Origin of the sequence: Gordonia sp. p3-SID1431 (assembly GCF_025143765.1) — a bacterium.
In the GTDB taxonomy this organism is placed as follows: Bacteria; Actinomycetota; Actinomycetes; order Mycobacteriales; family Mycobacteriaceae; genus Gordonia; species Gordonia hongkongensis.
Map to the genome: position 1 here is coordinate 1 of NZ_JAMBDT010000020.1, position 57,671 is coordinate 57,671.

The window sequence follows — 57,671 nt, forward strand, 5'->3', positions numbered from 1 at the left end:
CGGTTTCGATGATGGCGTGGCGGCGGTGGGTGAGTTCGGCGGTGACGGTGTCGTCGGTGGTGTTGGTGAAAAACGAGTGGTACCGCCAGGCGGGCATCAGGGTGTCGGTGCCGGCGGGGTGGTGGGCTGTGACCCGGCGCACGATCAGGCGGGCGGTGACCGGCTGGGTGGAGTCCGGTTGCACGGTGTAGGTGGTTTCGGCGACTTCGGCATCAGAGATCAGTTCGCCGGTGTCGGGGTCGGTGACCGCCCCGGGATAGTGCACCGGGGTCCAGGCGTCGTCGCCGATCGCGGTGATGGCGCGGGTGATCGCGGTGTTGGTGCGCAGGACCAGCGAGAACGTCGCTGCGAGGCGTTGGCAGGTGCGCATCACCGCGGCGGTGCCATAGGCGGCGTCGCCGCGGACGGTGATCTCCCCGCTCGCCCCACAGCGGCGTGCGGTGGTCAGGGTTTCAGCGATCATTCTCGCTGCCCCGCTCCCGGAAGCGGTGCGCCCGGCGCGTAGCCAGGCGTTGGCGATCACCGGTTGATGCCCGGCTGCGGACAGGGTGGTGACCTGCGGGGACAACCCTTTGCGCAGGAGTTCACGCCCGGCGATTTTGGCGTGCCCGTAGGAGCCGCCTTCTTTCTGGTAGCCGTAGACCGGGCGTAGTAGCGAGTCAATGTCGACAAATACCCGGGACCCGTCGGTGGGCAGCAGGTCCGCGGTGGCGCACATCGCCGGCAAGGTGTGGGTCATCACGGCGTTGAGTTGCCGGGCGTGGCCGGGGGTGAACTCGCGCAGCGTTTGTCCGATCGTGGCTGGGGCGTACACGCGGTCGAACAGGCGGGTGTGCCCACCGCTGCGCACCATTCCGAGGTCGTCGATACTGTCAGCGCCGCAACACAATCCGCCGATCACGGTCAATAGTTTCGCATTGAGGTTGGCCCCGGCGGAGGCGACCTGGGTGGTGCCGAGATCGACCCGGTCGCCCAGCGATGCGGCCAACCCGGTCGACTCAGCCACCGCCATGACCGGTACCAGTCCGGCGTGCGACACCAGGTTGTTGTCGTCGAACATGGCGGACGTGGCGGAGAACGTGTGCGATACTTTCACTGAAAGTGCCTTCTGAGCTGGAATGTTTTGTTGTCTCAACACCACCAATCATTCCAGCTCAGAGGGCATTTTCACGTTATCGACACCCCGCACCCGTCCACGGATCCAGGCTCAGGGAGCGGTGGTTGGCCGCGCCGTCCGCAAGCTCCGGGCGCTCCCTGAGCTGAGGAGCGGGGGGCAGGTCGTTCCTTCGGATCAGGGAGCAGGGGTTGTCCGCTTCTCTCGGATCAGGACGCAGCCCGGGCCACGATGAGCGGCACGAGTTGCTCGGCGGTGGTCCAGGCGCCGTGGTGGCCGAGCATCATCGACTCCATCGTCTCGCGCTTGCTGCGGGTGAGGGTGGTGGCGCCGCGGGCCACCGCGACGACGTCGCCGATGCGTTGTGCCACAGCGTCACTGACGATCGGTCCGAACCACTCTTCGTCGATGGTCTGCTCGCGCGAGACCACGTGCGCGGCGTCGCCGAGATACGACGCCCAGCCGCTCAGCACGTCGTCGGCCGATCCCGGTGTCGCGTAGACGTGCCGGACCCGCGCCTCGCCGGCCACCGCGTCGACTCCGTCGAGCAGGGCGGGGGCGGTGTCGATGTCGATCGCCCGGTCGGCGGTGATCATCCCGTGGTCACCGGTGACGAGAAGGGTTGCGCCATCGCCCAGTTCGGAGGCGAGGTCGGCGACCAGCCGTTCGACGATGCGCAGTTTCTCCAGCCACTCCGCCGACCCCGGGCCGTGGATGTGGCCCGCCATGTCGAGCTCGCTGTAGTAGGCGTACACGAAACGCCGATGCCGACTCCGGCGCCGCAGGGTGGTCAGCACGGCGTCGCGGATGCCGTCGGGCGTCACGGCGGGCAGGAACTGTCCCGACGCGCGGAAGGCCGCCATCGTCAGGCCGGTTCCGCGGAACTCGCCGGGCATGACATAGGTGACCCGGACACCCTTTGCGGCAAGTTCTTCGAGACTCCCTCGCTCGGTGCGGACGAGGGCCGGGGGATACGTCATCAACGCCGACGGTCCGGAGGCGTCGTCGAGGGTCCAGCGCAGCGAGTTGAGCACTCGTCGTGACCCGCGCGTTCGGCATTCGTCACCCGGGCGGAAGCTGTACCCGATGATCCCGTGCACTCCGCACGACGTGCCGCCCGTCAGGCTCAGGATGCTGGTCGCGGTGGTCGCCGGAAACCCGGCACGCAGCGTCGTCGAGGTCAGTTCCCTGAGCGTGGGGGCATGCTCGGCGTAGTCGTCCAGCAGGGTCGCGCCCAGGCCGTCGATGAGCAGCAGCACCACCGACTCGCTCGGTGGGACAACGGGTCCCGCACCCTCGGACGCGATTCCGAGTGCACCCGCCACCGTCGGCAACACGTCGGCGAGCGTGTGCGGATATCCGTGCCAGTCTGCCGGGGCCAGCTCCAGCGGACCCGCCATTTCAGTCACCGCGCCCCCGAACCGGTCGGTCCGAACACATAGTGTCCCGACCGCAGGAACCGGACCGCCCGACGCGCGTCTCCCTCGACGAGCAACGGCGACAACGCATCTCGCAGCGCGATGCGCCACCGTGCGGCGTCGAGCGGCGCGCTGACCCGCATCGACTCGACGTCACGCGGAACCTCGACAACGGCGCCGGCATCAGGGGTGATGCGCTCGTGGTGCGCGACGGGATGGGATGGTTGTTCGACGTCGATGACCGACACGGCCCCATCGGCGAGCGCCTCGTCCACCGACTCCACCGACCCCTCCGACCTCGACGACCCGTCCGGCGCCGACGGCGCGGCGGACTTCAGGTCCCACGCCACCAACACCCGGTCGGAGTCGGCGTCGCCGCCCAGCTCGTCACCGAGTTCGCCGTAGAAATCCTCGTAGTAGTGCACGGGCGTCGCACCGAGCTTCGCGAGGTTGAAGTAGGCGTTCCGGGCGACCAGGGGATCGAAGGTCCAGGTGATCGTCGACAGTCCGCGCTCCAACGCCCAGCGACGCTGGTGCATCTTCAGCGCATGACCCACCTGGTGGCCACGGCCGCGGCGGGTGACCCCGGTGATGTGGCTGTGCAGGGTCTCGCCGACCGGTGCGCCGAAGAACGCCACGCTCCCGCCCGCGAGGTGGTCGCCGATGAAGGCGCCGGCCACGTAGTTGCCGGCGTGACTGAGCGCCCGCAGCATGTCGGTCCCCACGGGTCGGTTCGTCGGATCGGGCCGCCACACGTCGTCGAAGATCCGTAGGAGGTCCTCGAGCTCGTCGGGCGACGACAGTTCACGAACCTCCACACCGAGGGTTGCATCCGACATGGGGTCGATTCTGTCATCGCCCGGCGACACCGTGGTCGGGGTTCGTTGAGCCCGATCTAGGATGAGCCCCATGTCCCGCACCGCCCGACCGTCCGACGCGTTCGCACGCGTCGCTGCGGCCGGTGTGGTTCCCGCGGTGGCGGTCGCCGCGCACGGTGCGGCGAGTGGGGCGATGCCGAGTTCGTCGGGCGTCCTGCTGAGCGCCGCGATCGGCGTGGTCGCGTCGCTGCTGCTCGCGCCGCGCCGGGGACGGCTCACGACGGCGGCGGCGTCGACCACGCTGGTCCTGTCCGCTGCCCAGGCGGCGAGTCACTGGTCTCTCGCGCTCGACGCGGGGCACGCAGCCCACGACACCTCGACGCTGCCGATGCTCCTCACCCACCTGGTGGCGATCCCGCTCAGCGCGGTCGGAATCGTCGCCGGTGCCCACCTCCTGGCGTCGATCGGCTCGGTGATCCGATCGCTGGTGCCACCGGTCGCCGTCGCAGCACATCCGGCCGCTCCGGTGTTCTGGACGCCGCCTTGTGTTCCGGTCGCACCCGCGTTGTGCGGCACCGGTGTTCGCGGACCACCCGACGGCTCCTGACGCCGCCCGGGCCCCAGACCAGAACGGTGTGGGGTCGACGCGCGCGTCCACGAGGACCGGTCCCGACACCATCGAAAGACACAATCCATGAAGCTCAGTTCCCCGCGGGCGACGATCGCCCGCCGCATCACCGCGCCCGCCGCCGCCGTCGCCCTCGTCGGCCTCGCCTCCTTCGCGGGTGCGGGTGCCGCGTCGGCGCACGTCACCGCCAACGCGCCGACGGTCACCCAGGGCGGGTACGGCGTCGTCACCTTCGTCGTCCCCAACGAGTCCGACGCCGCCGCCACGACCGCGCTGCGGGTGACGCTGCCCGGGCTGACCTCGGCCCGCCCGGAGGTGATGCCCGGCTGGAAGTCCGTCGTCACCAAGAAGGACGACAAGGTCACCGAGATCACCTGGACCGCCGATCCGGGATCACCGGGGGTGCCGGTCGGGCAGTTCGGCCAGTTCCGGTTCTCCGGCGGACCGTTCCCCGAGCAGGAGACCGTCGAACTCCCCGCGCTGCAGACCTACGCCGACGGTGAGACCGCCGACTGGAACCAGCCGACCCCCGACGACGGCTCCGAGCCGGAGCTGCCCGCACCGACGCTGACCCTGCCCCCGGCCACGGGCGACGGGCATCACGGCGGCTCGCACGCCGCCTCGACGACGGGCACCGCCGACGCTTCGGACACCTCCGAGTCGTCGGCATCGTCTGAGGACTCCGCCGCGCGCTGGCTCGGTGGGATCGGCTTGGTGGTCGGCACTCTCGGCGCGGTCATCGGCGTCGCGGCGCTGACAGCGCTGCGGCGCAACGGTCGTGGCGGCGGCGATGTCTGACCGTCGCGCGCCGGTTCGACGCGTCGTCCTGGTCCTCGCGACGCTGCTGTGTCTCGGGCTCGTCGGAACGTGGGCGGCGGCCCCGGCGTCGGCGCACTCGCGGCTGGTGTCCTCCGACCCCGCCGAGGGGGCGACGCTGCAGACCGGTCCGCAGACCGTGATGCTGACCTTCAACGAGCCGATCCAGTCGTCGTACGCCGTGCTCAACGTCGTCGGACCCGACGACCACTACTGGCAGAACGGCGACCCGACGGTCGATGGCCCCAACCTGCGTGTCGGGGTGCGCGAACTCGGTCCGGCCGGCGAGTACGTCGTCAACTACCGGGTGACCTCGGCCGATGGGCACGTCATCAGCGGACAGCGCACGTTCGAGCTCGCGGTCGCCGGCAACGGTGAACCCGGCCCGGCGATCGAAGCGGTCGATGCGTCGTCGGACGAGGGAATCCCGGTGTGGTGGTTCATCGCCGGCGCCGCCGTCGTCCTGATCGTCGGACTCGGCGTCGTGTTCTGGCTGAGCCGGCGACCCTCGACGCGGCGCTGACACCAGATGACCGTCCGCAACGGGTTGATCCTCGCGATGACCCTGGCCGGCGGTCTCGTGGTGAGCTGGTTGCTCGCCCGTCCCGACGGTCCGGATCTGGTCGCCGTGCCCACGACCCTCGCACTCGGTGTCTCCGTAATGCTGCTCGGCCTGGGGGCACTGTCGACGGTCGACGCCGAGCCCTCGAGCCGGGTGATCGGCCTGCTGGCCGGGGTGTGGGTGTTGGCCGTGCTGGTCAGCGCCTGGGTGCGGACCGCCGATCGGGCGGGTGTCGAGGTGCTCGACGTCAAGGCCGGCGACTTCGGCGACGTGCTGTTCTCGGGTGCGCCCGAGATGGTGGCGCTGGTGGCCGGGGTCCTGATCCTCGCGTGGGTGGTGCTGGACCTGCTGACCGGGATCGAGATCCCGGTGCTCGTGGTCGGAGCGCTCGCGGCGATCGGGGTGCTGGCCACCTCGATCGCCGGGCACGCCGGCAACGACTCGTGGGGGCCGTTCCTCATCGGTGCCCACGCGCTGGCCGCGGCCTGGTGGTGCGGACTGCTCGCGGCGATGTTGCTCTCGGTGCGCGGCCGGTCGGGGTGGGCGCGCAGTCTGCCGGTCTTCTCCGGCCGCGCACCCTGGGCCGTCGGGGTCCTCACGGTGACCGGCCTGATCTCCGGCCTGATCGAGGTCGACGGTCCGGCGAACTTGGTGAGCAGCGGTTACGGCCGAATCCTGCTTGCCAAGGCCGCAGTCCTCGCGATCCTCGTGGGTCTCGCCGCCTGGCACCGACGACGCTGGCTACCGGCCGTGCAGCGGCATCGCAGCAGCGAGCCCGCCTCCGTGCGCGCGGCTGTCGTCGAACTGGCGATCATGGCCGTGGCGCTGGGCCTCGCGGCCGGCCTGTCGGCGACCGCGCCGCTCTGAGCTGGAGCGTCTCCCTCGGCTCCCTTTCCGCTGGTCGAGAGGGCGACCTTTCCCGCTGGTCGAGAAGGTGACCTTTCCCGCTGGTTGAGCCGGCTCCGAGCGTAGCGAGGCGCCGTGTCGAAGCCCCCTTACCCGCTGGTTGAGCCGGCTCCGAGCGCAGCGAGGCGCCGTGTCGAAGCCACTTTGCCGCGGGTCACCAGGTGGCCTCGACGGGCGCGGCGGCCTCGCTGCGCTCGTTCGACGCTGCTCGACCAGCGGGGTTGGATCGACCCTGCGCTACCCGCGGATCACTCGCCCATCGGCGGCCGCGATTGGTCCCACAGCGCGAGGAGTTCGTCGATGATGTCGGTCGCCATGTGCAGGGTGCTGAGGTGACTCTCGCCGGGCATCTCGAACAGCTTCGCGTCGGGGAGTAGCGAGACCATGTGCTCGCCGTGGGCGTACGGGATGATGTGGTCGGCGTCGCCGTGCCACCAGCGCACGGGCACCCTGACGTCGCCGACACGGAAGCCCCAGTCCCGCGCGAAGACGACGACGTCGGCGAATGGCGCGTTCATGCGTCGGCTTCCGCCGTGGAGCAGGTCGTCGAGGAACATGGCCCGGAACTCGGGGCGCGCCAACAGTTCTCGGTCCGCCTGCGGGGACAGTCGACCGTAGATGGAGATCGCTGGTTCGGCGATCGGCCGGGCGAAGCCGAGGGCGACGCTCAGCACCTGGCCGATCGGCGCGCCGGCCACGCTGACGAGCGGTGCGAGCAGCGTGCCGAGCCGCATGGCCCCGCCCTCTATGCGGTCGGGTCCGACCGTCGGCGCGACACCGCCGAGGATGCCCGCCGCCGTCACCCGGTCGGGCATGGCGTGGGCGACCCCGAGTGCGTACGGTCCGCCGCCCGACAGCCCGATGATCGCGAAGTCGTCGATGCCCAGGGCCTCGAGGACCTCGGCGAGGTCGGGTGCGAAGGCCGCGACGTTGTCGTACCGATGCGGGCTCGACGACCCCACGCCCGGCCGATCGAGCCCGATGAGGCGGATTCCGCGTTCGAGCGCGTACGCACGCGCTTCGACGGGGATCTGGCGCCGGGCGCCGGGGGTGCCGTGTAACCAGACGATCGCCCGTCCGGTGGCCGATCCGTACTCGGCGAATCCGATCCGACGATCACCGTCGGCGACGGCGATCGACCCCTCGATTTTCGGACGGGCGATGTCGATCATGTGATCAGCATCTCACGTACCGTTGGTGGCGTGATCCCCGAGTTCGTTCACGGCACCGCGCGCGCCATCCGCCACGTGTTCACCCCGTACCCGGCTCGGGACATCCCGGAGGGCCGGATGGTCGACCTCCCGGGGCGCGGGCGAGCGTTCGTCACCGACTCGGGCCCGCGCGACGCACCCGCCGTCTTCCTCCTGCATTCGGTGCTCACCACCGGGTTGCTCTGCTGGTACCCGACGATCCCGGCGATCAACGACCGCTATCGCGTCATCACTTTGGACGCGCGCTGGCACGGCCGCGGCATCGAGTCCGACACCTTCGACCTCCGTGACTGCGCCGACGACGTCGTCGCCCTCGCCGATGTCCTGGGTATCGACCGGTTCACGGTCGCCGGGTTCTCGATGGGCGGCGGCATCGCCCAGCTGGTGTGGCGTCGCCACCCGGAACGTGTCGCCGGTCTGGTGCTCTGTTCGACCGGGCCGTACTTCAGCACGCACGATCCCCGGCACCGCGCGTCGTCGGAACGCATGGGACGCATCCTCCGCCCCGTCTACCGCATCCTGCCGCGGGTGTCCGAGAAGAGTCTGAACAAGACGACCTCACACACCTCGATCTGGGCCCTTCGACAGTTCTTCTCGACGCCGCTGTCGCACCTCGGTGACTTCGGAAACGGGCTGGGGGACTTCGACTCTCGCGACTGGCTCCGCGAGGTCGACGTCCCGACTGCCGTCGTCGTCTCCATCCGCGACCGAGTCGTCGAGCCCGAACGGCAGCAGCTGCTGATCGACGGCATCCCCGGCGCACAGCGCTTCGAGGTCGACGGCGGTCACGCCTGCTGCGTCCTCGGCGCGCGCTATTTCATCCCGCCCTTCGCCGAGGCACTCGACGCGGTGGTGCCCCGCGATCGAGCGTCGGCGGCGGCTCGCTGACAGAGCCGCCGTTCACACTGTGGAGTTGTCAAGGGACGGATGCGGTACCGGCCTTAGCCGGGTGCGGAATGTGCTTCGCGAAAGTCTGTTGGTCTCTGGCGGGGTGTGGTCAGGCGGCGTCGTCGAGTCGCATGGTGCGTCGGTTGTAGGCGGGTAGCGGTCGGCGTTGCGGATCGATCGACACGGGCGGTACAAGCCAGGGGTGGCGGTCGAAACCCATCACGATGTCCCAGCCGTGGTGGTGGACCTGTGTGTGGCAGCGTTGGCAGAGCAGGCAGCCGTTGTCGAGATCGGTGGGTCCGCCGTCGGCCCATGACCGGATGTGGTGGACCTGGGTATGTGACGGTGGTGCACCGCATTTGATGCAGCAGGTGTCACGCACGATGATCGCTTTGCGGAGGTGTGCCGGATACAACCGGCGGGTGTGACCCATCTGCAGCGGTACGCCCTCACTGTCGAGGATGATCTCCGTCAGCGAGCCGTCGCACGCTGCTTGTTTCGCGGTCACTCGGCTGACTGTTCCGGTCCACGGGAGTGTTGCCGGGTCTCCGGTGGCGGGGATGGTCAGCATCAGTTGCGTGCGGGGGCTTCCGACGGTATCTATGGTCGCGCCGATGGCAGCTTGGTCGAGGATGAGCTCGAACGCATCAGCGCGCCGCTGCTCCGCGGTACGCCGATCTTCGGAGCCGTCGGGTTCGGGCCGTGGACACGAGCGTTCGTCGACCATCGCCAGGAACTTCTCGCCCACGACCTGGGTGAGGTCGGCGCGGATTTCGACGCGGCCGTCGTCGGTGGTGTGGGCGTTGACCGCGTTCAGCGATGGGTCGTCGGCGGCGGGGAGGCCCGCCTCGGTGGCACAAACCAGTGTGTTGGCGACGGCTCGGGCGGACTTGAGCACTTCTGTCGGTGTCGCGCCGGATAGTGCTTGGGCGATGAGTTCGAGCTCATATCGTGAGCGCGCGTCGTCAGAAAGCACTTCCCCGCAACGTTTATCGATCTCGTTCATCCCGCGGACGACGGCATCGACCATCTCGCTGGTCAGTCGCCCGTCGGAGGCATGTCGGGCCAGAGCTGGAAGCGCAGGCAGGGCGTCGACACTGCGCATGGTGCGAAGAGCAGCAGCCGGCGCATGTCCTGTCTCGATCAGCAGCTTCTTGGTGGTGCTGCCGGTCTTCTGTGCGACGCCGAGGTCGTCGAGTCGCGCTGTGTGGGTGACGATCTGATGGGCAACGACGTTGCCGATCAGTCGCAGCATGTTCAACGCGTCGAATGTCGACTCGCCGGTGGGGTCGTCGGCGGGCGGGGTCGTCTCGATGAGTTGGTCGAGGAGGGCTTCGAGCTCGGGCATGACTCCAAGTTACAGGAACATATGTTCGATGACGAGACTTTTCCACAGGTGGAGACCCACGAATTCGTCGACTGTGCATCGTATTTCGTCGACTGTGCGTCGATGTTCGTCGACAGTGGTGAACTGCAGTCACGGCCGTTTCGCGATCTCGCACCGAATGGGCGCCCGCCGGGCCCTCGTCGGTGGGACCGGCCCGGTGTGGGCGAGCACCCGCCTGATCGTCAGGTCGAGAGTCGACGCACCGAGAGCGCGCGCCGTCGAGGCACGCGATGCGGTGGTCGCGGCGTCGGCGGATGTAGTCCCACCCATCGTGACCGGCGGCCGATTCGGAGATCCGAGTGCACCCGACAGTCCTGTTGCGACGACCAATCAACAACCGTTGTTTGTCAGTCGTCATAGACGTCAACGGTGGGCAAGGGACTCTCCACCGCCTGTTGCGAACCCACAGGTAGAGCTTGTTAATCACTGTGCCACAACACAATTCGCTAACTTACTTGGACGGCCGACCAAGTCCGCGTCCTGTCGTGTCAACAACAAAACTGAGACATGATCCGGCGATGGCGCACTGGCGATATCGGTCGTAGACACGCAGCTCGTGGACGTCAGAGCTAGCCAGTGTGCGCAGTTCAGCGGCATTTATGTCTCGATTCGCCGTCACTGACCGAGATCCCCGGAAAGGCCGGGTGTCCTTCGTCCGGACGGACTAGCCGGATCTGTGATGGTCAATCAACTTTCTTTTTAGCGTTATGGTTTCTCTAGTTCGCGATTCGGGATGTCAGGGGGCGGCCCCGCGGGGTTGACACCGACTCGTGTTCGGCGCCGGAGCCCGATGCTCAGGTGCCGGCCTGGGGAGGGCTCATGACTATTCTTGATCACGTTGGCACTGCGTCACCGCCGGATGCGGTGGACGCCGGCGCAGGTGCGCCGACGCCGCACGACACCGGCCGCCGCTCCTAGCGGCAAGTCCTGACCGCGCCGCGCGAGATGTCGATGGGCGCCCGGTACGCGTCGACGATCGGTGCGGGCATGCTGGCGTTCGCGCCGGCCATCGCTGCCGAGTTCGACGCGCTTCGCCAGGGGTCGCCGACGGCATACCTGCTGTTCGTACCCCTGTGGTGTCTGATGATCGCCTTCGGTCTCGACGTCTCGTCACGGGGCCGTGAGATCGGTGACGGCGAGTTCGACCGCATCCTGGTCGTCGTCGTGGGCGGCGCGCTCGGACTGACGGCGGCCCTGGTCATCCCGCGGATTCCGGCCGTCGCGGCGTTCTGGCACGCCGATCTGATCCCGCTCCTCATCTGGGTGTTCGCGGCGTCGATCGTGGTCTTCGGGATCCGACGCGTCGTCCGCGATTACCTCATCTGGTTGTTCCTGCTGACCTGCTTTCCGCCGAACTACCTGCTGATGGGGCAGGTGCTCGGCGGCACCACCGTCGCCTTCGGCGCGTTGTCCGTGGCGATTGCCCTCGTCGTGACGTACATGGCGCTGCGTCGGCACCCGCGGGTCGCCCTCGCCACCGCGGCGCTGTCCGGCGTCGGCGGCGCGGTGCTGGTTGCGGTACTCCACGACATCCCGGTCCTGGCCTACACGGTTCCCGCCGGTGCGGTGACCGCGATCGCGATCGTCGTACGACTCCGGTTCGGCAGAACGGGCTCGGCACGCGCCGGCCTCCCGAAGCAGTCCATCGCCACCCTCGCGTCGGCCTGGTTGGTGGCACTGGTGATCCTGGCGGTCACCCCGTTTGCCCCGGAATCGCCGAAACCCGTTGTGTCACCGCCCATCGGCGAGGAGTGGCTCGAGCAGTTGCGGACGCTCGGTATCGGGATCACCGAGCCCGAGGTGTTCGACTGGGGTCCACGGGTCATGGGGTCCGACGGTGACGTGCGTCGGTACCGCGTCACGACGGGGCAGACCGGTCCCGAGAACAGGCCGCTGTCCACCGCCTATCTCGACGTGTTCTCCACCGCGGATCTGGGCCGCTTCTCCAGTTACCGCCGTGGTCTCTGGTACGAGACGGTGCCGCCGGCGACGATCCACTCGACTCCCGCCTCCTCGGACGGCCGACACACCCGGCTCGGCAGCATCGCCAACACACTGGAGTCGGTCCGCACCTCGGATCAAACACTGTGGACCGGTCGATTCTGGGGTTGGCGAGTTCCCACGCCGGCCGGTGAGCGCTACATCGCCGTCTACCTGATGGCCGCGCGTGATCAGCCGGGATCGTCGAACGTCGCGGAGCCGAAGCCGCCCAGCTATGCCACCACCGTCGCCGAACCCATCAGTTGGCTCATCCGCGGTGGCGACGACACCCCGGACCCCGTCGACGACTCCGACCTCGATGTCGCGCTGACCGATCTCGCGTGGTCGATGATCGACGCCGTCGAACGACCAACTCGGTGACCACCCCCGACGCGGGACCGGTCACCGACGCGCGGCATGTCTCAACCCTGTCGGCACGACATCCGTTGAGCCGCAGGCAGCGTCTCGGCCTCGTCGTGCTCGCGATCGTGACCGCGGCAGCGTTCCTCCTGACCTGGCGGGTCTCGCTCGCGGTCATCTTGAGCATCTGTGCCGTGTACTTCCTGGTCTCGAGCGTCGACAAGTTCGTGCTCGTCACCCGCGGCATGTCCGGCAGGGGAGTGCTGAGGGTGTCCGACGACGACGCACGCGCGATTCCTGACGCCGACCTGCCGGTCTACACCGTGCTGTTGCCGGTCTACGGCGAACCCGAGATCGTCGCCAACCTCGTCGCCGGTGTCGGCAAGATCGACTATCCCGCAGACAAACTCGACATCCTGCTGGTCCTGGAAGAAGACGACCACGAGACCCGGGCGGCGGTCGAGCACGCCGATCTGGACGGGATCACCACTGTGCTGGTCCCGCCGAGCGAGCCGCGGACCAAACCCAAAGCGTGCAACGTCGCGTGAGTCTGCCATCGGAACGCAGCGACATCGTCACCATCTACGACGCTGAAGACATCCCTGATCCGCTGCAATTGCGCAGAGCGGCAGCCGTCTTCGCCGCGAGTCCGCCCGAGGTCGGCTCGGTGCAGGCGCGTCTCGGCTATTACAACGAGCGCGAGAATCTCCTGACCCGGTGGTTCGCCATCGAGTACGACCAGTGGTTCTCCTACATGCTGCCCGCACTCAGTGCGTCGAAGTGTGTGATCCCGCTCGGCGGGACGTCGAACCACATCCGCACCGACGTGCTGCGGGAGGTCGGCGGATGGGATGCGTACAACGTCACCGAGGACGCCGATCTCGGAATCCGGCTGGCGCGCTATGGGTATCGCACGGTCGTCCTGGACTCGCTCACCGGTGAAGAGGCGAACGCCGACGTCGTGAACTGGGTGCGGCAGCGTTCGCGTTGGTACAAGGGCTATCTACAGACCTTTCTGGTGCACACCCGTCACCCGGTCGAGATGGTCCGCGAACTCGGACTCGTTCCGGCCCTGAGGATCTCGAACCTGACCGCGGGCATGCCGATCGCCAACACCCTCAACCTGCTGTTCTGGACGCTGCTGCTGATCTGGTTCGCAGGCAAGCCCGACTTCATGCACTCCCTGTTCCCGGGGCCCATCTACTACCTGTGCGTCCTGATGTTCACCGTCGGGAACCTGGCGACCATCATGCTGGGCGTCGTGTCGACCCGCACCCTCGGGAAGCCCTACCTACTCGGCGCCGCGCTGCTCGTGCCCGGTTACTGGTTCCTTCAGTCCATGGCTGCGATCAAGAGCATGGCGCAGCTCATCTACAAGCCCTCCTACTGGGAAAAGACCGTGCACGGGCTCTCGGCCATGCCCGGTGTGTCCCGACCCCCGAAAGGTCCTGAGAATGCCTAGTAACAGTTCTGCTCGACTGCGTCGCACGCTGGGGGTGGTCCTGGCGGCGCTGATCATCGGCGTAGGGGTTGCGGCGCCGGCCGCTGCAGCCCCGGGCGATGGAACGACGACGCTCGACTGGCGGCAGCTCGGCATGGGGACATCGGTGACCATCGACGGCGCCGACGTCCCGGCCGGCGTGAGCATTCCGGTACCCCAGGGCATGTCCCCGACGACGCTCACCGGAGTGGTGGCGACAGCGACCAACGTCACCGACGCCTTCATCCAGGTGGCCCGCACCGATGGCACGATCATCGGCACCATCCTGGTGCCGCGTTTCGGTCCGCGGCAGCTCAGTACCCCGTTCAGCGTGCCGCTGAGTGCGGTGCCGGTGGGCGACAACGGTCGTGCCGACCTCCGCCTGACTCTTCGTAACGGCACCGACGACTCGGTGTGTGGTCCGGTCCCGGATGTCACGCTGACCAACCTGAACGTCGGGTTCCGTGGTGTCGCGTCGGTTCCGGACACCATCCAGGACTTCTTCGGCACGGTGGTCAACCGGGTGACTGTGCACACCCCGGTTGATCCGAGTCCCGCTGCGGCACAGACCACCCTCGGCGTCGTCGCTGCGATAGCGGATCATTACCGCCCGCAACGTGTGTCGATCGACGTGGTCGAGTCGGCCGATGCGCGGGTGCCGCGTTCGGCAGGTCCGCTCGACCGTGTGGTGGTCGTCCGTGAGGAGGGCGGACCCGGAGGCGTCCGCGTCGAGCGCGCCGGACAGCCCGGTGCCGCTCTGGTGATCAGTGGCGACCAGGATTCACTACCCGAGCAGGTTGCGCTGTTCCGCGACGGATTGACCGACCTCGCTCAGACATCCTCAGCAGCAGTCGAATCCGCCGGCGATCGCACAGTGCAGGGTTCGGACTCGGTGACCTTCGGTGAGTTCTCCGACCGCCTGTCGGTGGAGGCCCTCGGAACCGCCACGCTGATACCGGGATTCGATCCGACGATCCTGGCGTTGGGGCGTCCCGGAGCGGTCGACGTCGCGTTGAAGGCGCGATACACCCCGGTCCGCGACAATGAGCGCGCCAACGTGATGGCACTCAGCGGAGGTGAGATCCTGCAGACGAGCGCACTGAACTCCTCTGGTGTGTTGGACACCGAGTTCACGATCCCGGCCGCGCAGGTGGCGGCGAATGAGCCGTTGGAGTTCCGGGTGTCCTACGAGCCGGCGCCGGGAGCGTGTTCGCCCCACAGCGTTCCGCTCACATTCCAGATCGATCCGTCGTCGACGGCTTCGTCGAGCACGACACCGGTTCGCATGGGCGGATTCTCGTCGGTGCCGTTGGGCTGGCAGCCGACCGTTCAGGTCGCGCTGGACAACACCAACCCTGCGCAACTCGACGCCGCCGCCGAACTGATCGCCTCGATCCAGCGGAGTTCGGCCACCGCCCTGTCACCGGTGCTGGTGCCGCTCGATCAGGCGATCGCGAGCAACACCGGCGCCCTGGTCGTGGCCTCCGCCGCGAACGCACGCCCGCTGAATCCGCCGATCAACACCGAGGACTCGTCGACGTTGGTGGATCTGTCCGCCCAGGTTCGACTCGCAATTCCGGAAGGGCTGGGGACCATCCAGGCGTTCTCGCAGAACTCGCGCACCGTCGTGCTGGTGAGTACCTCGGGGTCGTGGAGTCTGGTCGACCCGCTGTTCGCTTATCTCGATGCACAGCAAGGGGACCTGGCCAACCTGCGCGGGGACGTCCTGGTGGCCGGCGGCGCTGGACAGGCCGAACTGATGACGGTGCGGGCCGACGGTCCGCGTACCGAGGTCGATCAGGTCGGCACCAGCTGGGTGGTCTGGTTGGGTGTCAGCGTTGCAGTGGTTGTGGTCGGTGTCCTGGTGGCGGTCGCAGTGATGTTGTACCGCCGACGATTCGGTGGCTCGGACGCTGACGGACCCGCAGATTCATGACCCTCACGCTGCGTGGTGATGCGGCGACGCCGGCGGCGGGCCTCGTGCCGCTGCCGGCGGGGAGTCGCAGCCGACTCACCCGGTCGCAGTGGTGGGGGATCGGCCTGTTCGGCGGTCTGGCTGCCGGTTATCTGGCAGTCGGCGCGTACCTGTATCTCGTTGTCGGATACATCAATCCCGATGCCAGTAGTCGAATGGGCAACGCCGGATTCACCATCTGGAGTCGAGATCCTCACCTGGGTGCGATCGGGTTCGTGTGGAATCCGCTACCGAGCCTGGTCGAGATCCCGCTGGTCGAGTTGTCGTCACGCTGGCCGCTGAGTCTGTGGCCGGAGTTGCGTCGAGTGGGCTTCGCCGGCGCCGTGATGAGTGCCCTGTTCATGGCGGGTGCCGGCTGGCAGGTCCGACGCATCGCGCTGGACTACGGATCCGGACGAGTGCTGCTGTGGATCGCGGTCACCGCGTTCGCGGTGAATCCGATGATCATCCTGTACGCGGGGATGGGGATGAGTGAAGCGCCGTTCCTGTTTTTCCTGCTGTGGACGTGTCGTCGAATTCTGCTGTGGCTGAACCGCTCACGGGTCCTCGATCTCGTTGTCGCCGGTGTGGCGTTGGGTCTCGCGTACCTGACGCGGTACGAGGCGCTGCCTGCGGCCGCAGGTGTCGCGGTCGGGGTGTTCGTGGTGTCGGCGTGGCGGCATCGGCCCGATGGCGTTCTGGGTCTCGACGGATGGCGGGTGGCGGCACCCTTCGGGGTACACGACGCAATTATCGTTGCGATGCCGGTAGCCTTCGCTTTCGTCGTCTGGGCGGGTCTCGGCTGGCTCCTCGACGGAAATGCGTTCTCGCAGTTCTCCTCCCAATACGGCAACTCCGCCCAGGTGGAGGCCGCCGGGATCGTGTCCGCCCAGGACGTCGGGACGGGGCCGTTGGCGGAGGTCATCCTCGGCAACCTCCTCGGCATGCAGCCTCTGCTGTTCGCGGTGCTGCCGATCGTGGCCTGGATCGCCGTCCGATTGCGACGGGTCGACGCCGCGGTGCCGGCAGTGGTGTTCGGCTCGGTTCTGCTGTTCCAGATGTCCGCGGTGATCCTTGGCTCGACCTTCGGCTGGTTCCGCTTCTACCTGGCGTCGACGCCGCTGATCGTCGTCGCGGTCCTCGTCGCGTGCGGGCCCGCCCTCCGTCTGCTCCCTGAGGTGCGAGGAGCGTTAGCGACGAGCCTCGAAGGGCGCCGCTCCTTGAGCAGCGACCGGAGCTTGCGGAGGTCGGACACCCGCCGCTCCTTGAGCAGCGACCGGAGCTTGCGGAGGTCGTGTGTCGAAAGGACAACCCTCACCACCCTCATGGCCCTGGTCCTCGCGACCTCGCTACCGGTGACCGCGTCGTCGATGCTGAACCCGGCACTGGGCAAGGAGGAGTACGGCCTGCGCTCGGCGTTCTGGCCGGACCGCTATCCGCCGTCGGACTTCTGGTTCTACTGGTTCGGTGACGTGTCGGGAAACGTGGCCGCATGGTTGGACGATCAGAACCTCCCCGAGGGCTCCGTCCTCGTCGATACTTTCGGGGTCTCGCGCGTCTGGCTGGAGTCCGAGCACCCCGAGCAGTTCGTCGTGCGCAGCGACTTCGATTTTTTCGCAAAGCTCAACCAGCCCGTGGAGCAGGGCGTGCAGTACATCCTGACGCAGCGACCGACGGGTTTGGGTTCGCTCGACGCCATCAACGTCCGGTATCCGACGCTGTGGGACGACGGTGCGGGGATCGCGACCGTCGCGATGACGGTGACGACGCCGACTGGCAAACCGCAGTTCCGGCTCTACCGGATCAAGGGATCGGGCTGATTGGTCCCTACGGGTTCACCCAGAAGGTGGCGGCGACCGTAGTGCTCAGGATGATGTTCTGCTGCGGGTAGTACTCGCCGGTAACGACCAGTTGGCCGGCTCCGGTGCGGATGGTGCTGCGGCGGTGGGGGTAGTCGTACGGAATCCAGCCGGCGGCTCCGGTCGTGAGATTGCGCCAATGCCAGCGGAATCCGTAGCCGAGGGGATACGGATAGATCTGGCCACGTCCGTAGAACACACGCGGCTGTACGACTCCGGCGCCGCCGATGCCCCAGACCAGCCCGGGTACCTGCACTGTGACCGAGTGGTCCAGCCTGGGATGGGGCGGCGGGGGCGAGGCGGTTGCCGTGGCCGAAGCCGACCACAGCGGCACAATGATCGCGAATGTGAGCATCAGCGAGATGATCGCGCGACGTCCCCCGCTGGTTGAGCTTGTCGAAGCCACTACGCCTGCAGCTCGAAAGCCTTCAGCACGGTCGTCGTCCAGATCTGCTGGCCGGCCGGGTTGGGGTTCACGGTGTCGCGCAGCAACGGTCGGAGCGCGGCGGAGTCGGCGGGGAAGGCGGAGTACACGTCGATGACCTGGATGCCCTCGGCGTCCATCGCGGACGCGTAGCCCTCCATGATCGCGTTCGTGGCGCCACCCTGCGCGGGACTCTGCTTGATCGCCACGAGCTCGGCGTTGGGGTACTTCTGACGCAACTCGGTGATGAGCGGCTCGAGCTGCTCGGCGAGCGGGGTGTTCGGGTCCTGGGTGTGGCCGAAATTGAGCAGGATCAGATTCGGCGTCACGTCCGGGGTGATCAGTTTGTCGAGATTCTCGAGCGCATAGTTCGCGTCTTTTCCGGAAGCGCTGCCGTTCCAGAAACCGATCGGGCCGTTCGGGCCGTCGCCGAGCCCGACCATGGCGCCGTAGTCATTGGTGGTGGCATTCCAGAATTTGGTTGCCATCGGGCGTTGGAGTTTCTGGCTGATCCTTGTCCCGAGGGCGGGGGCCCAGCCGTCCCGGGCGGCACCGGTCGAGTCGCCGAGAAGAACGATGGTCCGGGGCTCGGCCGGATTCGCTTCCGCGTCTTCGATGAATTCGAGGGTCGCCGGCTGCTCGAGGGGAGCCATGCTGGCCGGGGTCACACCCGCCGAAGATGTCGACGTCGGCGCGGTCCGATTGCTGGACACGATGAGTCCGACGATCAGGATCACCGCACAGACAACCATCACGATCCAGGCCCAGATGGGCGCGGAACCAAAAACGCGTTTCACAGCGTTCAACATCTACGTAATCTCCAACTCGATTGAGGCCCCCCAGCCAACGTTGTCACCATAGCGGGCGTTGATTCCGAGTGCGCGTGACGCCGAACCCGATGTGATTCAACAGTCGGTGGGGGCCGGTACTCCGGCGAGTCGGTCCCGCATCCAGGTGGCCATCGCGGGTCCGGGGTCGACGCCGTGTCCCTGCTGGTCGTGTCGGACCCGCATCAACCGGTCGCCGAGTTCGCAGGCTCGAGCCAAGGTGTCTTCCATGACGTCGACGGGGATGAGTGGGTCGGTGCCGCCGTAGAAGACCGCGATCGGGACATTCGTGGCGAGCCGCGGTAGGGCGTAACCCTCGAGTGCGCGGGACAGGGTTTGCGCTGCGCCCGGAGTCACCGCGTTCAGTGCGGCATCATCCGGCACCGACAAGCCCGCCAGCGCCGTGCGACCGGCCGAGCACACCGGCACAGCCTCGGTGCCGAGGCCGGCCAGATGATCGCCCGGGTTGACGCCAGGACGGGCTTGGGCCACACCGTGCACGACCAGCGGATACAGGAACCGTTGCGCGCGCGAAAGACTCCCTTCCTGCGCGCGGGTGACGAAGTAGCCGGCATCCAGCAGGGGCGCGACGGCAACCGCACCCACCAAGTCCCCGGCGCCATCGCCGTACTGCGCGAACTCCTCCGCTGTCGACCAGGCGGCGCCCCCGCCCTGGGACCGGCCGACGGCGAACCACCGGCCTCCTATGCCGAGACCGGCCGACTGTGCGGCCCGGGCAGCATCGATGACGTTGTAGGCCGCGGTGCGGGGTTCGAGATAGGGGTGCGGTGGCTGGCTCTCGGGGCGGGTGCCGAGGCCCTGATAGTCGGTCGTGACCACGGCATATCCCGCGGTGAGGAAGTCGGCGACGGCGGTCAGATCTCCGAACATCATGTCTTGGTCGGAGGGTCCGCAATCCCGGGTGATGCCGGTGGTGCCGTGCGCGTAAGAGATCAGGGGGTGGCCGCCGGGCGGGGGAGCCGATCCGGGGACGAATAGGGCGCCGCTGACGGTCGTCGATTTGCCGTCGAGTCCCGATGCCGATCGATAAACGAGGCGCTGAGCCGTGATGCCGGGCGGCAGCGCGGCGAACCACGCATCCGGAACGGTGTCGGTGCCGACGATCTGACCGCGCGCACGGCGCACGTCGGCAACCAGTACGGGCGAGGGTGACGGCGGCGCGTCGACCGCCTCCGAGGCGACCGATCGCGTGGATTCGTCGGTCTCGGACGTCGAGTCGCAGGCGGCCACAGAGCCGACACCCAGGGTCGCCACGACGACCCATACGCCCGCCGTTCGGACGCGGCGCCACCCTCTTCTCACCCGAGAACGGTATCCCGGCGATTCCCACGGTTTGCTTCGACGTATCTGTTTGCCCGATTCTCTAGGGCGTGGAGTCGATCACCGGGACCCGTCGGGCGGGCGCGTCATCTCTCGGTGAATACGGCGACGCCGACACTGTCGCCTTCGCGACAGCCTCCCGTCGGTCCGCCGAACCGCCCGCGGCCGAGCGTGATCCGCTTGCGGTGGCCGCGCCGTCTGATGCCGAGGTGTACGAATATCTCGGCCCGCAGATGCGCTGGGTGCAACTCGTTCTCATTGCTGCATTCGTCTTGGTGTCCATTTCCCTCGCCGCTTTCGCGACGACCCATGTGTGGCTGTTGCCCGTCCTCATCGTTCTTCTCGCCAACGTGATCGGAAATGCGCTCTCGTTGGCGACGGGAATGAACCGCCGGCGGATCACTTGGCGGTCCCACCAGCAACGGGTCACGAACTGGCAGCCCTCGGATCGTTCGTATCCGAGCGTCGACGTCTTTCTCCCCACCTGCGGTGAGAGCATCGCAATCCTGCGTAACACCTATCGACACATCGCGGCTCTCCGGTGGCGCGGCCCGCTGAACGTCTACGTTCTGGACGACGCGGCTCGAGGCGAGGTGCACGAACTGGCTGCCGAGTTCGGATTCACCTACGTCGTCCGCCCGGATCGCGGCCATCTACGCAAGGCGGGCAACCTCCGGTACGCGTGCACCATCAGTCGCGGCGAACTGATCGTCATCTTCGACGCCGACTTCTGCCCGCGCCAGGACTTTCTGGCCCATCTCGTGCCTTACCTCGACGACCCGCAGGTTGCGATCGTCCAGAGCCCGCAGTGTTTCTCGACGACCGAGGCGATGAACTGGATTCAGCGCACGGCCGGCGCGACGCAAGAGTTCTTCTATCGCTGGGTCTTGCCGTCGCGGGATCGGATCGGAGCCGCGAACTGTGTCGGTACCTCGGCGGTCTACCGGCGCCAAGCTCTCGACCGCGTGGGAGGTTTCGCAGCGATCGAGCACAGCGAGGATCTGCACACCGGCCGGCTGGTCCAGCAGGCTGGATACAGCATTCGTTATGTACCGGTCGTCTTGTCGCGTGGGTTGTGTCCAGCGGACCTCGCGGGCTTTCTGAACCAGCAATACCGCTGGTGCCAGGGGACGCTCTCCCGCGTCCCTTCTGCGCACTCTGAGCGCACTCTCCGACAACGCATCGCCGACTGGGCCGGCGTCTTCTACTACCTCACCACCGCGATGAACGTCTTCCTCCTCTTCCTCCCGGGCGTCGTCATGGCCGCCTTCTATCCGGAGGACGTGCGGCCGGAGCAGCTGGTGCCGTTCCTGTTGGGGCTGTGGGTGTATGTCGTGTTGTTTCCGCTGGTGTCGAGGACTCGATGGCGGTTCGAGGTACTCCGCATCCAGATGGCGTACAGCTTCGCCCACGTGGTCGCGATCTGGCACAAGATGATCGGCCGCGAGATCGGCTGGGTGCCGACGGGCGCGATCGGGAAGTCCAATTCGCTGGCCCGCTCGATCAGCGCACTCGGCGCGATCACGCTCGGTACCTCGCTGCCGGTGTTCTGGGTGTTCATCATTCGCGACGTGATGCAGTACGGGCTGGGCCAGTTCTGGATGATGGTCGGGCTCGTGGTGGCCTACACCTATCTGGCACTCCCGCTGTTCGTGGAGTTCATCAAAATCCTGCTGCCGCGGCGACGCGATCGACACGCGGAGGTCGCTGAATGACGACGCACGACCCGACACCGGATGACGCACCGATCGAAACCACGGGCAAGCGGCCGACGGCGACCAACTGGAACCGTATCTCGGCCTGGGAGGCCGTCGGATACACCTGCGTGATCCTGTTCATCGCGGCGCTGGCGCTGGGATGGTTCGACGTCATGCTGCCGTGGGATACGCAGTGAGCAGACATACAGCCGGGGGAGCGGTGCCGATCAGCGCCGATGACGCGCCGACAGTTCCGCTCCGTGCGCAACCGGCGGGCCCGTCACCTCAACCTTCGGCGCCGAACACCTTCTTCGACGACATCGCCGGATTGCGCGGTATCGCCGTCCTGCTGGTCGTGTTGTTCCATTCGCACGTCCCGGTTCTCACGGGCGGATTCGTCGGCGTCGACGTCTTTTTCGTGATCTCAGGGTTCCTGATCACCGGGCTGCTGGTGCGCGAGTACGAGCGGCACGGTCGAATTTCGCTGCGCAACTTCTTCGCTCGCCGGGCTCGGCGCATCATCCCGCCGGCCGCGCTGGTGATCGTCGTGTCGATCGTCGCCGCAGCGTTCCTGATGCCGTTGCTGAAGGTGTTCAAGCAGGCCATCGACCTGCTGGCCGCGGCCGCACAGTTGTCGAACTGGCATTTCATCGAGCAGAACGCCGACTATCTGGCGGGGGCCATCGACGGCAGTCTGGCCACCCATTTCTGGTCCCTCGCCATCGAGGCCCAGTTGTATTTCGTATGGCCGTTCCTGGTGATCGCGGCTGCGGCGCTGGCAATGCGCACGCCGCTGGGCCGGGTGTTGTCGGTCCGATGGTCGGTCGGGTTGGCGGTGCTGATCGTCAGCGCCGTGTCCCTGGGTCTCGCCATCCTGATCACCTCGACCGACCCGGCGACGGCGTACATGGCCACCTACACGCGGGCCTGGCAGTTCGGTGTCGGCGGGTTGGTGGCGATCGCGCTACCGGCGCTAGCTCGCTTCGGCGGGCACCGTCTCGGTGCCCCGATGGCCTTCGCGGTCGGCTGGGCAGGTCTGGTCGCCGTACTGGTCGCGGGCTTTGTGATCAACGCGCAGACGCCATACCCCGGCACGGCGGCGCTGCTGCCGACCATCGGCGCGGCATTCGTGATCGGCTCGGGCTGCATGGTGGGCACGCGATCGGTGTTCGTCGGTCACCTTCTGGCGACGCCACCACTGAAGTTCCTCGGCCGGATTTCTTATGCCTGGTACCTGTGGCACTGGCCGGCGATCGTGCTGTACGAGTCGGTGGCGGGTGCGTCGAGTTGGCCGATACTGCTGCTGGTCTCGGGCGGTTCCCTGGTGCTGGCGACGTTGTCGACGATCCTGTTCGAGGAACCACTGCTCCGTAATCGCGAGTTGAAGCGCAATGCGTCTGCGTCGATTTCACTGGGCCTGACCGGTGTAGTGGTGGCCCTGGCGGTGACGATGACCGCCGGCGTCGTCACCGTGCAGCTCGCGAGTCGGGACACCGTCGCCAATGCGGCGCTGACGTACCAGTCGGTCTTCGGTGCCGAGGCAGGCGAACCGAGCGGCCCGGTCACGCCCAATCCCTTCCAGGCGTTCGACGACCGGCCGGAGCCGTTTGAGTGTCTGATCCCGGTCGGCGACGTGGAAGCGCGCGCCGACTGCGTCTTCGGTCCGCCCGACGGCATCCCGGTGGTGCTGTTCGGCGACAGCCACGCCGACCAGTGGGCAGACGTCATCCGCACGATCGGCGCCGATCACGGGTGGCGAGTCCATCAGTTCACGAAGGCGGCTTGTCCGGCGCAGCACCTACGGCCGCAGCGCGGGATCTTCGAGCCCTACGTCAAAGCGGATTGCCAGGAGTGGCGCGAGACCACGCTGCGACGCATCGCCGAGGTGGGTCCGCGGATCATCGTCGTGTCGTCGTTGTCGACGTATGTGCCATCGCGGGAGGTCTCCGAGGCTGCGTGGGAGCACACGCTCACGCAGTTGCGGAACACCGGCGCGAACCTGGTGTACATCGCGGACACCCCATACCCGGGCTTCCAGGTCGCTGATTGCATCTCGGGGTCGATGGACGACTGGACGCAGTGCGAATTCAACTTCGACGACTACCCCCGCGTCGAGCCGATCATCGACGCCGCCTCGCGCGACGATCACCGCGACATCACCACGGTGAACGTCAACGACCTGCTGTGCTCGGGCGACTCCTGCCGGGCCGCGCACAACAAGATCCTGTTCTACCGCGACGACTCACACCTCACGGCAACAGCCGCGCGGGTCCTGGAGCCGGCGGTCCGCAGGCAGCTGGACCGGCAACGCTTCGACTACAACGGTCGATCCGCTGGTTGAGCCGGCCCCGAGCTCCCCCCGCTGGTTGAGCCGGCCCCGAGCTTCCCCCGCTGGTTGAGCCGGCCCCGAACCACCCCCGCTGGTTGAGCCGGCCCCGAGCCGCTAGGCGAGGAGCCGAGTCGAAGCCACCAGGCGACTACCACCCCGCACCACTCAACCCCTACTCTTCCCACCTTCGCCGTTCGCGCGTGCGGATACACGCGACACCAGCAAGAACGACCCCGACAATGCACAGAATGTCGGACTCGGTAAAGCCGTGCTCGAGAGTGATAGAGACCAGCACCCGCCCCTCGATCGGACCGTTCCAGAAGAACCACGCACCAGACAGAGCAGTGAGAACCGCAGCGACCGGGTAGCTCGGACGCGCGAGGCTCCACGCGCCGGTCACGAACAAGAGGTTCAAGATCATCAGCGAGTGGAACACGGTCGGCGGGATGGGCTCGGGTGGCATCTGACCAGTATCAGGTCCGCTATGCCAGATTCGCTCAGCCGGCGGTTAAGATTTGTGCCCCGTCAGCGGTGACAATCATCTCAGGGTTGGTCAGCTCTTGATCCAGTTCGCCAGCCCGTCCCGGAACGCTTGTGTACTCGACGGGGTCGAATTCAATCTCCAGTCGCGCTCTTTGTCAGTCTGAAACCACATGAACCCGGTTACGTCCGAATTGCCCATGACGACGTCGAAGAATTCAGAAATCCATCGCGCCTTCTGTCCTGGGTCTGCTCCATCAGCACAGCCGACCTCCGTTAGGACAATCGGCCGCGCGGCGCTCAGCTGCCGCAGGGCGGCGACACTCGCCGAGAACAGCTTCTCGGGGGACTGCCACCGGTGGCCCGGGGTGTCACCCCAGTTGTAGCCATCGAGCCCGAGATAGTCGACGAACCGATCACCGGGGTAGCAATCGACGAAGTCTCGCGTACCTTCAGTGAGCACATTGGGAGTCCAGACAAACTCGGCATTGGGCGCCTGGGCGCTGACGATCCGGTGCATCCTCACCCACGCCGCGCGGTACTCCGCCGCGGTATTCCCGTACAGCCCGACAGACCACGGATACCAGGTCCCGTTCATCTCCTGAGCGAATCTCAGCAGGACAGGGTGCCCCCATGAACCCAGTTCCGCAGCCCACCGCTGTAGGTCGGAGTCGTGCTGACCAGCAACGATGCTGCTCAACCTGAATTCAGGCTGGGACGGCCCGACTTGCGGGTTCCACGGTTCGAGCGAGAGGACGGGGATCGCCTTCAGATGACGAATCTTGTTGAGGTGAACTTGCGGGTGCGAATCTCGCGTCGACGCGTACAAATGCAGGAGGTCCGGTTCGGCACCGGCAAGGGCTGCGAAACGGTCGAATGTCGCGCGTGACTGCGAGGCCGGCCCAGACAGAAAGGCGCCCCATGGGCATTTAGGCAACGAGAACGTCGCAGCAGTTGAACCCTGTGAGCAGGAAGGAAGCAGTGCGCCCGCCACTGCGAGCGACGCCACGAGCAGGGTTCGACGGGCGATCACTGCTTCACCGAGCGCGAAGGGTGCTTCACCGGCCATCCTGCCATTCTTGCTTGCCTTCGCTCGGACGACTGCGCGGGTAGCCGGTGTGGTCGACGGAAATTACCATTCGCTACAGAGGCAACGGCGAAAGGCAACCGCGTAAGCACACTTTTTCGATGGCGTTTTACTAAATGCGGAATGGCAAAAATATGTCGAATCTCTAGATAGTTCGTAATGCGCACTGCGGGTCCGATTGAGATCGACCGATAACGCTGGGAACGCAAGAACTGTGCTGGCTGTGGTGCCGATCACAGCTTCATGTGACGGGAGCGGGCTTCAAAGCCGCAGGCAGGGCAGGGCTTTGCGTGTCGCTAGCAGTTCTGTCACGCGCGGCAGTCCCTACCTGCGACGCTGAAGTTAGGCGGGCGGGTTTCTGGAGAGGATTCGAGATACAAAATTGCGACACAACTGTCACTCGACCGGACTACAAGTGATTTTCAAGTTGTAACCGTGACCATCCTGAAATAGTCTCACCCACAGTCGTGAAGCGAATCGCGGCTTCAACGTCGTCGACGTTCTGGTGGTTGGGCGTAGGGGCCGATCGCCGCCTTCAGGTTCAATGTGTTGGGAGGTTGGCAGTGGCCCACGGTCCGGCCTTTGGCTTGGGGCGTGCAGAGCGCACGCCGTTGCGGTTGCGCATCGCCAGTCGAGCGAGGGACCAGTCGCGGTCATGGGTGCACGGCTACGTGGTCAAGTTGGCATGGTCCGATGCTATCGTCGTGATCGCGGCAGTGTGCCTGGCTCAGTTCGTGCGGTTCGGCGCAGAGAGTGCGACGACGCCCAACGGCGCGGCTAAGTTGCCAGCTATTCTGGTCTCGATAGTGCTGGCCTTTATCTGGATCCTCTCGCTCCGTGCATTTCAGACTCTAGACCGCAGGATCGTCGGTTCTGGGTCTCAGGAGTACAGCCGGGTCGTCACTGCCTGTCTTGCCGTCTTCGGCGTGATGGCGATGGTCGACCTGTTGTTTCGGCTCAACATCGCGCGAGGCTTCATCGCGATTGCGCTCCCGGTAGGCACTGTGGGGTTGCTTCTGTCGCGTTGGCTCTGGCGGCAATGGCTCGGGCACCAGCGGATCAACTCGCGGAATCTGGAGCGGGTCCTGGTAGTGGGCGGCGAAACTTCAGCCGTCCCTATGATGCAACGGCTGCTGCGTCAACCGAATCTCGGCTTCCAGGTCGTCGGCGTCTGTCTCCCTAGTCGCGTTGCCCAACGACAGTCCGTTCGCGTGGATGATATTAGTGTCCCGGTCTGTGGCAGTTTCGACGACGTCTGTGAAGCGGTTCTGGACTCAGGGGCAACGACTGTGGCTGTGACCTCGGCCGAAGCACTTGGTCACGAAGCCATGCAGGCGTTGAGCTGGGATCTCGAGGGTCTCGATGTCGAGATGATGGTCGCGCCTGGCGTCACCGACGTCGCGGGACCGCGAGTCATGGTTCGTCCCGTGGCGGGACTGCCGCTGTTGCATATCGATAAGCCGAGGTACGAGGGCGCTAATAGATTCCGTAAAGCGTTCGTTGACAGGATCGGCGCTGCAGCAATCCTCACAGTGCTTGCGCCCTTGTTTATCGGCGTGGCGATCGCAATACGGATCGACTCCGAAGGGCCCGTTTTTTACCGGGCAACCCGAGTCGGGCTCAACAACTCGCACTTCTCGATGTGGAAGTTCCGCTCTATGGTGCAGGACGCCGACGCCCTGAAGGAAAACCTCCAAGGTCTCAACGAGGGTTCAGGTGTGCTCTTCAAGATGAGAGACGACCCTCGAGTGACCCGAGTTGGGGCGGTTATTCGCCGATATAGCCTCGATGAACTGCCGCAGCTTTTCAACGTGGTTGCGGGAAAAATGAGTCTTGTTGGGCCGAGGCCACCCCTTCCGGACGAAGTAGAGCGCTACGACGGTCGTGTCGCGCGGAGGATGCTAGTTAAGCCGGGTATGACCGGCCTCTGGCAGGTGTCTGGGCGCTCCGATCTGTCCTGGGAGGAGTCTGTCCGATTGGACCTTTCTTACGTCGAAAACTGGTCGATCATGCAGGACGCCCTGATTCTCTGGCGCACAGTGAAGGCAGTTGTTGCGAAGGACGGGGCGTACTGAGAGTCGCTGCCAACCCACCTCTTACACACAAAGGAATTCGCCGTCTCCCGAGCGCTATGTCGTAAGCCTTGGCGACAGGGAGCGACAGGAACGCAGACAAAATCCGATTACTGAGCACTAATCGAGGCGCCCAAAACCGGGGTTAGTGCTTAACCGTAATCCCAGCCCGAAACATCAAAAATCAGGCTCGTCCGCACGATCTAAGAGCTTGAGCAGGTAGTCACCGTAACCCGACTTGCGGAGTTTGTCGGCACGAGCCCGCAACTCTTCGTCGGAGAGATAGCCTTGCCGCCACGCGATCTCTTCTGGGACAGCGATTTTGAGTCCCTGGCGTTGTTCGACGGTGCGGACGAAGTTGCCGGCGTCGAGGAGGCTGTCGAACGTGCCGGTGTCGAGCCACGCCGTGCCGCGCGGCAGGACGGTGACCGACAGTTTCCCGCGGTCGAGGTAGTGGGCGTTGACGTCGGTGATCTCGTACTCGCCGCGGGAGCTGGGCCGCAGGTTGCGGGCGATGTCGACGACATCGTTGTCGTAGAAGTACAGACCCGGTACCGCGAAGTTCGACTTCGGTTGTGCCGGTTTTTCTTCCAGCGAGATGGCGGTGCCGTCGGCGTCGAAGTCGACCACGCCGTAGGCCTCCGGGTTGGCGACCCAGTAGGCGAACACCGCGCCGCCGTCGACGTTTTCGAAACCCTGTAGCCGGCTGCCGAGTCCGGGGCCGTAGAAGATGTTGTCGCCGAGGACGAGTGCCACCGAGTCGGTACCGATGTGGTCGGCGCCGAGGACAAAGGCCTGCGCGAGTCCGTCCGGGGAGGGCTGGGTCTTGTAGGTGAGGTCGATGCCGAACTGGTCGCCGTTGCCGAGCAGGTTCTCGAAGGCCGGGGCGTCGTGCGGGGTGGTGATGATCAGGATGTCGCGGATCCCGGCCAGCATGAGCGTCGAGAGCGGGTAGTAGATCATCGGCTTGTCGTAGACCGGGACGAGTTGCTTGCTCACTCCCTGCGTGATGGGGTGCAGCCGCGTGCCCGTACCGCCGGCCAGAATTATGCCCTTCATTCGTGCAGACTATTGGACTGAGGTGACATTCGCAGAACCGCGTGGGTATCGTGTCTCATATCCCACGCGTTTGGAGTGTTGTAAAGGACGCGACGTCAGCGATCTCGAATAGATCAAAGGATCTTAATGCGCATTCTGATAACCGGGGGTGCTGGGTTCATCGGCGCCAACTTCGTGCTGCGCACACTGGCCACCCGCCCCGGCGTCTCGATCCGGGTCCTGGACAAACTCACCTACGCCGCGAACCCCGACACTCTCGCCCCGGTCGCCGATCGCGTCGAACTCGTCGAGGGCGACATCACCGACGCCGCTCTGGTCGGCCGACTCGTCGCCGACACAGACCTCGTCGTGCACTTCGCCGCCGAATCCCACAACGACAACTCCCTGGCCGACCCGTCGGCGTTCGTCTCCACCAACCTCGTGGGCACCTACACCCTGCTCGAAGCGGTCCGTGCCCACCGGGTGCGCTACCACCACATCAGCACCGACGAGGTCTACGGCGACCTCGATCTCGACGACCCCGCCCGCTTCACCGAACAGACCGCCTATAACCCGTCGAGCCCCTACTCCTCGACCAAAGCCGGCAGCGACCTGCTCGTGCGCGCCTGGGTCCGCTCCTTCGGCGTGGCCGCGACCATCTCCAACTGCTCCAACAACTACGGCCCGTACCAGCACATCGAGAAGTTCATCCCCCGCCAGATCACCAACGTGCTCTCCGGGGTGCGCCCCAAGCTCTACGGCGACGGCCGCAACGTCCGGGACTGGATCCACGTCGACGACCACAACGACGCCGTGTGGACCATCATCGACCGCGGCCAGATCGGTGAGACCTACCTCATCGGCGCCGACGGCGAGGTCGACAACCGCACCGTCGTGGAAACCATCCTCGAACTCCTCGACCAGCCCGCCGACGCCTTCGACTTCGTCACCGACCGCCCCGGCCACGACCGCCGCTACGCCATCGACTCCACCCGCCTTCGCACCGAACTCGGCTGGACCCCCTCCTACCTCGACTTCCGCGCCGGCCTCGCCGCCACCATCGACTGGTACCGCGACCACCCCGGCTGGTGGCAACCCGCCAAAGAAGCCGTCGAACAGAAGTACGCCACCACCGAACGCGTCACCCGTCGGCGACGATGTATCCCTGCCAAACAGGCGGCAGTCTCCCATAACGGTTGCATGCCAGCTGGCACGTACGGACATTCCTGAGTGCGACGGAAGGACAGACGCCTCAACATGAACTGGCCGCGGGTGGATGCCTTCATCGACATCGCCAGATGTAGTTCAGAAATCTCTTCCATGTTGCCGCGAGCATCCGCGATCATCGAACGCAGCAATCGGACGGCGAGTGTGGGCGTGGAATCGATACGGAGGGTAGAATCATGCCCTCTTGTGCCCCGGCAGTTGTTGGCTAGGTCAAGGCGGAATGGTCCTACCGGGTTGGCCCTAAGACAATCGAACTCGCGTTGCACGTCGATTACAGACATGGCTACTGTTCGGGATCTGGTTTCCCCACTTGGCAACGCTACGTACCTCAAACCGACATCTCGGAGGCCTGTGGTGCTGCTAGCGGCGTCCGAGACGGACGCCAACCCCAGGAAGCCAAACAACATAATGAGGAACGAATTTTGCACCTTCAACGCGGCGCGGGCACGTCCCAAGTTGTACCGGCGACGCAACTGAAATATTCTCACCGAAAGAATCAAACAACCGGCAACCGGACACTCAAGCTAATCGAGGGATTAGGATACGGTCGCCTCACAGGAGGCGCCCTATCCTGGGAGGAGTTTGGCTCGCGACTAATTTGTGTGCCTCCGTGACCGTGACCGTGGCGTGTGGCGTACGGTGACTGTGCGAAGACTGGTCGTTTATGCGGGGTTCATTTCAGCGCCATTTTCACTAATTTAGCCTCCGTGAGAAAACGCCATAATTACCGGACTCTCGTTCCCACGAAACGCAAGAGCTTTCATCAACGGATCCCAGACATTCAGAATCGACTCGCGGAGGATATTGTGACAAGTACAGAGACCGAGCTCGATCCCAAAACAACCGAACGCAAATTAAGCATCGATCAATTCACGTTTCTTTTTAAACGGCACTGGTGGGTAGTCGCACTTACCGCCGCTCTGGTCGGCTGCATCAGCCTTTTGTACTGCCTTGTGCAGACGCCTTTATACGTCGCGTCGGCAAAGATGTACGTTACTTCTGGAACTGATGCTGACGCGATGAGCGCGTACCAGGGTTCTCTCGCTTCCCAACAACGCGTTGCTTCGTATGCAGAGCTCGTGGACTCTGACGTGATCTTGAGTGACGCGCTGAACAACTCAGGGTTGCAGATCAGCATCGGTGATGCCCGGGAACTAGTCTCCGCAACTAGCAACACCGACACTGTTCTGCTAGCGATCTCGGCAGAAAACAGAGACCCTGCTGTCGCTGCCTCACTGGCTAACCGCGTCGCTGAGTCAATGACCCGTTATGTGACTCAGCTGGAGAAGCCAAACGATACGAGTCCGCCCCTGGCAAAACTTACTGTAGTGTCTCCGGCTACACCACCACAAGCACCATTCTTCCCGCGCACAACATGGAACACTCTGTTGGGCATGTTAGTAGGCGCCCTTCTCGGCATAATTATCGCTTACGGCCGGGAAAGAATGGACACACGATTACGAAACCGTGAACAGGTTCAGTCTAGTGTGGCTACGTCCGTGCTTGCGGAAATTCCTGCCGAAGTCTCGCTGGACAAGCACCCAATCGTCGACTTTGCAGTGGGGTCCTCCCGTGCCTCGGAGGGATATCGCCGTCTCCGAACAAATCTCGCCTTCGTCCGCGTCGACGAACCACCGCGCTGTATCGCTGTAACAAGCCCCGGGGCTGGAGAAGGCAAGACAACAACTTCAATAAACCTAGCAGCAGCTCTGGCGGAGGATGGGCACTCGGTCGTTCTCGTTGACGCAGATCTACGACGTCCATCAGTTGCGGGCCGACTCGGTCTGGCGGAGGCGGTAGGACTAACGAGCTTCCTCCGAAGTGAGGGCACTGTCCTCGATTTCGTCCAGCGAGGACCCGTAGACGGTTTGGATGTGCTCGTTGCGGGAGCACTACCCCCGAACCCTGCCGAACTTCTTGGTTCTTTGCGGGCGCAGGAAGGGATTGCAGCTCTCCGAGCTCGGTACGACTACGTAATAGTTGACACCCCGCCGATCTTGCCCGTCGCAGACGCAGCAATCTTGTCGCAGTTCGTCGACGGCGTGCTTATGGTGGTAAGGGCGGGCGGTACGAGGTCGCAAGACCTCGCCAATGCCTACTCGTCGCTCGTAACCGCGCGGGCATTTATGCTGGGAGTAGTGCTGAACGGGGTCCCAGCTCACGAGTCACGTTACCTGTACTACTCGTACAACAATCTGGGAACAGCGACCGGTTCATCCGCGTCAGGCACCGAACAGGCCAGTGTTGTCGACCGCGTCTTCACTCGTAACTAGTATCTCTTTAGGAAGGTTTTCGGCGATCTGCTTCCTGTTGGCGGACATTGAGACCTAACCGGCAGGGCGTGCGGAAGACCAGAAGAGTGCCAGTTCCGCTGTCAACGCTTGCTAACGATGAAAGTCGCTAGGAAGTCCCCATGCTGCTACGAGCGAGATGGTGGCCTACCGGTTGCTTTGTTGCTTGTGCTGCGAGAACGAGAAGAGATAGAAATTCCTAATAGATTAAGGACAGGCGCTAAACCGCACCTGAGGGTCGCCCTAATCGGCACCCGCGGGATACCGGCTTCTTACGGTGGGTTCGAAACTGCGGTGGAGGAGGTTGGGCGGAGGCTCGCGGAGCGCGGGCATGATGTGGTCGTATACGGCCGCGAGGACGAACAGCTTGGAGACCACTTCTTAGGAATGCGTAGGGTGACCCTTCCTGCAGTGAGGAAGAAGTCGCTCGAAACCATCAGCCATACCGCGCTGTCCTCTATCCATGCAGTTGTCCGACTGAGGCCCGAAGTCGCAATCGTCTTCAATGCCGCCAATTCTCCCTTTTTGCCAATTTTTCGAATGGCAAAGATACCAGTCGGCTTGCATATGGACGGACTGGAGTGGAAGCGTAGTAAGTGGGGGAAAATCGGACGCTCGTACTACCGAGCGGCAGAGTCATTTGGTGTTCGAAACGCAGACGCCCTTATCGCCGACTCGTCGGGGATCTCAGACTACTATCGGCACCAATTCGGAGCTCATACCGAACTGATCAAGTACGGTGCTCCACAAATTCATGATGCGCCCTCCAGCAAAATTGAAGACACCGGCATAAAGCCGGGCGGTTACTTCCTAGTAGTTGCCCGGTTTGAACCAGAAAACCACGTCCTCGAAGTGATTGAGGGTTACACGCGGACGCTTAGTTCCAAGCCGCTTGTAGTGGTCGGGGCCGCACCCTATTCTGCAGACTATACAAAGTCGATCGAGCGCCTTGCTGAGACCGACGATCGAGTGCGATTGCTTGGCGCGGTTTACGATCAAGAACTACTTGACGCACTCTATTTTCACGCCTTCACCTACATCCATGGTCACTCAGTTGGGGGAACCAATCCCTCACTGCTCCGGGCGATCGGCGCCGGGACACCGGTGATCGGATATGATGTTTCGTTTAACCGAGACGTTGTAGGTGATAACGGATGGTACTTTTCGTCGCCGGAAGACCTAGCAATCGCGATCGAAAGTGCCGACGGAGCTAACGACATAGCCCGTCGTGGCAGCGCTCTGCGCCAGCGGGCAGCTGACGAGTACACGTGGAATGAAGTGACAGATCTGTATGAACAGATGATCCGTGGCTTGGCGTCGGGTTGGAGTGAGCATGCGAACCTTAGAAGAACGCGTCGCAATAGTAAGCCTTGGCCCTCAATTTGAGCAGCCAGTCAGTACTACAAATGCGCCTCTTACCATTCTGGGCCGGGATGTACTGCGGACCAATCCAGACGTGCCGAGTGTGGATTCAGATCGGACCAGGTACATGGCACAGACTGTGAGCCTGTTGTAAGGAGTTCGAAGATGGCAATGTGTAAGCGGCGGTCGCTGCAACAGGCGATAGAAAATGTCGTTGCGAATGGAAACTGCTCGGGCTGCGGCGCGTGCAGTCTGCTGTTTGATGAAGTTTCAATGGCGCTTGATGGAGATCGGTATCTTCGACCTATCGTGGCTAGTAATAGCACATCTCGGCCTAGGGAACCGGCTTCGGTTACCGACGATGAACGCACACAGTTGTTTTCAAGAATCTGCCCCGGTGTTTTCTTGAGAGCGCCCGACGGCCCGAATGCAAAAGGAATATTTGGAAGATACGAGGCAGCATTCTCAGCCTACGCGACGGACGCCGAGACTCGAAAAACGGGTAGCAGCGGCGGCGTGCTAACTGCATTGCAGCAGTACCTTGTGGCGGAACAGGGCAAACGAGTCATTGCGGCCGGCCCAGACAGTCAGGAACCGACAAAGAGCGCCGGAGTTGTGATTGCTAGCGCAAGTGAACTTCGCCGATCGGTCGGGTCTCGGTACGCTCCTGTGTCATCACTCGACAACCGAGAAGTGTTTTCGAAAGATACCGTTTTTGTCGGCAAGCCTTGTGAAGCGTCACCTCTAGCCCAGATCTGTAAGCATATGAACCGGCAGGCGCCCATCACGCTGTCCTTCTTCTGCGCAGGAACGCCCAGTCAAGAAGCAACCAATGATGTCCTGCAGTCGTTGGGATGCCGCGCTGACGCGGTCACTTCACTCAGGTATCGAGGGGATGGGTGGCCCGGCCGTTTCACGGCAACTACCGACACGCAACAACTTTCGATGTCGTATGAAGAATCCTGGGGCCAGTTCCTAGGGAGGGACGTCCAGTGGCGATGCAAGTTGTGTGTCGACGGCACGGGTGCGGACGCTGACGTAAGCGTCGGCGACTTCTGGAGCGTGGACGAACGAGGCTACCCGGTGTTCCGCGACGCCGACGGACTGTCGGTAGCTGTTGCGCGAACGCCGCGGGGTTTGACGTTGCTGAAGGACGCTACGGAAGCCGGATATATTCGCATAGAGGAGATCGATCTGGAGCGGGTCGTGGCCGTTCAGCCCTTGCAACGAGATAGAAAGCGGACGCTTATCGCTCGACTCGCCGGTCGTCGGCTGGCAAGGCGAGCGGTGCCCCGTTATCGGGGGTATGGTCTTTGGACACACCAGGTCCGCAGCGTGAAGGATGCGCCACGGGCGTTAGTCCGGACACTGGTCAGGTCTCGCCAGACGGCACCAGACGGCGGGGAGTTGAGCCGGCTGTCGCGCGTGCAGGAGACGACCGCGCTACCAGGCCGAGAATCGAGCGAGCGATGAATCGGGGAAGGTTAACGAGACGACTTGCCGACCTTGTGGCCTCGAAGTTCAAGGGAACTAACTTCTCAATAGACACTCAGGTTCCATTGGATGCCATCGCGCGCACTGGTGTACGAACTCTCTTGATGCGTTCTAGGGGACGCCTTCGCTTTCCTCTCCGATCTAGAGCAATCCGCATCGGCAGCAAAGTGACGATTCGTAACGCAGGAAGTATGCGATGGGGACACGGTGTGGCGATCGGGGACGGTGCGTTCATCGATGCGCTCTCCAAGAGCGGTGTCGTACTCGGAGAGTCGACAGTGGTCGGCAAGAACACGCGCATCGAAGGCACGGGTAGCCTGAGAACACTTGGTCACGGGATGACGGTAGGCAAGCGCGCCGGTTTGGGAACGGATTGCTATTACGGCTGCGCCGGCGGGATTTCAATCGGCGACGATACGATCTTTGGGAACCTCGTTACGCTTCACTCTGAGAATCACGAGATCGAACGACGCGACGTTGCGATCCATCTCCAAGGTGTCAGTCACGAGGGAATTCGTATCGGGCGTGATTGCTGGATCGGAGCCAAAGCGACGATACTTGACGGAGTCGACATGGAAGACGGTTGTGTTGTAGCGGCCGGCGCCGTTCTAACTCGAGGCCGATATGAGGCTTATGGAATTTACGGTGGCATACCTGCCCGTCGGATAGGAACGCGAGGTACTGCTTCGAGTGCGGGCTGCGATAGGCCTGATGATGTTTAGGCGCATGAGGGCCTTGGGTCGCCGTACCTCGAAAGACTCCCTGACGCGGAGACGTCCATGCGTGCTGATTGCACACCCATCTCCAGATCTCTACGGATCCGACTTGCAGATGCTCGAGACGGTACAGGGACTCCTATCAGGCCAGTTCGATGTGACCGTTGCAATGCCCGAGTTTGGCCCTCTTACATCTCGGGTCGAAGAATCCGGAGCATCATTAGTTCAGACTCCATTTCCTGTTTTGCGCAAATCCGCTTTGAGCCCGGCAGGCTTGTTAAGTAGCGCGCTTGCTCACTTAAAAGCGCTAAGGACGCTTTCGGCGTATGCCGGTGTCTCTAAGCCCGACGTAATAGTCGTAAACACTGTGACTATACCGATATGGCTACTGGTCGGGAGACTCCTACGCGTGCCAACTATATGCCACGTTCACGAAGCGGAAGAGGAAGGTCGCCGTGTTGTTCTTCTAAGTCTCTTAGCTCCGCTACACTTAGCCGACAGAGTGGTGACAAACAGCGACGCAGCTTCGCGCGCCTTACACTCTGTCTATCCCGGGCTCGCGCCACGAACATTTCGCATCTACAACGGCGTGGAGGTTCGAGAGCGGAGCGGCTCTGCTGTCAGACCGGATACCAACTGCGTAGATCTGCTCTTTGTGGGACGGATTTCGCCTCGTAAGGGTCCGGACGTACTTATAAGGGCTGCGGCGGGCCTCGTACGGCAGGGCATTCCGGTTCGCTTGCGGATTGTAGGCTCAGTATTCCAAGGCTATGAGTGGTACCACGAGGAACTCCTCGCATTGACCGAACGGCTGGAGATGTCCGAGAGGGTCGAATTCTGCGGTTACAGAACAGACCCTTTCAACGCCGCCTCCGCCCAAACCATACTCGTAGTCCCGTCACGAAGTGAACCATTCGGAAACGTGGCTGTTGAGGCGCAGATGCTCGGGCTGCCGGTTATCGCTAGCGACGTACAGGGGCTGTCCGAGATTGTGAAGCACGGTGTTACGGGATTGCTGTTTGATGTAGGCAGTCATGAGAGCCTGGTCGACAGGGTGCAATGGATCCTCGATCATCCTGCTGAGCGGACTACGATGATTGCGGATGCGCGGAATATCGCCTTTGAGAAATTTGGGGTAGATCGATACCACGCAGAGTTCGCCCAGACTGTACGGATGGCTCTGCGATGACAGTTTCAGGTCCACCCCCGTCTGATCCGGCACTGCCGGTCGTCCTAGTTTCGGTCATCATCGTCAACTACTGTAGTGGCGAGATGGTAGCCGACGCGGTAGCCGCACTAGAAATGTGCGATAGGACAGAGGTACTAGTTGTAGATAATGCTTCTACAGACGGTTCAATGGCGATTCTGGAGGGCATGAACTCCAACGCCCACCTCATTTACAACACGCAGAACCTGGGATTTGCGAAGGCAGTCAATATAGGTGCCCGGCACGCGTCGGGGCGTTTCTTGTGTCTTCTCAACCCCGACACCGACATCTCAGGTGAATCTTTACTTGCGCTCACTGAGCTGATTGATGCAGATAAAAATCTGGGAGTGGTGGCACCCCTAATATGCCACCCCTCCGGTATCAGGGTGCTGGAGGCCGGCTGGGAACCTGATGTGTGGCGATTGCTTATGCATGTAAGCGGACTATCGAGGTTCGCGAACATTTCTCGGATCTTCCGTGGTTTCCATGCCCGACGATCGCAAGTCGGCAACGATTTCCTTTCATTGGACTGGGTGTCCGGCGCACTGTTGGTGACTCGGGCTGACACTTGGAAAGCTCTCGGGGGCCTAGATGAGCGGTGGTTCATGTACACGGAAGATATTGAATTCTGTCGGCGTGTCCGGAAATTGGGTCAAAAGGTGGGCATCGCTGGGTGGGTATTGGCACACCATTCGGTCGGTTCGAGCGTGAATAAATCGGCAATTGATGCTGAGGAGGCGTTGGCTCGAGACCAACGTCCAACTGACACGCTTTGGGTGACTAGTCTGTACGAGTATTACCGCGATGAACTCGCAAGGTCGAGGCCTGCGGTAACAATCTGGACTCTCGTGCTGCTAGTGGGGTTGGTTAGCAGAATGCTCGCTTTTCGAGTTTTGGCTGCGTGTACGGCGGATGAGCTAGCGGCGACTCGGTACGGTTTTCTTTCTAGGAAGTTCGGTTGGTCGGTTCGTGCCCTTCTACGCAAGGTTGGGGGGTGCTGGGACTAGTGGTAGCAATCGCCGGGCTCTTGATTGGTGTCGTAGTCGCGATCTTTGTTAGTTCGCGACCTAGGCTTGCGATGACGTTGTGGCTACTAGTCCTCGGCGTCGTGCCATTCTGGCAGGGCATTGAGTCGCCAGCTTATCTTCCACCTTCGTCTCTCGCAGGCATCGTCGTCTTAGCCGCTTGTTTCCGAGACAACCGCTGGAAGTTGAACACCTACGACTATGCTGCGCTTTCGATCGCTGTACTAGCGCTACTGGCCGGAGTCGCTGGCGTCGGGCGACCTGGGGACATCACTAACGTGGTAACCCAGTGGTTGCTTTCATTCATGGTGGGCCGTCTTCTTTCGCAGAGATGTGGTTTAGCGTTCACCTATCGGGCTGTGACCCTTGTCCTCGCCATATGCGCGGTGGGCGCTATGCTCGAATACTTTTCGAACTTTAATCCTTACTACCTGTGGACGGCGAACAATTCGCAGTTTGAAGCCTGGGGGACGAGTCAAGAACGTGGCGGAGAAGTTCGGTCTGAGTGGTCGTTCGGACACTCCATCGCACTAGGGTGCACTCTAGCAATGAGTATCCCTATCGCGTGGCATTCGGGCTTGAGTCCTCGAATGAGATCGGTCTGCGTAGGTCTACTCTCAACGGGCGCCATTGTCTCATTTAGTCGGTCTGCGATGCTTACCCTACTGGTATCGGTCACGTTGTGCGTTTTGCTGAGCGGCAAGGTCAGCAAGGGGTCACGCGGAACGCTTGTCATTGCGGGGTTACTGTCAGCTTGGATCTTTACACCCCGCTTGATGAGCTTTTTTGCGGAGGGTGCAGAGTCGAATTCCGTGAGTTCTGCTTACCGACTGGAGTTAGACAGTCTGGTTAGCTTCATGAACCCTCTTGGGTTGGCAGATGGATACTATGAGCCTGTGCCCGGCGAGTATTATTTTCACGGGTATGCATCAATAGATTCTACATTTATATTCGTAGGTGTAAGTTTTGGCTGGATTGCCGCCATGATTCTTTTGGCGGGGGCTGTGTTGGTTTGCGGAAGAATAGTTGTTAGACGCGCGAGCGTGCCGGATCTTGCTATCGCGTCGGTACTGCCAGCTCTCTTTACCGTTGCTCCAATTACTCAGTTTGGTAGCTACCTGTGGTTTGTTATTGGCATTGGCGGGGCAGCCCTTGCTGGTTCGAGAATGAAGGGTGCAGGTCCGGGGCGTGAGCAGAATGCGCGGTTCGAATTCAGCAGCAATGAGAGGGCCAGGTATGGGCGACATCTCCCATGATAGCGTCCGGGTGTTAGTGCTGTGGGCAGATCCGAGCGCGGAGAACCTAGGTCTTAGGGCGCTCGCGGAAGGAGCGCGTGCTCTTGCTGTAAGGGTTTGGAGCACAGATATACTGACCTTTCATTCGCACAACACCGCCGGGTCTCCGTTGACTAGGCGATCGGTCTTGAGGGACATCGGTCGGACTAGAGGCCCCGTCAAAGAGCTCCTGAGAGAGTTTGACGTCGTATTGGACACGGGCGGCGGTGATAGCTTCTCTGACATCTACGGTTTGCGTCGCTTAATGTTGCAAGCTTATATGTACTGGGCGGCTGGGGTTGTAAATGTTCCCGTCGTTATGACCCCGCAGACCGTCGGTCCGTTCGACTCACTCCTCGGTCGCATGATTGCCAAGTTCGTTCTGAGACGCTCAGTATTCTGTGCCACGAGGGACTCCGTGAGTGCTGATACAGTGTTTACTCTCACTGGGAAGCCTCCAGAGTGTGTGTCGACTGACTTGGTGTTTCTCGCGAAGCCGCAGACCTCGTCGGCGCCGTCTGCGACGGTGTCACGGGTGAACACGGAACCTTACCTCATCGTCAATGTGTCAGGTCTGTTATGGGATAAGAACAGTCATGTTGACCATTTGCTTTATCGCGATTCTGTCCGGACGCTTATCAGCACTTTCCTGGCCCGCGGATATAAAGTTGATCTGCTTGCACATGTTCTCGACTCGCCGTTTCCCGATAACGACGTTCCTGTTGTGCGCGGTTTAGCTGCTGAATTCCCGGGTGTGGACGCTCTCGTCCCGGCGTCGCTCGAGTCTGCGAGGGACTCTTTGTCGCAGGCTTCTATAGTCGTAGCTTCGCGAATGCATGCCTGTCTGAATGCTCTCTCGGTTGGGACGCCAGCAGTCGCATGGGCCTATTCGCGAAAGTTTCGGCCGCTTTTGTCGTCTATCGGGTGGGAGCATGTTTATGATCTTCGGGTTTCCGCCGACGTCGTAAGTTCTACTTCACGGTTGATAGCGAGGTCGAACATCGATCTGCTGGCGAGGGATGCCGACAGGGTTTCGCTCGAAGGGTATCTTATGATCGACGAACTAGTGCGCGTTATGAAACGACTTTCGATTGAGGCGTCTTGAGACATTTTGCGGACCTTTATCCCCATCTGCCCTTGAAAGCTGCGTTGCTTTCGCAGGTAGTTAAGCGCGAAGGTGGGCAGATGAGGTCCCTTACCCTCCGGAAGGTGCTGCTCGATCACTTCGGTGTCCGGGTAGGCCTTCATTCTTACGGGTCTTTGCTAGAACCCGGTCGGGCAGATGTTGATACTGTTATTGGGCGGTATGTGTCTATCGGTCCGGGTGTGCGAAGGATAGGCGCTGCGCATCCCGTGGAGTCGGTCAGTATGCACCCGTATTGGTACAACGCAAGTCTCGGATATGTCGATAGCAGTTCTGACGTGAGTAGGACGGCGTGCCTGATCGGTGACGACAGCTGGATTGGGGCGAATGCGCTGATTTTGCCTGGTTGCTCCCGCATCGGTGTGGGTGCTGTTATAGGTGCAGGAGCGGTTTTGACTGCCGATGTTCCCGATTTTGCGCTGGTCGTGGGTGTACCTGCGCGCGTTGTTAAGTACCGGTTCGATGCTCGCGTTAGAAGTCGCATCCTCGATTCGCGCTACTGGGTGCTCGAACCGGAGGATGCCCAGCGAGCACTAGATGCGCTGACAGTGGAGTGCGGTCTTCGCGGCGAAGGGGGTTAGATGGCGCCGCACCGGGGCTCGCCGATCTTGATCGGCAGCTCCCGCGTTCTGCTGATGATGCTTGCTCTTGCAACCGCGCCGATCCTTGCTAGAGGTCTCGGAACCGACGGCCGCGGGTTGTACGCCGCTGCCACTGCTGCCTTTGGGCTCGCACCGGTCATTCTGGCGGCCGGAGTCCCAACCGCTGTTCGCGTTTCTGCAGCTCACAAATCGGTGGACCCCCGGTCGCTTCTGCGATCGGTGGCTGTTCTACTGCCGCCGGTAGCTGTTCTCGGGGGCTTGCTGGGAGCTGTCCTATCTCTGACGCTATTGCACGAGCTTTCAGAAACTGAGGCATTGTTGTTCTCTGTTTCCATGGCTTGTACGTCGATGTTTGTGTGGATTCTTTGCGTGCAAAGCGTTCTTGTTGCATATGCTCGCTATTTCGAGATCGCGATTGCGCAAGTCCTGCAAGGTTTGTTTACGGCTATCTCGATTGTGTCTTTATGGCTTGCAGGTAGTCTGACTGTGGCCAGCGCAATGGGTGTTTACGGGTTTGCAACGCTGGTGGCAGCTTTGGTGCTCACCTTGGTTGTTCGGTCAATCGTGTTCGGGGCGGCCATTGGGGCGTCGACAAGAACTGTCGACTTGTTGAGAGGCGGGGCCAGGTATATGGCAGCCCAGGTTTCAGAAGTGTCGACCACCACGCTGCCCATTCTTGTGGCGCCAGTTGCGATCGGTGCCTCGTCGGCTGGTTTGTTATCGGTCGGAATTACTGCTGCTTCGATACCGATGATCGTTGCTTTCGTTGTTTCCCCGGTTATTTTCGGTGCCTCAGCGCGAGCGGTTGCTGAAAGTGAGGCGTTGGAGATCCTAGGAACGGGGCTACGTGCGGCCCTTCTCGCGACTGTCGGCATCGCTGTGCCGCTCGGCTTGCTGTGCCCAGTCCTCGTGCCCGTGCTGTTTGGTGAACCCTTTTCGGCTGCGGTGGCGCCCGCAGTGGTGATGGTTTTCGCTTCCCCCTTAACCGTGTGGTTGCTCGTACTAGGTCAGTGGTTTGCCTCCCGGGCAAGGGCGATGCCACAGGCTGTAGCACAGCTCTCGTGCGTGTCGGTCTCTGTTATTGGTCTGTTTTTTCTCTCTGCCGATTCTACCGTCGCGGCAGGAAGCTCGATCAGCGCTGGCGCGATCGTCGGTTCGGCAATTCTGGTGGCGTGGTCTGGGCTTAGTCTGAGATCGCTGTCGATTGGATCTGGTTATCTCACGGATTTCGTCAATGTTGTTGTAAAAGGCAGGTCCTGATGTGTACGCAATGTGTGCAGAGTGTCCTGGGGGTACCGATGTATGACGACTTCTGTCGTTAGCGCTCGTGCAGGAATACACCGGGTGAGTTCCTGCCGAACTGAGAATCGAGGTGGTTCTGGTATCTCGTTTGACTGTTCGAGCCGCCAGTCGGCTGCTATGCCTGGACGGCGCTGCAGCTGGCGGGTGAGACTCTGAGCGACTGTGCGTGGCGCTGGTGCACGACCGGTGGTGCCCTATGCATGGAGTACGCGCGCTCAACGTGCCTTTGTTGCACATACTGACCACGAGTGTCAGACGACGCTGACCGCGCAGAGCTCTGGCGTGTGATCTCATGTTCACTGCGGACAGGAGTGAAGTCGTCGGCTGAATCCAGTTCATTGCGCACCGCAGTCAGCGCAAGATCGGCCTAAGAGGGTCCGGTTGTGGTTCGATCGAACTGTATTCAAAGTGGAGCAGGAGGATACACATGCGTCGTCTAGCAATTGCGATTTGCATCGGTGCTGTGTTGACGCTACTTCTCGTCACCGTCCCGCAATCAGCGAACTCGGCTCCCCGCGTGCGCGTAGGGGTCGCTTCGATTTCCACCCAGTACGCCGGCGCTGACTTCGCAGGGGAAGCGGAACAGATCAGGGCGACCGGCGCGATGGCTATTCGGATTCCTGCGAAGTGGAACTTTCTGCAACCTTCGAGTTCTAGCACCTTTACGTGGACACGCCTGGATTCCGCGGTGAGGGCCGCGCGTTCCAAAGGGCTGTCCATCCTGATGAATCTCGAGGGCCCGGCACCGGTCTGGGCGCAGAAGCCAGGGGCGAACCCGCTCCTCAACGGAAACTCTCCCGCCGACCCGGCGACTTTCGGTGAGTTCGCGCGACAGGTCGCACTTCGGCACTCGTCACGCGTGGCGGCGTGGGAGGTGTGGAACGAGCCGAACCTCGCCCACTATCTGATCCCGCCCACCGCTGGAGAGTACGTTCCACTGCTCAAAGCCGCGTTCGGCGGCATCCGAGCGGCTGGCGCCAACCAGCCGGTGATCACCGGCGGACTCTCGAGTCTCCGCACCGAAACGCGGGATGTCACCTTCATCTCGGACATGTACGCCCTCGGTGCGAAGCCGTACTTCAATGGCATTGGCGTACACCCGTATACGTTGCCGTATCCGATCACCGCGGACCCCCGGGCAGGTGACGGCGGGGGAGCCGCCGTTCTGCCCGAGGGGCGGGCGATCATGGTGGCGAATGGTGACTCGACGAAGTCGATGTGGGTGACCGAGTTCGGGCAGCCGACCGGAAACACCCCGGCGTCGACCACCGAAGCCGTCCAGTCCAACATCATCGTCGACGCGGTCAACCGGGCGAACGGCCTGCCGTGGATAGCGGCGATCTTCCTCTTCACCACCCGCGACCTGTCCGCCAACAAGGCGAAAGACAACTCGAACTTCGGGCTGTACCGCTTCGACGGTTCGCCGAAGCCAGTTGTGGGTGCGCTGCAGGAAATCCTCAACTAGAGCAACGGTTCCGCCCTTCCTCGCCAGACTTGTCGTCCGAAGCATTGAAATCCGGGCGATCTGCATAGGCTGAAGCGCAGCTTTGGAAGACTCGGCCTGCGAAGCAACGCGGTGGTCAGGAGTCTGGATGAGCAGCATGAACCGTTGTTCGAGAGTAGCCAAATCGCAGCGAAGTACTACCTGGATTGCTGTGTTGACGGCAGCGATCTGTCTGGTCACCGCGTGCTCCGGTGACGAGGCTGCGGAAGCCCCGCCACTACCTACTTCGGCACAGATTTCGCCCGACGGGGTCCGAGTGGGTCTCGCGGGGTACGAAGTCTCGGCCTCATCTGCGGTGGGGGCCGGCGCTACACTCGCCATCGCTGACGGAGCGGGCGTGGCGCCCGTCGTCGCAGAGGCCGCGTCGTCTTGGCTGGCGCCGATGTCGCCCGCTGTACGTGTCACTCTCGACGGCGATCGCCAGCCGAACGCTCCGGTGCGGTTGTCATACCGCTTGCCGGAAGGCTTCACACCTCCCGCGAGTGCTGTGCCCGTCGCGGTAACCCGTAGCGCCGACGGCACGGTTGATCTGATTGAGGCTCGGATGGAGGGCGAGTCAGTTGTTGCGGACTTACCTCATCTGAGTTGGGAGGTCTTCGCTTGGTTCAAACCAGAGGAGCTCACCAAGAAGCTGATCGAGTACGTCAATCCCATTCTCGGCATCGGATCGCGCAGGCCCGACTGCGAAGGCAAACCGCTGGTGTTCTCCGCTCTCGTCGAGACGGTCTCGCCCGTATCTAACGGCATTGCGTGGTCGTGCATCATGACGACGCCCGGCTCGAACGCAATAGAACCCAGCGTCAGTATTCAGTTGGCAATCAATTCGCCGTTCGCTTGGCGACTCGCCGCGGATCCGCCGGCGCTGAGAGTCGTGTCCGTCAGTACCGACGGAGCCAACGAGTACCTTCGGAGCCTCTACCGACGTGTCGCGGGCAACGCGGTCATCGCCGGACCCGGCGACGTCGTTCGACTCGACTTCGGGCAATACGAAAAGTCGCCGCGGACGGGAACTTTGACAAGAGACCCGTCTTGGGACACCACCGCTCTCAGCGCTTGGGCCTACGAGGAGGCCCTGGCGAGCGCCTTTCCGGGTCCGGCCAAGTTCTTCAACTTCGCGGACGCGCTAATCGACTGCTCGCGAGGGTTTCAAGAGTTCGGACGAATCGCCGCCGACATCCTCGATTGTTCACAGAGCTTTGCCGCAGCGGGCGTACGGATGCTGTTCGGTCGAACGGCGGTCGCTTTCGTGTCACAGCTATCCGACAAAGTCGGGCCCGGCACCGCCACGACCGGAGCGTGGACGGTGAGCTCCCGCAGCGTGCGCACGTCGAACCCTGCACGCAGCGCCGACGTTGTGCTCGGTCGCGCCGACAACGAGTACTCCGTCGGTTATGGAACTGCGCGCCCCAAGAGGTTGTCGCTGAACTCGATGTGCGCCAACACCATCTCTGACATCACCTGGGAGTCCTGGGGTGGCCCGAGTGTTGTTGGTCGAGGACTGGTGTGTGCGCCCGCCGGGTCACCTGACACCGGAGGCCCGTCCACCATCACCGCAACGGACATCGGTGATTGCTTCGGTGAACGGGCGTATCGCCGGGTCCTCATCAACGGTGAACTCGCTTGGAACGTCTGCAGTGGCGGATGATTCGCTCTAGGCCGTGTTCGGTCGGCGTTCGCATCAAATCTCTGTTGTAGGCGACTGCGACGAAGAGTCCCAGTGCCACCAGCAGCGTCGCGAAGATCATGGTCATGACGCCCACAACTCGCGGAACGACGCTGGACTCGTGCCCGGGGCATCCTCGTACAGTTCCCAGGTCGCCCAGCTGCCGCCGAACTCGGCGATGCGGTTGTCGGTGAACACGATCGACGTGGCGTCGGGCAGATAGACCTTCGCCCGGTCCGCGTCCAGTTCGATCTCGAACCGGGCCGCGTCACGATCGAACGCGGTCCGGTAGGTGCCCTGGCCCAGGATCGTCTGTCCGGCGTCACCCGCCTGCCAGATTGCATACGACCATCGCGTCCGGGTCGCGACGAAGTGCACCGCGGCGTCGGGTGCTGCGTCGGACTCGTTCTGCGGGACCGGCTTTGCGCAGACGAGTAGGGCGATCGCCCCGGCATCGTCTCGGACTCATCCGTCAGTTCGGTGTGTAGTGCTCTGTCTAGAGCGCCCGCGCGATCAGATTCGCGATCGCACGGCTGCCGAGGGGCGTCGGGTGGCGGGGTTGAGTCTGGGACTGCGAGGCGTTCCCTTCGAACCAGCGGGCTGCGCCGGCGCATGCGTCGTGCCCGACGGCGGCGGAGGCGACGTCGACGAAGGTCATCGACCGTGTGACGGCGGCGGTTCGGAGGATGGCGTCGAATCGTTTGAAGAAGCTCTGGAGGTACGCGGCGTCGGCGTTGCTGATGTTCGCCTGGCCGGGGCAGCCCGTTCGGCCGTAGTAGCCGCCGTGTCCGACGAGGACCACGCGGGCGAGGGGTGCGCGGGCGGCGATGGTGCTCAGAGTTGCGCCGATCTTCGGTGCGACTGCGGTGAGGGCCGAGGTCATCCGGTCGGCCATGGCGCGATCCTGTCGACACCGGGCGTCCTGGCCGAACCTGGGCGTGAAGCAGGAGGAGACGATCGACCACCAGCGGAGGTCGTTGCCGCCGATCGAGAGAGTCACGAGGCGCGTGGACCACGACAGCGCGTTGATCTGGACGGGCCGGGCGCCGAATGATGTCGTCTGTCGGCGGGTCGTGACGTCTGCCGTGGTGGCGTTCACACAGGCAACGGAGGTGAAATTCATCCGGAGCTGGGAGGCGAGATGCGTCGGGTAGGCGTCGCGGGTACGTCCGCAGCCGTCCGGATGCTGTGCCGAGGTCAGCGTCGGCGCTGCGGCGCGTGAGTCTCCCAAGGCGACGTATGCGGGTGCCGCCGGGGCGGCGAGAACCGACGGTACCGACACGCAGCTGATCGCGATGGCAAGGACGGCGACGAGTGCGAGGCGGAATCGGGTCACGGCAGGAGTATCCCAGCCGTGTCGGTGAACGTTACGAGAGGTCTGGGCACCGTCTGACAGGCCGGTCCGATGGCGCCCTGGGGCCGACTGAGAACAGCCCGTTCAGTCGATACAGAGCTTCGAGTCGACGGGCTAGCGTCGGTGATGTCAACACGCAGTCCCCGAGGCGACGGATGTGATCCGTGCAACTTTGCCACCGTGGTCGAGGGGCGTCGGTCATGATTGCGCCATGGTGGTGCGACGGGGCGAGCGCGCGCGGATCGGAGTCGTCGATGATCACCCGTCGATCGTCGCCGGGCTGCGGGTGATTCTCGGGGACCAGCCGGACCTGGAGTTCACCGCCGGCGCAGCGACAGTGTCGAAGTTGCTGACAGAGACCCGAGATCTCGATTTGGTCGTCCTCGATCTGCGGTTGGAGGACGGGAGTTCGCCGCAGATCAACGTCGAATGTCTCGCTGAACTCGACATCCCGGCTGTCGCCTACACCTCCGGTGACGAACCCTATCTGGTCCGGTTGGCAGCCAGTGCGGGGGTGAAAGCAGTTCTGCGAAAGAACGTTGACGACGAAGTCCTCCTCGCTTCGCTTCGGGCTGTGCTCTCGGGGGAGGAGACTCCGACGGTGGATTGGGCGGCTGCGATCGATGCCGACGACGACTTCGTCGACCTACCACCACAGCTGCGACGTGTCCTCGAGCTGTATGCGGCAGGTGAATCCACGGCCGGAGTTGCCAAATCCATGAACCTGTCCCCAGACACGGTCAGTGACTACGTCGGACGGATCAGAACGAAGTACGCCGCAGTGGGGCGACCCGCGCCGACTCGGCAGCATCTGATGTTTCGAGCGATAGAGGACGGATGGCTACCGATACCGCGGCGGCTTCGACGGCGGAGATAGCGTCTGATCGCGACGTCGCACTCGACGAGTCCGCAGGTCAGCGGATTCTGCGGCAATTCGCTGTGTTCATCGCCTGTGGCTACCTGGTGTACCTGGTGCTCACCTCCCCGGCTATCGCGGCGTCACTGGCAGTGATGCACATGTGGTGGACGGTGCCCGCACTGGTTGTCGTGTTCGGTCCAGGGCTCGCGCTGGGGCCGCTCGCGTGGCGAGGGTCGCCTCGAGCCCTACGAGTGTGTGCAGGGTTTGCTACCGGCGGCTATCTGGCGGCGGTGTTCACGTGGGGTTTCGGCTGGAACGGCGCGCACCTTTCCGAAACCACCGGCATATGGTTCTTCTCTTTCTGTGGATTGGCTGCGATCGCCGCCGCACTGGCCATGCGTCCGACCTACGCCTTTGTCGTGCTTGTGGTGGTGGTGATCTCGAGCGTCACGATCAACTACGTGGCCCGCGACGTCGCACGCAGCGGGCTGTTCGTTCCGGATATGGCGTGGGCATTCGCCTTCTCGCTCGTGTACTTCGCTGCAGCGGTCATGGGGATGCGTACCGCAACGGTTCTCGATGACACGCGGGCGCAGGCCTACCGAACGGCGGCGGCCGCCGCCGCGTCGCAGGCCCGCGCCAACGAGCGGCAACGGTTCAATCAACTCACCCACGACGGCGTCATGGCGACCTTGCTGGTCGCCGCTCGCCGAGGGAACTCCACGCAGTTGGCCGCTCAAGCCCAGGCCACCTTGCACGCGCTCGATAGGATCCGCGGCGACGCCGACACCGACGGCACGATGACCCCCGATGCTGTTCTGACGCATCTCAGTGAGGTGACGGCCACGGTGGACCCGACCCGACGTTTCGAGGTTCGCCGCGCAATCGACAGCCCGGACGCCGGCTATCCCGCCACGGTGGTTCGTACAGTCGCGGCAGCGGCTGCGGAGGCGGTCCGCAACAGCGGCCGTCATGCTCGGGCGTCGAAGACGATTGTCTCGGTGGAGATCACGGATGACCGGCTGCACATAGAAGTAGCCGACAACGGGCATGGTTTCGAACCGTCGACGGTGCCGGCCGACCGGCTCGGAATCGCCATCAGCATCCGTGAACGGATGGCGCACATCGGTGGCTCCGCCACCATCGAGTCGGCGCCGATGCGCGGCACTCGTGTGTTCTTGGAGTGGGTGCGGTGATGGTGAGCCCGACCGGTGGGCGCGAGGATATTCGCGACCTGCTCGGAATGCGAACGCGCGGTGCATGGCTCATCATCGGTAGCTACCTCGTCGCCATGGTCATCGTGACCGTGGCCACGGTCAACAGTTACATCACTCCCTGGGTGGCGGCACTGGGATCGGTCGTATTGATAGCCGCGACGCTCGTCCTCGTCCTCGTTCCCGGCGACCCTCTCCCGTTCGGGACGACTCTGATGCTGACCGCCTCGGGGCCGGTGGCGTGTGCCCTTGTGTTGTCGGCGACCCCCGCGGTTCTCAGTTCACCTCTGCAGATCTGGATACACGGCGGCGGGACGTCGATCTACTGCTTCATGAATGTCCGCGGCCGGCGGATCGCGCCGTGGATCGGCTTGCTCGGAATGGTGCTTGTGTTCGCAGTGTGGGCCGTCGCTGTCGGTCGGGGCGCTGCGTACGGCATCAGTTTTGTTGCCATCGACGCAGCCCCTCTGGCGATGGCGACTCTCCTGTCGTTCACTCTTCGGCCCACGGCGAAGGCGGTGTTCTCGCTACGGGCGCAGACAACCGAACGCGTCGCCGAACTGGCTGCGCAAACCGCCGGCGCCGATGAGCGCGAGAAGCAAGCACGCCACCTCGATCGCCTCGCCCGCCCGATGATCGAGAAGATCGCGTCAGGCGAACCCCTCACCGCAGCTGAGCGAGGAGAGTGCGCACTACTCGAGGCCCACCTGCGCGACCGGCTGAGAGCGCCGATTCTGTCCACGCTTGAGCTCGACGAAGCCGCGTACAGCGCGCGACAGCGGGGCGTGGAGGTCATCTTTCTCGACGATTCCGGTACGCCAGAACAGGACCCCGCTGTCATTGCCTCAGTGCGTGAGGCAGCGGCACACGCCTTGCAAGAAGCGGCGGGCGGGCGCGTGTGCGTACGCATGTGGCCATCCGGCCGGGAAACCGTGGCCTCGGTACTCGTGACCGATGCCGCCGGGACACGACGCACCGAGATCACCGCCGATGAGGTCGAGGAGCTTCCTCGTCTCGGAACCCAGGCCGTCCCGCGTGCGGGCAGACCGTTCGCTTGACTATCTATGCCCCCCGGGGCGGTGGCACCATCGCGGGTGCCCCCGCAAGATCGGTCTGTCGCCGACACCGCGACCGTCTTAACGTCACTCTCGTCAGCCACAGCAGACCAGCAGGAGTGCGAGATGACGATTCAGGCTCTTGATTCGGTAGGGCGGCCTGCCCTCAGCAAGCGCGAGGTCGAGGTGCTGACCGTGTGGCTCGCGTGTGATTCCAAGCAGCAAGCCGCCCGACGACTCTTCGTCGGTGAATCCACGGTGCATACTCACCTCACCCGGATCCGCGACAAGTACCGAGTCGTCGGCCGACCCGCGCCGTCGAAGATCGCCCTGCTCATCAGGGCCATCGAAGACGGAATCTGCACCCTCGAAGAGATTGCCAGCCTTACTGCGTTGTTTGACGAGGCAACTGAAGTGCAACGCAGGCAACAACATCCGAGTAACGGTCGGAACCTTGCCTGAAGAGACCCCGTGATGATCTGAAGGTCCTCTGAGCGTGTTCAGGATCAAATTTGCGATTGCTCTACTTCCGAGTGGCGTCGGATGGCGGGGTTGAGTCTGTGACCGCGACGAATTGCCTTCGAACCATCGACCCGCTCCGGGACAGGCGTCGTGCCCGACGGTGGCGGAGGCCACGTCGACGAAGGTCATCGATCGGGTGACGGCGGCCGATCGGAGGATCGCGTCGAACAGTCCGAACGGTTGATCCGGCGTCGGACAGTCAACAGGGCCGTCGCCGACCGTTAGCGCCAACCCTTTACCATGACGGGGGTTCGATTTCGATGCGAGAAGTGGCTGACCAGCGGGGTGTTCCGGTCCGTGATCGCTTGTGTGACGAGGAGTATCGGCGATGCCGGCATGGTGGAACCTGCGGGGCTGGGCGCTGCGCGCAGCGATTTCTGCAGTGATTGCGACGGGGATGACGATCGGTGCGATCGGAGGAACTGCGGAGGTGTTGGCCGAGCCGCCGAATCTCGGTCCGGCGCCTTCCGCGCTTCCCGAGGCCATCGACGCCGCTGTGCCGGCACCGCCGGTGAAGAGGTTGCACCGCATACCTGCCCGCTCGGTGACGCCCGGTGCCTCTCACGAGCTGCAGGAACTTCGCGAGGCGGTCATGCCCTCGCCGAGCGGCGACCGGTTCTTCGATCAATGGCCGGCCGACCTCGCACGCCGTGCTGCCGGAGATGTGATCGCCACTCGCGATGTCATGCGCACGGCGCAGTTGCTGATGACGGTTCCGCTGCGGTCGGCTCGCCAGATCAAGTTCCGGAGCGTCGACGCCGGGGATCAGCCGATCTTCGGTACCGCGACCCTCCTCGTCCCTGCCAAGGCATGGAAGGGACCGCGGTCGCGTCCGGTGCTGGTTCACAATTCGCCGATCGTCGCGCTCGGGACGAAGTGCACGCCCGGTTACACGCTTGCTCACGGCTATCACGCCGACACCAACACCACCGACCTCATCCCGCCGTTCGCGCAATTGGCCTTGGACCGCGGCTACGCGGTGATCATGCCCGACCACACCGGACCCCGGATGGCGTACGCCGAACCGTACGTCGCAGCGCACGTGATCATGGACTCGCTGCGGGCGGCAGGCCGGCTCGACCCCGACAACTTCGCCACCGGACCGATCGCTATGCACGGATACTCCGGTGGCGCGATTGCCACGAATGCCGCGGCGAAGCTTGCCGATTCCTACGCCCCGGAGCAGGCCGGGCGGATCGTCGGCGCGGCGTACGGCGGCGTACCGGCCGACTACCGCTCCCTGGCCGGGGCTATGAACGCCAACCTCGGTTCCGGGGTGTTCCACGCCGCCATGCTCGGTGTCGCACGGGAACGTCCCGAAGTCCTCGCGATGGCGAACAACGCGGCACGCTGGTTGGCCACGTCTCCGATGCGGGACCTGTGTACCAGTGGGATGGGTGTCCTGGGTGTGTCGCACATACCCACCCAGGTTCTGTCGGCCGACCCCGATCCTTACCGTTCACCCGTCGCCGAGCGTCTTTTCGCGATCACTTCGATGAAGGATCACCGGGCGACGATGCCGCTGCGGATCTACCACGGGACCTACGAGTGGTGGATACCGGCGAGCCAGGCTCGCGCCCTGTTCGCCGAGCAGTGCGCGCTCAGGGCGTCAGCGTCGTACCGCGAGTACCCGGCCGAACACATGACCGGGATCTTCGCCGGCCTGCCCGACACGTTGACGTGGCTCGACGACCGTCTGCGCGGGAAACCCGCGCGGAGTGAGTGCCGCTGACAGGACGACCTGGGGTGGCTTCGACTCGACGCCTCGCTCCGCTGGAACCGGCGCAACCACGGGTCAGAGCGCCGCGACGACCAGGTCTGCGATGGCCTTGCTGCCGAGCGGGGTGGGGTGGCGTACCTGGGTTGCCGACCGCGAGATGTTTCCCTCAAACCATCGAGCTGAACCTGCGCATGCGTCATGTCCGGCGGCAGGCCCGGCCACGTCGACGAAAACAACCGAGTGTGCTCGAGCGGAGTCTCGGAGCACTGCGTTGAAGCGCTCGAAGAACCGTAGGACGAATGCAGCGTCAGCGGTGCTGATGTTCGCCTGACCTGGGCAGCCGGTCCGACCGTAGTAGCCGCCGTGGCCGACGAGAACGACGCGTGCGTTGGGAGCGCGCTGTCCGATCCGGGTCAGCGTGGCGTCGATCTTGGGTGCGAGTGAGGCCAGACCGGAGTTGATTCGTCTTGTCACCGAGGGGTTGGCGCGGCAACGCGGGTCGGGGCCGAACGTCTTTGTGAAACAGGACGACACCAGCGACCACCACTGCAGATCGATACCGCCGATCGACAGAGTGACCAACCGCGTCGACCGCGACAGCGCGCGTGTTTGAACGAGGCGCGGACCGTACAGCGTCAGCTGTGGTGTCGTGGTGACATTGGCGGTGGTGGCATTGACACAGGCGACGGACCGCAGGCTCAGTCCGAGGCGCGCGGCCACGTGTACCGGGTAGCCGTCGGGTGTGCGCCCGCAACCGTCTGGGCGCAGGGTGGAACCGTTCGTTGGCGCGGCAGCGCGCGAGTCGCCCAAGGCGACGTATTCGGGGCCACTCGGGGTCGCTGTCGCCGGCACCGCCAGGACGGTGCTGAGCAGACAGATGAGGGCTGCGAGAGTCGCGGCTCGGACGCGGGACATCAGGGAGCTGTGGCCGTCGATCGTGTTGGTATTCCGGTTTCTCTTGCGGGACGAGGGGGCGCGTTGCCTTCTTCAGCAGAAGGCCTTCAGGTTCTGTTTCGAGTTGAACTCCGTCAAAGTGACCGAGCCGCTGTCGGCAGCCTCGGATAGTTGAGCTCCTTCCCATCGAAGCGCCTCGGCGGGAAACTGCTGGGCGAGTTCACCAAGTCTCGCAACGGCTTCCAGTCCACCCGATGGGCCGCGGGAGTTGATCAGAGTCCTGGTTCGGTACAGGTCGGAGACCGTCTGCCATGCGTCGCAGACCTCTTGCTTCGTCGGGGTGGCGTTCACATCCGACGCGCTTCTGGGTTCCTCGACCGTGACCTGCGCGCCGTCGGGCCGCTTGCAGCGGATGACAGGTTCACCCGCCTCGGTTTCCGCGGCGCCGAGGATGTTGCATCCCCACGAATCGAGTTGCGCGCCGCGATCACCGCGTTGGGTGCGGGGATCGTCGACGTAGCGTTCGACGAGACGGAGGGCGCTCTGGCAATCAACACCCCTGGCGACGACCCGAAGCTTCGGGAAATCGGCTGTGGGCCCGCAGTTGTCGGCCTCGTCCTTCGAAGCCGGTTTCGGCAGGCACGTGCACAGGGTGAGAGTCTTGACGGTACCGCTGGCGACATCGCCGTCGTAGGAAACCTTGAGCGCGATACCGCGGGGTTCATCTGCTGCGAAATATGCAGTGGACATGGCCTTGTCGTCACGAACCGGCTCGCCGAACAGTTCGACGACGCGACTCATCCGAGTGCCGACCGTCACCCCGTCGACTGTCGTGACCGCCGATCCGAGCGGGCGGATCTCGACCAGTACGCCCTCGGCGAATACCCATTCGCAGTCGCGCCAGCGCACGACCACGCGGTCGCCGTCCACCGTTCCCATGGACAGTTCCGGGAAGCCTGGCGTCGTGGCTCTGATCTCATCGGCCCGAGACCCCAGGTTCACCCCGGCCAGTCCGGTGTTGGTCAGCTTCGTCGACGCCGAGTCGGCGTCACGGGCGGCGGTGATCCGTGCGGCGAGCTGCTGCGAGTTGTCTGCCGTGATGTACACACCGCCGCCCTCGCGGGCGATGCACTCCAGCTGGGTGTTTGTCGCACGAAAGCCGATGGTGCTGATCGTGACGTCGGGGTAGCGAGCGCGCAGCTGCTGGGCCGTGTCGCAGGGATCGGGCGGGCAGTTTGCCTCTCCATCGGAGACCAGAACGACGGACCCTCCGCTGCCCGCCAGCAGCTCGACACCTTGGGTGAGAGCCTTCGATAGCGGGGTCCATCCCTGGGCCTCGACACCGGCGATGGCTTCGGTTGCTGCCCCCTTGTCGATGGGTGCCAGATCCATGATCGTCGTGACGTCCTGGCAGCCGGCCGCCTGGCGCGTCGTTTTCGCGCTGAGCGTGTTCCCGTAGGCGACGAGTCCGAACGGTGTGCCGTCGGGGAGGCCCGTCGCAAAATCCGTCACGGCGGCGCGTGCAGCGTCGATGCGGGGGCCGGGAGCGTCGGCAGTCAGCATCGACTCTGATCCGTCGAGCACGACCACGACAGGGGAGGTGTCGGCGGACGCGGTCGTGCTCTCCGACGGGGAGCTCGGGCTGCCGTCGCCCGACGTGCTACATGCGGCCACAAGGAGACAGAGGATGGCCAGAGAGCCCAGCCGGGCGGATAGCGTCACCTGAGGATCGTAGTCAGGCACCGTCGTCCCACGAGCCCCGTGAAGACAGAGTTCGTCCGATCAGGTGACACCGAGTCTCGCTGTGCTTCAGGCGAGTTCGCACATTTCCCGGCGAAGGGCCAGACTGAATCCGCGCCGACTCGGGCGCGAAGGCAGGCGGTCGTGCCTCCGGTTCAGAACGGCCGCGCGGGCAGAACTACTGGTCTGCCATCGGGTCGGTATTCGGTCTATCTGAACTGCGGCGCGTTTCAGATGAGCAAGCAGAACCTGTCCGTCTTGGGGAGCTCGTCTGGCACGCCGATAGGCACTTCGATGGAACCGCGAGGCGGTGCCTGGCTTAACTCGGCACTGGACCTCTTCGGATCGTCAAGATGGTGCCCCCACCAGGGCTCGAACCTGGGACCTGCGGATTAAAAGTCCGTAGCTCTACCAACTGAGCTATAGGGGCAGGGCCCCGGCGAGCCGGGGCGTCGATGAGTTTACAACGTGTGCAAACGGTGCGAACGTGACCCTCGGTGTGCGTGTCGTCGAGCTGGTCGCGATGCTTCATTTATGGGTCTGACCAGTCGATTTGTGGTTTGCGCGAGACCTGTCATAAGCTATGCGAGCTCCCAACGGAGAACACGACCGGCCCCCTTCGTCTAGCGGCCTAGGACGCCGCCCTTTCAAGGCGGTAGCGCGGGTTCGAATCCCGTAGGGGGTACGCCTGCGCGGCACTCGGCAACGAGGACCGCGCAGATAATTTAACAAGGCCCTGTGGCGCAGTTGGTTAGCGCGCCGCCCTGTCACGGCGGAGGTCGCGGGTTCGAGTCCCGTCAGGGTCGCCAAAGGTTTCGGTTCATCGTCAACCGGTACCTTCCGGCCAGGTAGCTCAGTTGGTACGAGCGTCCGCCTGAAAAGCGGAAGGTCGTCGGTTCGATCCCGACTCTGGCCACCACAAAAACCCCCAGCAGTCCGAGACTGCTGGGGGTTCTTTGTTCGAGCGAACGCTGGACGTGTGAGACGCGAAGGTTCGAGCCGTGATTGTGGTCCGAATCGCAACGGCCACAACGGATTCACCCGATCGTACGACGCACGCGAGGTGCGAAATCTCCGTGACGCGGGCATGATGGTCCGGTGAACGCGATACCGGGGGGTACGCCGCGTCTACCCTCACATGACCAATTCCCGGAACAACCCAGCCACGGCTCGGCGCGGCATACTGCCGACGCCGAGAGTTCCAGCCCACCGACCTACCGGTACGAGTACAAAGACCCGTACGCACCCATGTCGACCGCCAAACAAGTGGTGCTCGGGTGCGCGATCTCGTTGGTGCTCATCGCCTTTGCGGTGGCGGCGTTCCTCATCGGGCAAGGGTGAGGTTCTCGATGTAGGTCGCCAGGTGGTTTCGACTCGGCGCCTCGCTCCGCTCGGTGCCGGCTCAACCAGCGGGGGGGTGGGCGGCTCGCCCAGCGGCTCGGTGCCGGCTCAACCAGCGGGGGGTGGGCGGCTCGCCCAGCGGCTCGGTGCCGGCTCAACCAGCGGGGGGGGTGGGCGGCTCGCCCAGCGGCTCGGTGCCGGCTCAACCAGCGGGGGGTGGGCGTCTCGCCCAGCGGCTCGTTGCCGGCTCAACCAGCTGGGGTGGCGGCTCGTTGCCGGTTCAATAAGCGGCCGGCTGCTAGTTCGACCAGCGCGGGGTCGAGGGGGTGATTGCTCGGCCCCGCGCTGGACTTGTCGGCGGCTCCGCCGAGAGGCGAGGAGCCGGCGCTACCGCCAAGTGGCTCGGTAGGGACGTTGGATACGTTGTCGTCGGTCGGCTTTCAGCTGTCAGGCTGCCGCACCGGACTCGGCGTCGCTCGAATCAGACGAGGTGTCACTATCGGTGTCTGACACGTCTGAGGTGTACTCGGCCGGAGTCGATGTGTCGGCATCGGAGCTTGTGTCAGACGGCTCCGAGTCCTCCGACTCGGGCTCTGCGGAGTGCCGTCCGCTGCCGGTGAGGCGGTGCCGCCCGCCCTCAGACGGGGTCGATTCCGGAGTTGTGTCCGAGTCTGCGTTCTCGTTCTCGGGTGCGCGATGGCGTCCTCCGGACGGGGTCACCTCGGCGGGGGCGTCAGAGCTCTCGATCTCGGCTGGCGCGGGCGACTCGGTCAGCGGTTCGCCCAGGTCCGCCGGTTCCGCGAGACGCGCGGTGACCGCGTCCTCGTCGTCGGTCGACGAAGACTCCACCGGCACCGCGGCGTTCGACTCTGTCGGCGTGACCAGCGGGTAGAAGGCGTTGTTGACCGCGTCCCACCGCTCGAGATCGGCATCGCTCGGTTCGATGCCCACCGCGTCGTTGAGGATCATCGCGACCAACGTGAGCGGGTGGTGTTTCGGCTGATAGACGACGTACGTCGTATTGCCGTCGCGGCTTTTCATCGTCGTCGGCGCTGTGGTGTAGTCGATGAGATTGCCGTAGTTCTCTTCGCCCAGGCCCGAATGGATCGCGATGAAGCCGGCCGCGTTGACGAGCAGGGAACTCACCGGCCTGAGCGTTCGCCACTGGAAGTTGGCAACCGGATCGCCGACCACGATGACGGAAACCACGGGGAGATCGTCGCCGGTGGCGCCGGGATCGCGGGCTCCGTTGCTCTCGGCGCCGAACAGTTCGAACACTGAACCGACGACGTTGTTGTCGGCCCACGCCTTCAGGCCCCACGGGCTCCGCGGATCGGAGATGAGCAGGATCGTCGAGTTGTCGACGTCGATCCCGTTCGGCTGACCGACCGCGATCTCCGCAGCATTGCCCAGGGCTTCGGCGCCTTGCGAGTAGCCGGTGTAGACGACGTACGGCTGCCCCTCGGTCTGCTGTGCGAACGCCCG

General features: G+C 63.8%; 46 protein-coding genes, 4 tRNA genes and 1 pseudogene (1 of these 51 running past the window's edge). 34 read left to right on the plus strand and 17 right to left on the minus strand.

Annotated elements, in window-relative coordinates; all coding sequences use genetic code 11:
* The 3 genes from M4D77_RS07305 to M4D77_RS07315 all read right to left on the minus strand — a co-directional run.
* Window positions 1-1,096 (minus strand): IS1380 family transposase (locus M4D77_RS07305; RefSeq protein WP_259935893.1); only part of this gene is annotated, 1,096 nt, incomplete at its 3' end.
* A gap of 227 nt (window positions 1,097-1,323) precedes the next feature.
* Window positions 1,324-2,514, minus strand: coding sequence for an alkaline phosphatase family protein (locus M4D77_RS07310; protein WP_259935894.1), 1,191 nt, complete (start codon window positions 2,512-2,514; stop codon window positions 1,324-1,326).
* A 5-nt stretch (window positions 2,515-2,519) separates the two neighbouring features.
* On the minus strand, window positions 2,520-3,371 hold the full coding sequence (locus M4D77_RS07315; protein WP_259935895.1) for a GNAT family N-acetyltransferase: 852 nt from the start codon (window positions 3,369-3,371) through the stop codon (window positions 2,520-2,522).
* A gap of 70 nt (window positions 3,372-3,441) precedes the next feature.
* On the opposite strand from M4D77_RS07315, the gene M4D77_RS07320 reads away from it, so the two are divergent.
* The 4 genes from M4D77_RS07320 (at window position 3,442) to M4D77_RS07335 (ending at window position 6,223) form a co-directional block, all read left to right on the plus strand.
* Complete coding sequence (locus M4D77_RS07320) at window positions 3,442-3,957, plus strand: YtxH domain-containing protein (RefSeq protein WP_259935896.1); 516 nt, start codon at window positions 3,442-3,444, stop codon at window positions 3,955-3,957.
* Between the two features lie 87 nt (window positions 3,958-4,044).
* On the plus strand, window positions 4,045-4,776 hold the full coding sequence (locus tag M4D77_RS07325; protein WP_259935897.1) for a YcnI family protein: 732 nt from the start codon (window positions 4,045-4,047) through the stop codon (window positions 4,774-4,776).
* The gene (locus M4D77_RS07330) at window positions 4,769-5,317 is read left to right on the plus strand and encodes a copper resistance CopC family protein (protein ID WP_259935898.1); all 549 of its coding nucleotides are present in this window, start codon (window positions 4,769-4,771) and stop codon (window positions 5,315-5,317) included. Before M4D77_RS07325 ends, M4D77_RS07330 begins: the two co-directional genes overlap by 8 nt.
* A 6-nt stretch (window positions 5,318-5,323) precedes the next feature.
* Window positions 5,324-6,223, plus strand: a complete 900-nt coding sequence (locus M4D77_RS07335; protein ID WP_259935899.1) for a copper resistance D family protein — start codon at window positions 5,324-5,326, stop codon at window positions 6,221-6,223.
* Between the two features lie 287 nt (window positions 6,224-6,510).
* Here the strand turns inward: M4D77_RS07335 and M4D77_RS07340 are convergent, their stop codons facing one another.
* Window positions 6,511-7,434 carry an alpha/beta fold hydrolase gene (locus M4D77_RS07340; protein WP_058253616.1) on the minus strand — a complete coding sequence of 308 codons (924 nt, stop codon included), beginning with the start codon at window positions 7,432-7,434 and terminating at the stop codon, window positions 6,511-6,513.
* A 30-nt stretch (window positions 7,435-7,464) separates the two neighbouring features.
* Here M4D77_RS07340 and M4D77_RS07345 point away from each other — a divergent pair, with 30 nt between their 5' ends.
* Window positions 7,465-8,361, plus strand: a complete 897-nt coding sequence (locus tag M4D77_RS07345) for an alpha/beta fold hydrolase (protein WP_259935900.1) — start codon at window positions 7,465-7,467, stop codon at window positions 8,359-8,361.
* Window positions 8,362-8,470: 109 nt separating this feature from the next.
* On the opposite strand, the gene M4D77_RS07350 is transcribed toward M4D77_RS07345, so the two are convergent.
* The gene (locus M4D77_RS07350; protein WP_259935901.1) at window positions 8,471-9,709 is read right to left on the minus strand and encodes an HNH endonuclease signature motif containing protein; all 1,239 of its coding nucleotides are present in this window, start codon (window positions 9,707-9,709) and stop codon (window positions 8,471-8,473) included.
* A gap of 990 nt (window positions 9,710-10,699) precedes the next feature.
* On the opposite strand from M4D77_RS07350, the gene M4D77_RS07355 reads away from it, so the two are divergent.
* The 4 genes and pseudogenes from M4D77_RS07355 to M4D77_RS07375 all read left to right on the plus strand — a co-directional run bounded on the left by M4D77_RS07355 (window position 10,700) and on the right by M4D77_RS07375 (window position 17,342).
* Window positions 10,700-12,109 (plus strand): hypothetical protein, encoded by a 1,410-nt coding sequence (locus M4D77_RS07355; RefSeq protein WP_259935902.1) that lies wholly within the window; start codon window positions 10,700-10,702, stop codon window positions 12,107-12,109.
* Window positions 12,106-13,550, plus strand: a pseudogene (locus tag M4D77_RS23845) (glycosyltransferase family 2 protein). Before M4D77_RS07355 ends, M4D77_RS23845 begins: the two are co-directional and overlap by 4 nt.
* The gene (locus tag M4D77_RS07370) at window positions 13,543-15,504 is read left to right on the plus strand and encodes a hypothetical protein (RefSeq protein ID WP_165630465.1); all 1,962 of its coding nucleotides are present in this window, start codon (window positions 13,543-13,545) and stop codon (window positions 15,502-15,504) included. The pseudogene M4D77_RS23845 and the gene M4D77_RS07370 overlap by 8 nt, the downstream one beginning before the upstream one ends.
* Complete coding sequence (locus M4D77_RS07375; RefSeq protein WP_259935905.1) at window positions 15,501-17,342, plus strand: glycosyltransferase family 39 protein; 1,842 nt, start codon at window positions 15,501-15,503, stop codon at window positions 17,340-17,342. The genes M4D77_RS07370 and M4D77_RS07375 overlap by 4 nt, the downstream gene beginning before the upstream one ends.
* A gap of 7 nt (window positions 17,343-17,349) precedes the next feature.
* Here the strand turns inward: M4D77_RS07375 and M4D77_RS07380 are convergent, their stop codons facing one another.
* The 3 genes from M4D77_RS07380 to M4D77_RS07390 all read right to left on the minus strand — a co-directional run bounded on the left by M4D77_RS07380 (window position 17,350) and on the right by M4D77_RS07390 (window position 19,955).
* Window positions 17,350-17,736, minus strand: a complete 387-nt coding sequence (locus M4D77_RS07380) for a hypothetical protein (protein WP_259935906.1) — start codon at window positions 17,734-17,736, stop codon at window positions 17,350-17,352.
* 50 nt (window positions 17,737-17,786) lie between these two features.
* Window positions 17,787-18,614 (minus strand): SGNH/GDSL hydrolase family protein, encoded by an 828-nt coding sequence (locus M4D77_RS07385; protein WP_165630463.1) that lies wholly within the window; start codon window positions 18,612-18,614, stop codon window positions 17,787-17,789.
* Window positions 18,615-18,710: 96 nt separating this feature from the next.
* Entirely contained in the window at window positions 18,711-19,955 is a 1,245-nt protein-coding gene (locus M4D77_RS07390) for a lipase family protein (RefSeq protein WP_165630462.1), read from the minus strand.
* 68 nt (window positions 19,956-20,023) lie between these two features.
* On the opposite strand from M4D77_RS07390, the gene M4D77_RS07395 reads away from it, so the two are divergent.
* Genes M4D77_RS07395 through M4D77_RS07405 form a run of 3 tightly spaced genes read left to right on the plus strand, consistent with a single transcriptional unit; the run spans window position 20,024 to window position 24,011 of the window.
* Window positions 20,024-21,688 carry a glycosyltransferase family 2 protein gene (locus tag M4D77_RS07395; RefSeq protein ID WP_396266542.1) on the plus strand — a complete coding sequence of 555 codons (1,665 nt, stop codon included), beginning with the start codon at window positions 20,024-20,026 and terminating at the stop codon, window positions 21,686-21,688.
* On the plus strand, window positions 21,685-21,867 hold the full coding sequence (locus M4D77_RS07400; protein WP_259935907.1) for a cellulose synthase (UDP-forming), glycosyl transferase family 2: 183 nt from the start codon (window positions 21,685-21,687) through the stop codon (window positions 21,865-21,867). Before M4D77_RS07395 ends, M4D77_RS07400 begins: the two co-directional genes overlap by 4 nt.
* On the plus strand, window positions 21,864-24,011 hold the full coding sequence (locus M4D77_RS07405; RefSeq protein WP_396266543.1) for an acyltransferase family protein: 2,148 nt from the start codon (window positions 21,864-21,866) through the stop codon (window positions 24,009-24,011). The genes M4D77_RS07400 and M4D77_RS07405 overlap by 4 nt, the downstream gene beginning before the upstream one ends.
* Before the next feature lie 160 nt (window positions 24,012-24,171).
* Here M4D77_RS07405 and M4D77_RS07410 read toward each other — a convergent pair whose 3' ends face one another.
* The gene (locus tag M4D77_RS07410) at window positions 24,172-24,462 is read right to left on the minus strand and encodes a hypothetical protein (protein WP_259935908.1); all 291 of its coding nucleotides are present in this window, start codon (window positions 24,460-24,462) and stop codon (window positions 24,172-24,174) included.
* Window positions 24,463-24,552: 90 nt separating this feature from the next.
* The gene (locus M4D77_RS07415; protein WP_259935909.1) at window positions 24,553-25,548 is read right to left on the minus strand and encodes a glycoside hydrolase family 26 protein; all 996 of its coding nucleotides are present in this window, start codon (window positions 25,546-25,548) and stop codon (window positions 24,553-24,555) included.
* A 581-nt stretch (window positions 25,549-26,129) separates the two neighbouring features.
* On the opposite strand from M4D77_RS07415, the gene M4D77_RS07420 reads away from it, so the two are divergent.
* Window positions 26,130-27,641 (plus strand): sugar transferase, encoded by a 1,512-nt coding sequence (locus M4D77_RS07420; protein WP_259935910.1) that lies wholly within the window; start codon window positions 26,130-26,132, stop codon window positions 27,639-27,641.
* A gap of 174 nt (window positions 27,642-27,815) precedes the next feature.
* Here M4D77_RS07420 and rfbA read toward each other — a convergent pair whose 3' ends face one another.
* Window positions 27,816-28,697, minus strand: a complete 882-nt coding sequence (gene rfbA / locus M4D77_RS07425; protein ID WP_259935911.1) for a glucose-1-phosphate thymidylyltransferase RfbA — start codon at window positions 28,695-28,697, stop codon at window positions 27,816-27,818.
* 126 nt (window positions 28,698-28,823) lie between these two features.
* On the opposite strand from rfbA, the gene rfbB reads away from it, so the two are divergent.
* From rfbB to M4D77_RS07470, 12 genes are all read left to right on the plus strand, one after another.
* Window positions 28,824-29,906, plus strand: coding sequence for a dTDP-glucose 4,6-dehydratase (gene rfbB / locus M4D77_RS07430; protein ID WP_259935912.1), 1,083 nt, complete (start codon window positions 28,824-28,826; stop codon window positions 29,904-29,906).
* Window positions 29,907-30,610: 704 nt separating this feature from the next.
* On the plus strand, window positions 30,611-32,176 hold the full coding sequence (locus tag M4D77_RS07435) for a polysaccharide biosynthesis tyrosine autokinase (protein WP_259935913.1): 1,566 nt from the start codon (window positions 30,611-30,613) through the stop codon (window positions 32,174-32,176).
* Window positions 32,177-32,293: 117 nt separating this feature from the next.
* Window positions 32,294-33,580, plus strand: coding sequence for a DUF1972 domain-containing protein (locus M4D77_RS07440; protein ID WP_259935914.1), 1,287 nt, complete (start codon window positions 32,294-32,296; stop codon window positions 33,578-33,580).
* A gap of 249 nt (window positions 33,581-33,829) precedes the next feature.
* Entirely contained in the window at window positions 33,830-35,029 is a 1,200-nt protein-coding gene (locus M4D77_RS23850; RefSeq protein WP_396266547.1) for a Coenzyme F420 hydrogenase/dehydrogenase, beta subunit C-terminal domain, read from the plus strand.
* A 539-nt stretch (window positions 35,030-35,568) separates the two neighbouring features.
* Complete coding sequence (locus tag M4D77_RS23855) at window positions 35,569-35,772, plus strand: acyltransferase (RefSeq protein ID WP_396266548.1); 204 nt, start codon at window positions 35,569-35,571, stop codon at window positions 35,770-35,772.
* Window positions 35,773-35,833: 61 nt separating this feature from the next.
* Window positions 35,834-36,955: a glycosyltransferase family 4 protein gene (locus M4D77_RS07445; RefSeq protein ID WP_259935915.1), complete on the plus strand. Its 1,122-nt coding sequence runs from the start codon at window positions 35,834-35,836 to the stop codon at window positions 36,953-36,955.
* Complete coding sequence (locus M4D77_RS23860) at window positions 36,952-37,980, plus strand: glycosyltransferase (RefSeq protein WP_396266544.1); 1,029 nt, start codon at window positions 36,952-36,954, stop codon at window positions 37,978-37,980. Before M4D77_RS07445 ends, M4D77_RS23860 begins: the two co-directional genes overlap by 4 nt.
* A 794-nt stretch (window positions 37,981-38,774) precedes the next feature.
* Window positions 38,775-39,254, plus strand: coding sequence for a hypothetical protein (locus tag M4D77_RS07450; protein ID WP_259935916.1), 480 nt, complete (start codon window positions 38,775-38,777; stop codon window positions 39,252-39,254).
* A complete protein-coding gene (locus M4D77_RS23865) occupies window positions 39,235-40,377 on the plus strand; it encodes a polysaccharide pyruvyl transferase family protein (RefSeq protein ID WP_396266545.1) in 1,143 nt (380 codons plus the stop codon). Before M4D77_RS07450 ends, M4D77_RS23865 begins: the two co-directional genes overlap by 20 nt.
* Window positions 40,378-40,997: 620 nt before the next feature.
* A complete protein-coding gene (locus M4D77_RS07460) occupies window positions 40,998-42,278 on the plus strand; it encodes a lipopolysaccharide biosynthesis protein (protein ID WP_259935917.1) in 1,281 nt (426 codons plus the stop codon).
* Between the two features lie 469 nt (window positions 42,279-42,747).
* The gene (locus M4D77_RS07465; protein ID WP_259935918.1) at window positions 42,748-43,785 is read left to right on the plus strand and encodes a cellulase family glycosylhydrolase; all 1,038 of its coding nucleotides are present in this window, start codon (window positions 42,748-42,750) and stop codon (window positions 43,783-43,785) included.
* A 376-nt stretch (window positions 43,786-44,161) separates the two neighbouring features.
* On the plus strand, window positions 44,162-45,469 hold the full coding sequence (locus M4D77_RS07470; RefSeq protein ID WP_259935919.1) for a hypothetical protein: 1,308 nt from the start codon (window positions 44,162-44,164) through the stop codon (window positions 45,467-45,469).
* 102 nt (window positions 45,470-45,571) lie between these two features.
* On the opposite strand, the gene M4D77_RS07475 is transcribed toward M4D77_RS07470, so the two are convergent.
* Window positions 45,572-45,865: a hypothetical protein gene (locus M4D77_RS07475; protein WP_259935920.1), complete on the minus strand. Its 294-nt coding sequence runs from the start codon at window positions 45,863-45,865 to the stop codon at window positions 45,572-45,574.
* Window positions 45,866-45,983: 118 nt separating this feature from the next.
* Window positions 45,984-46,823, minus strand: a complete 840-nt coding sequence (locus M4D77_RS07480) for an SGNH/GDSL hydrolase family protein (protein ID WP_259935921.1) — start codon at window positions 46,821-46,823, stop codon at window positions 45,984-45,986.
* 229 nt (window positions 46,824-47,052) lie between these two features.
* Between M4D77_RS07480 and M4D77_RS07485 the strand changes: the two genes are divergently transcribed.
* The 5 genes from M4D77_RS07485 (at window position 47,053) to M4D77_RS07505 (ending at window position 52,223) form a co-directional block, all read left to right on the plus strand.
* Complete coding sequence (locus M4D77_RS07485) at window positions 47,053-47,718, plus strand: response regulator transcription factor (protein WP_259935922.1); 666 nt, start codon at window positions 47,053-47,055, stop codon at window positions 47,716-47,718.
* A 95-nt stretch (window positions 47,719-47,813) separates the two neighbouring features.
* Complete coding sequence (locus M4D77_RS07490) at window positions 47,814-48,896, plus strand: sensor histidine kinase (RefSeq protein ID WP_259935923.1); 1,083 nt, start codon at window positions 47,814-47,816, stop codon at window positions 48,894-48,896.
* Window positions 48,896-49,972 carry a hypothetical protein gene (locus tag M4D77_RS07495; protein ID WP_259935924.1) on the plus strand — a complete coding sequence of 359 codons (1,077 nt, stop codon included), beginning with the start codon at window positions 48,896-48,898 and terminating at the stop codon, window positions 49,970-49,972. Before M4D77_RS07490 ends, M4D77_RS07495 begins: the two co-directional genes overlap by 1 nt.
* Window positions 49,973-50,095: 123 nt before the next feature.
* On the plus strand, window positions 50,096-50,431 hold the full coding sequence (locus tag M4D77_RS07500) for a LuxR C-terminal-related transcriptional regulator (RefSeq protein ID WP_259935925.1): 336 nt from the start codon (window positions 50,096-50,098) through the stop codon (window positions 50,429-50,431).
* A gap of 388 nt (window positions 50,432-50,819) precedes the next feature.
* Window positions 50,820-52,223: a lipase family protein gene (locus tag M4D77_RS07505; protein ID WP_165630441.1), complete on the plus strand. Its 1,404-nt coding sequence runs from the start codon at window positions 50,820-50,822 to the stop codon at window positions 52,221-52,223.
* Between the two features lie 63 nt (window positions 52,224-52,286).
* On the opposite strand, the gene M4D77_RS07510 is transcribed toward M4D77_RS07505, so the two are convergent.
* The 3 genes from M4D77_RS07510 to M4D77_RS07520 form a co-directional block, all read right to left on the minus strand.
* The gene (locus M4D77_RS07510) at window positions 52,287-53,126 is read right to left on the minus strand and encodes an SGNH/GDSL hydrolase family protein (protein WP_259935926.1); all 840 of its coding nucleotides are present in this window, start codon (window positions 53,124-53,126) and stop codon (window positions 52,287-52,289) included.
* Between the two features lie 72 nt (window positions 53,127-53,198).
* Window positions 53,199-54,827, minus strand: a complete 1,629-nt coding sequence (locus M4D77_RS07515) for a VWA domain-containing protein (RefSeq protein WP_259935927.1) — start codon at window positions 54,825-54,827, stop codon at window positions 53,199-53,201.
* A gap of 372 nt (window positions 54,828-55,199) precedes the next feature.
* Window positions 55,200-55,275 (minus strand) — tRNA-Lys (locus M4D77_RS07520).
* Between the two features lie 182 nt (window positions 55,276-55,457).
* Between M4D77_RS07520 and M4D77_RS07525 the strand changes: the two genes are divergently transcribed.
* The 4 genes from M4D77_RS07525 to M4D77_RS07540 all read left to right on the plus strand — a co-directional run bounded on the left by M4D77_RS07525 (window position 55,458) and on the right by M4D77_RS07540 (window position 56,186).
* Window positions 55,458-55,530: transfer RNA gene (locus M4D77_RS07525), tRNA-Glu, on the plus strand.
* Window positions 55,531-55,577: 47 nt separating this feature from the next.
* Window positions 55,578-55,654: transfer RNA gene (locus M4D77_RS07530), tRNA-Asp, on the plus strand.
* 33 nt (window positions 55,655-55,687) lie between these two features.
* Window positions 55,688-55,764: transfer RNA gene (locus M4D77_RS07535), tRNA-Phe, on the plus strand.
* A gap of 179 nt (window positions 55,765-55,943) precedes the next feature.
* Window positions 55,944-56,186, plus strand: coding sequence for a hypothetical protein (locus tag M4D77_RS07540; RefSeq protein ID WP_058253580.1), 243 nt, complete (start codon window positions 55,944-55,946; stop codon window positions 56,184-56,186).
* 447 nt (window positions 56,187-56,633) lie between these two features.
* Here M4D77_RS07540 and M4D77_RS07545 read toward each other — a convergent pair whose 3' ends face one another.
* Window positions 56,634-57,671: the 3' portion of a PE-PPE domain-containing protein gene (locus M4D77_RS07545; protein ID WP_259935928.1), read on the minus strand. The gene runs 444 nt beyond the window's last position; only the last 1,038 of its 1,482 coding nucleotides appear in the window; its start codon lies beyond the right edge, outside the window — the gene reads right to left on this strand; its stop codon occupies window positions 56,634-56,636.

Bases quoted from the DNA above. Each gene is read 5' to 3' on its own strand.
- M4D77_RS23850 (WP_396266547.1), top strand. From the start codon at position 33,830: ATGGCGCTTGATGGAGATCGGTATCTTCGACCTATCGTGGCTAGTAAT.
- M4D77_RS07375 (WP_259935905.1), top strand. From the start codon at position 15,501: ATGACCCTCACGCTGCGTGGTGATGCGGCGACGCCGGCGGCGGGCCTC.
- M4D77_RS07450 (WP_259935916.1), top strand. From the start codon at position 38,775: ATGAGCTTTTTTGCGGAGGGTGCAGAGTCGAATTCCGTGAGTTCTGCT.
- M4D77_RS07495 (WP_259935924.1), top strand. From the start codon at position 48,896: ATGGTGAGCCCGACCGGTGGGCGCGAGGATATTCGCGACCTGCTCGGA.
- M4D77_RS07320 (WP_259935896.1), top strand. From the start codon at position 3,442: ATGTCCCGCACCGCCCGACCGTCCGACGCGTTCGCACGCGTCGCTGCG.
- M4D77_RS07385 (WP_165630463.1), bottom strand. From the start codon at position 18,614: ATGTTGAACGCTGTGAAACGCGTTTTTGGTTCCGCGCCCATCTGGGCC.
- M4D77_RS07335 (WP_259935899.1), top strand. From the start codon at position 5,324: ATGACCGTCCGCAACGGGTTGATCCTCGCGATGACCCTGGCCGGCGGT.
- M4D77_RS07380 (WP_259935906.1), bottom strand. From the start codon at position 17,736: ATGCTCACATTCGCGATCATTGTGCCGCTGTGGTCGGCTTCGGCCACG.
- rfbA (WP_259935911.1), bottom strand. From the start codon at position 28,697: ATGAAGGGCATAATTCTGGCCGGCGGTACGGGCACGCGGCTGCACCCC.
- M4D77_RS07410 (WP_259935908.1), bottom strand. From the start codon at position 24,462: ATGCCACCCGAGCCCATCCCGCCGACCGTGTTCCACTCGCTGATGATC.
- M4D77_RS07330 (WP_259935898.1), top strand. From the start codon at position 4,769: ATGTCTGACCGTCGCGCGCCGGTTCGACGCGTCGTCCTGGTCCTCGCG.
- M4D77_RS07340 (WP_058253616.1), bottom strand. From the start codon at position 7,434: ATGATCGACATCGCCCGTCCGAAAATCGAGGGGTCGATCGCCGTCGCC.
- M4D77_RS07465 (WP_259935918.1), top strand. From the start codon at position 42,748: ATGCGTCGTCTAGCAATTGCGATTTGCATCGGTGCTGTGTTGACGCTA.
- M4D77_RS07325 (WP_259935897.1), top strand. From the start codon at position 4,045: ATGAAGCTCAGTTCCCCGCGGGCGACGATCGCCCGCCGCATCACCGCG.
- M4D77_RS07310 (WP_259935894.1), bottom strand. From the start codon at position 2,514: ATGGCGGGTCCGCTGGAGCTGGCCCCGGCAGACTGGCACGGATATCCG.
- M4D77_RS07440 (WP_259935914.1), top strand. From the start codon at position 32,294: ATGAAAGTCGCTAGGAAGTCCCCATGCTGCTACGAGCGAGATGGTGGC.
- M4D77_RS07350 (WP_259935901.1), bottom strand. From the start codon at position 9,709: ATGCCCGAGCTCGAAGCCCTCCTCGACCAACTCATCGAGACGACCCCG.
- M4D77_RS07460 (WP_259935917.1), top strand. From the start codon at position 40,998: ATGGCGCCGCACCGGGGCTCGCCGATCTTGATCGGCAGCTCCCGCGTT.
- M4D77_RS23860 (WP_396266544.1), top strand. From the start codon at position 36,952: ATGACAGTTTCAGGTCCACCCCCGTCTGATCCGGCACTGCCGGTCGTC.
- M4D77_RS07370 (WP_165630465.1), top strand. From the start codon at position 13,543: ATGCCTAGTAACAGTTCTGCTCGACTGCGTCGCACGCTGGGGGTGGTC.
- M4D77_RS07355 (WP_259935902.1), top strand. From the start codon at position 10,700: ATGGGCGCCCGGTACGCGTCGACGATCGGTGCGGGCATGCTGGCGTTC.
- M4D77_RS07400 (WP_259935907.1), top strand. From the start codon at position 21,685: ATGACGACGCACGACCCGACACCGGATGACGCACCGATCGAAACCACG.
- M4D77_RS07510 (WP_259935926.1), bottom strand. From the start codon at position 53,126: ATGTCCCGCGTCCGAGCCGCGACTCTCGCAGCCCTCATCTGTCTGCTC.
- M4D77_RS07415 (WP_259935909.1), bottom strand. From the start codon at position 25,548: ATGGCCGGTGAAGCACCCTTCGCGCTCGGTGAAGCAGTGATCGCCCGT.
- M4D77_RS07315 (WP_259935895.1), bottom strand. From the start codon at position 3,371: ATGTCGGATGCAACCCTCGGTGTGGAGGTTCGTGAACTGTCGTCGCCC.
- M4D77_RS23865 (WP_396266545.1), top strand. From the start codon at position 39,235: ATGGGCGACATCTCCCATGATAGCGTCCGGGTGTTAGTGCTGTGGGCA.
- rfbB (WP_259935912.1), top strand. From the start codon at position 28,824: ATGCGCATTCTGATAACCGGGGGTGCTGGGTTCATCGGCGCCAACTTC.
- M4D77_RS07485 (WP_259935922.1), top strand. From the start codon at position 47,053: ATGGTGGTGCGACGGGGCGAGCGCGCGCGGATCGGAGTCGTCGATGAT.
- M4D77_RS07500 (WP_259935925.1), top strand. From the start codon at position 50,096: ATGACGATTCAGGCTCTTGATTCGGTAGGGCGGCCTGCCCTCAGCAAG.
- M4D77_RS07505 (WP_165630441.1), top strand. From the start codon at position 50,820: ATGCCGGCATGGTGGAACCTGCGGGGCTGGGCGCTGCGCGCAGCGATT.